Origin of the sequence: Beggiatoa leptomitoformis, assembly GCF_001305575.3 — a bacterium.
In the GTDB taxonomy this organism is placed as follows: domain Bacteria; phylum Pseudomonadota; class Gammaproteobacteria; order Beggiatoales; family Beggiatoaceae; genus Beggiatoa; species Beggiatoa leptomitoformis.
In genome coordinates this window covers 2,998,920-3,056,590 of record NZ_CP012373.2, presented here as the reverse complement: position 1 = coordinate 3,056,590, position 57,671 = coordinate 2,998,920, and the positions used below count along the sequence as shown (strand labels likewise).

Here is a 57,671-nt window from a genome sequence, read left to right as displayed (position 1 = left end):
ATTGTATTTGTTTAACAGGGGATTATATTTCTACGCACTTAACCGATGCAAAACGTTATAGCGATATCTTGCATCGGTTAAGCAATCACGCGCCGACTGTCGCTTGCTTAGGAAATCATGATGGTGGGGAATGGGCAATTGAACATCATGGTTATGCAAATACGGACGAGGTGCGCGCGTTATTGCAAACAGCGGGAATAAGATTATTGCATAATCAAGCGATGCAATTAACTGTTTCACAACAGGTTATTAATCTTGTTGGTTTGGGGGATGTTTGGGCGGGAGAATGTGACCCACAAAAGGCTTTTAAGGCGTTTGCTGAGTTGTCGCCACAGCGCAGATTAACCATTTTATTATCTCATAACCCTGATACAAAAGATTTTTTAATGGATTATCCGTGGGATTTGCTGTTATGTGGACATACACATGGCGGACAATTTGTTATTCCCCTAACGAACAGCGCACCGTTTGCACCGGTGTTAGATAAAGCGTATGTCTATGGTGTTTATCCGTTGGGTAAACGGCATTTACATATTACCAGTGGCGTGGGGAATTTATACGGCTTGCGTTTTAATTGTCGTCCTGAAATCAGTGTGTTGCATTTAGTTTCTGCACTGAATGAATCCGCAGGGGTTTCTTCGCTTTAACCCGTTGGAATAGCTGATTTTATGGGTAGTGCTGAAGAATGCAGGATGTGAAAAATCCCCCTTTTTCAATAGGGGCGATGTTTTTCAGCACTACCGATTTTATTGCTTACAATCCACGACTCACTAGGGTAACTGTGCGGTCTTCTTCGTCTAAATGACAAGCAAACCCTAATTTGTGCATGAGTTTTAACATATTATGGTTGTTACTTAATACTTCCCCTTGAATTATTTTTAAGCCTTTACTTCGGGCAGCATTCATGAGGGAAGTCATTAATTTATGTGCAAAACCATGTCCTTGCCACTGGTCGGAGACGACTAGAGCAAATTCGCATGTTTCCCCGTCGGGATTGGTTGAATAACGTGCAACACCGACTTGTACATCAACATTTTCGTGTTGTGCAACGGCAATCAGGGCTAATTCGCGGTCATAATCAATTTGTGTAAAGCGCACGACCATAATGGGGGTTAATTCATGCAGATTTTGCATAAAACGGAAGTATTTGGATTCTTCCGATAGATTTTTGACAAACCCTTTTTCCATATCCGCATCTTCAGGGCGAATCGGGCGGATTGTTACATCAGTCCCATCGGGCAATTCCCATTTTTCTACCAAATGCGTGGGATACGGGTAAATTGCCATGTGTGCATAACGGTCAGCACCCGGTGTGTAATAATTCACCACCACGCGCGCATCTACTGCCACCGCGCCATTTTCGTCAACAATCAGTGGATTAATATCCATTTCTTGTAACCAAGGCAATTCACAAACCATTTCAGAGACATGTAATAAAACCGCTTCTACCGCTTCTATATTGGCAGCAGGCATTTTGCGAAAGGGTTCTAATAACTTTGCCGCACGGGTTTTATTAATCATTGTTCTTGCTAAATAACGATTTAAGGGAGGTAAACTCACGGCTTTATCCGCAATGACTTCAACCATGGTGCCACCCATACCCAAGCTAATAACAGGTCCAAATACAGGGTCACGGAACACGCCAACATAAAGTTCACGTCCATGCACTTTATCGCTCATTTTGCCAACAGTGACACCATAAACACGGGCATCCGCAGCGGATTCTTTCACCCCTTGCATAATTTCGCGGAAGGCTTCGCGCACTTCTGAGGCGTTTTGTAAATTGAGTTTTACCCCGCCAACATCGCTTTTATGGGTAATATCAGGAGAGTTAATTTTTAACGCGACAGGAAAACCCATTGAAGCGGCTAAGACAATGGCTTCATTCACAGTATGTGCTGTTGCAGTGTTGACAATCGGAATGCGGAATGCACCAAGCAGGGCTTTTGATTCCATTTCTGTCAGAATTTTACGCCGTTCTGCTAATACGCTTTCAATAATCATCCGCGCCCCTTCAATGTCAGGTGCTTCTACATAGCCCATTGAAGACGGTGTTTGTAATAGTAATTGTTGATTACTGTGATATGCGGATAAGTAGTAAAACGCCTCGACCGCTGCTTCAGGCGTGCGAAACTCGGGAATACGGGATTGAACGAATAAACGACGACATTCAACAATTTGCGTTCCACCCATCCAACAAGCCAGAATTGGTTTACTGGACTGTTCAGCAATTTCTACCATTGCTTGTGCCGCTTCTAGGGGATGGCTCATTGCTTGTGGGGTGAGAATGACTAAAACCGCGTCAACATTGGGGTCTTTTAAACAAATGGAAACGGCTTGATGATAGCGTTCTTGTCCTGCATCGCTGATGATATCAATGGGATTCGCATGAGACCATGTTACGGGCAAGGTTTTATTTAATTCGTCTATAGTTGTTTGGGCAAGTTGCGCCAGTGGAACTTGTAAATCTGCTGCGCGGTCGGTTGCCATGACACCGGGGCCACCGCCGTTTGTAACAATGGCGAGGCGATTCCCTTTGGCTTTATAACGCGATGCGAGAGTTTTGGCGGCAGAGAATAATTGTCCGAAGTTACTTACACGCACAACACCTGCTCGTTGTAATGCCGCATCAAAGGCTTCATCCTCGCCAATTAACGCGCCACTGTGAGACATTGCGGCCCTTGCAGTTGCTTGATGTCGTCCACTTTTAATCACTAGTACGGGTTTGATACGCGCGGCTGCCCGTAAGGAACTCATAAAACTGCGGGCGTGGTGTATGCCTTCAACATAGAGCAGAATACCTTGCGTTTTTGGGTCAGAGACTAAAAAGTCTAAGACTTCACCAAAGTCTAAATCCGCAGATGTTCCCATAGAAACCACTGTAGAAAACCCTACGTCATTTGGTACAGCCCAGTCTAATACCGCCGCGCATAACGCGCCAGATTGTGAAACTAAGGCTAAATTACCTGATTTGGCTTTACTCTTGAAGAAAGTTGCATTTAAGTTGATTTCCGTCCGCATAAATCCTAAACAGTTAGGACCAATAAAGTGGATACCATACTTTTTCGCTAAATCGACAACTTTTTTTTCTAATTTAGCCCCTTGCAAGCCTGTTTCACTAAAACCAGCGGAAATAATAACCGCCATTTTAACATCATGTTCGCCACAATCTTCGATAATGGAGGCTACTGCTTTGGCTGGTGCGGTAATAATCGCTAAATCGACGGGTTGTCCTAAGCTTTTAAGATTTTTATAACAAGGCTGTTCTAATACCTTGTCAAACTGAGGATTAATCGGATAGAGCTTGCCCTTATAACCACCCTCAAGAAGATTCTTAAAAACCACTTGTCCAACAGAATCTTCTGTATTGTTTGCGCCAAAGACAGCGATAGATGTTGGAGAGAATAGGGTTTTAAGGTAGTGTTTGCTCATAGGTGTAATGGTCCGTTTTTATGCCTAATCTGTTTTGTCGTCTAGTATAACAGAAAAATAAAGTTTATTTGTGCGTTGCAACAATTACGACAATGGCACAATATTATGAAAACTATTTATTAATGTTTATGGTAAAAAATACAGTCATATACTGCAATAAGAGTCTTGCAGTATGCCATAAAAAATGTGCCAATCTCCAAAATGTAAGGCATTATTTATGCAGTCATAGAAAAAGTACGATTTCACAAAATTAGTTATATAATTTGACACTATGCAAATAGGGAAATTGATACAACAGATTTTTTGGTTTTTACTCAGTTTATTGCCGTTGCTGATTTGGCTAAATTTGTGGTTGTCACAATCGCAAACACACTCGCTAGATAGCATTGATAAATTGAACAAACCCACAACACAAGCGTTCATTAATGAACCGCTTCAACCATTGCCTGAGCAAATCACACTGAATGCGGATAAAGTGCGCTTAGGACAGCAATTGTTTTATGACCCGCGCTTGTCAAAAACAAATAAAATGGCGTGTGTTTCTTGTCATCCGCTGACCAGTACAGATAAACCACGTAAATCTAGTGAATTGAATAATATTAATATTCCCAGTTTATATAATGTTAGCTTTAATGTGTTTTTAAATTGGGACGGACGCACTGAGCAATTAAGTGATGATTTAGATAATACCTTGCACGCACCCGATAAATTGGCAAGTGACTGGCAAACGCTAATTGCAAAACTACAGCAATTAACTGATTATACAGCCCTGTTTCAACAGCTTTACCCAACTGTAGGCATAACAGAACAAAGCATAAAAGACGCACTTATCACATTTGAACGCTCTCTTTACACACCAAATGCGCGGTTTGATAAATTTTTACGGGGTGATGCTACTGCCCTCACAGAACAAGAAAAAGCGGGTTATCAACTATTTAAACAAGTCGGTTGTGTAGGATGTCATCAAGGGGTCAATATTGGCGGTAATTTGTTGCAAAAGATGGGATTAACAGCGGATTATTTTGCCGAGCGCGAAGATGCCATTGCGGATAATGGACGATTTAATCTAACAGGGCAGGAAGCCGATAGACATGTTTTTCGTGTGCCTAGTTTGCGCAATGTCGCCAAAACCGCCCCGTATTTACATGATGGCAGTGTCGACAACTTAGCAGAGACTGTTGCAATCATGGCACGTTATCAACTAGGGCGACCGCTCACTAATGAACAAATTGAATCTATTGTCCATTTTCTTCATACCCTAACGGGTGAATATCAAGGTAAGCCATTATGATACTGGCATTAGTCCGTAACACCGTTTTTACCGTTGGAATATTATTCCTATTAGCCTTTTTCTGGTTTAATATTCAAGCGATTAACCTTACAGAACATGAACGTTTTATCAATGATGCACGCTTGCTTAAAGCAGGTTATGCAAGCTTAAATCAGGACGTGTTAAAAGTGCGTTATGGCTTGGTTAATCATTATGATGAATTGAATAAATCTTTAAATATACTGCTAACGCTGTTAGAAAATTTAAAACAATTCCCGCATTTTCTAACGGCAACAGAAACGATGCAATTAGCACATCATTTAGAAGAGCAACAAACCAGCGTTAAACAAAAAAAACAATTATTAGAAAGCTTTAAATCCCTAGATTCCAGCTATAAAAGTTCATTTACCTACTTTCCCGCATTGATTAACGAATTAACGCTAAAACTCAGCCAACGCAAAAACTCCCTGTTAGTCACGGCAAGCTTAGAGCAATTGCTCCGCGATGTGTTGCGCTACGATAATTCGCCAAATGAAGCCCTAAAACATACCGTAGAAAGTACGATGGGCGAATTAGAAGGTTTATTGCTAGATTCACATACTAACGATACGACACAAGGTACAGCGGATGATGTCAATCGCCTACACCAACAGGTACAACTGATACTAGAGAATAAACCCGCATTAGATGCTCAACTACAAGAATTAGTCACATTACCCGCTGATTATTATACAGAACCCTTGTTTATGGCATATAGTGACTATTATCAACAAGCTCGAGAACGGGTAACAACTTATCAATATTATTTTACAGGGCTATTACTGACTAGTTTGTTAATAGTCATCAGTTTTACCAGTTTTAAATTCCGCACGTATCAACGCGGAGCGCAACAAGCGCATCATCAATTCCAACAATTGTTTGAACACAGTCAAGAAGGTTTTTTTCAACGCACGGGGGATGGACGTTATTTACTGGTTAATCCAGCTCTTGCACGTATTTTTGGTTTTGACTCACCAACAGCGTTAATTCACGCCTTTAGTAAAGGTTATCAACGCTATGTCGCGCCCGAACAACTTAGTGATATTATTCATCTGCTGAAAAAACAAAACAGTGCAGAAAAAATAGAATCACAGATTTACCGCAAAGACGGGTCAACCGCATGGATTAGAGAAAATATTCACGCGGTGCGTGATACCAATGGCGACCTACTTTATTATCAAGGAACAGTAGAAAATATCAGTGAATGTAAACAATTAGAAGACACACTACACCAAGAAAAACAACTCACTGACCGCCTACTAACCACCGTTTTACCCATCCCCATTGCTAATCAAGTGAAAGCAGGCAAACAAGCGGTTGCCCAATACGTGGAAGAAAGCACCATTCTATTTGCGGATTTGGTTGGATTTACTAATTTAACCAATCGCCTGCCGCCGCAAGAATTTGTCGATTTGCTCAATCAAATTTTTAACACTTTCGATAAACTAGCCGAAGCCTATCGCTTAGAAAAAATTAAAACGATTGGTGATGCCTACATGGTTGCAGGGGGCGTGTTGACTACTCGTCGTGACCATGCACAAGCCATTGCAGATATAGCGTTAGACATGCGGGATGCTGTGCGCCAATTTCGTGCCGTGATTGGGGAAAATTTTGATGTCCGCATTGGAATCCATACAGGTGCGGTTGTGTCGGGCGTGATAGGCACAAAACGGTTTAATTATGATATTTGGGGCGAAACGGTAAACATCGCCAGCCAAATGGAATCCACAGGATTAGCAGGTTGTATCCAAGTGAGTGAAACCACTTATCAATTACTGCGTCAAGAATACCTATTTACCAGTCGCGGAATACTCGATTTAAAGGGCAAAACCAAAACACAAGGCTATTTATTAAAAAATAAAAAATGGCAAGTCGTACAAAATCGACAATCTGCATAAAACTCAATAGGTCATACATTATTTTTTGACTGAATCAGAATTTATGGCATTTTTAAAATTAACCGAATTACAAAAACGCGAAAAGAATACTTTCCGTATTGGTCAATTTTAAAAATGCTGATTCGGACCATCTTTAATCAAAAAACCGTCTAAACTCTCGTTACTCATCGATAATCGAATCGCGCGCCCGCTAATTAACCATGCTAAGCACACACCTATACACCTTATTTACCCGTCGTTCTTTTCGTTTTTTTATTTTCTTCTGCTTACTCATCGTTATCAGCATAACATGGCTAACTATCAACGAAATACAGCCATTTCCATCTTCTTTATCGCTGGCTAATGCAGATGTGCGTAAAGTGCAATTACTCGATAAAAATGGCGTTCCGCTGGTGATTACCTATCAAAACGACTGGAATTTAAACGATATTGTTCCACTACACAAAATCCCACAAATACTACAACAAATTTTTATCCTCTCAGAAGACAAACGTTTTTATGAACATCATGGTGCGGATTGGCAAGCACGGTGGCATGCAACCGCCCAAAATTTAAAACTAGGACGGGTAGTGCGTGGCGCAAGCACAATGACCGAACAAGTTGTGCGAATGTTACACCCACGACCACGAACATTCTGGTCACGCTGGGTAGAAGGCTTTGAAGCGGCAAATTTAGAAAAACAATTTAGCAAAACAGATATTTTAGAATTTTACTTAAATCAAATTCCTTATGCCAGCCAACGGCGTGGAGTGGTACAAGCGGCACGACATTATTTTGACCGCGATTTAGATACGCTCAATTTAAAGGAAATGATGGCCTTATCGGTACTGGTTCGCTCACCAAGTCGTTTAGACTTGCGCAGAGGAACGCGCGAGATTGAAAAACCCTTAACAGTACTTGCACAACGCCTACTAGAACAAGGAATTATCAGCAAAATAGAATATCAAACAGCACTAGCAACCCCTTTAGAATTACACCAACCGCCCCTCCCCATACAAGCCCCCCATTTTGTACAACATATTTATACAAGCCAACCCGTTGATAAACTGCAAAATCGTGGGCGATTATATACAACGATTGATGCAAGTATTCAAACATCCATTCAAACACTGTTAGACCAACGATTAAGTGACCTAAAAAAACAAAGGGTTAGCAATGGTGCAGTGCTGGTGGTCGATAATCAAACCGCAAACGTATTAGCATGGGTAAATAGCGGGATTTCTTCCCCTAACGTCCCTATCAGCTTCATCGATACGGTTATTACCCCACGTCAACCGGGTTCGACACTCAAACCACTACTGTATGCAATGGCACTCGCAAAGGGATGGACAGCCGCGACATTAATCGACGATTCCCCTTTAGCAGAATCTGTTGGTGCGGGCTTGCATAATTACCGCAACTACAGCCGTAGCCATTATGGTTTATTACGCCTGCGTGACGCGCTTGGAAACTCGCTGAATATTCCCGCCATTCGAACCGTTCAATTTGTTGGTGCAAATAATTTTCTAAAGCAACTGCATGAATTAGGAATGCAAAGTTTAACCGCTAACACAGATTTTTATGGTGATGGCTTAGCATTGGGTAATGGTGCAGTCACTTTATTTGAACTAGTACAAGCCTATACCACATTAGCAAACAACGGTATTTATAGACCTTTACAAGTATTACGGAATAATGATTCCGTTTCTCAACGAACAGTTTTTACCCCAGAAGTAACGCATCTAATCGGTAATATTTTGTCAGATTCTGATGCAAGACGGCTAGAATTTGGGCGTGGAGCATTATTACGTTTTCCCGTACAAACAGCAGTAAAGACAGGCACTTCAACAGATTACCGAGATGCGTGGGCAATTGGCTTTAACCATCGCTACACCGTTGGCGTTTGGTTTGGTAATTTGACAGAAGAACCCATGAGCGAAGTGTCAGGCTCAACAGGACCCGCGCTGGCATTACGCGCAATTTTTGCAGAATTAAATCGTTATACCGATACACAAGCCCTGCCATTAAGCCCGCGCTTGGTAAAAATGGATATTTGCCGAGAAACAGGCTTACAAGCAGATGGACATTGTCCAAGTCGGACAGAATGGTTTGTTGCAGGCACTGAACCCGCAACCGAACCGCCACAATGGGTCAACGCGCCAATCAACAACATTCGTTTGCAACAACCGAATGATGGTTTGCAATTAGCCCTAGACCCCCGTATTCCTGATGATAAAGAAGCCTTTGCTTTTACTTTAGCAAGCCCATTGCCCGAAGGAACACAAATAGATTGGTTAGTTAATGGTGAAGTCGTTGGCACAAGTGCTGTAACAACTCCCCGTTATCTTTGGCAAGTACAACGTGGAACATTTGTCGCACAAGCGCGTTTATGGACGAATGAGGGCGATAATCCATTAGAAACACCTGCTGTGACGTTTTATGTAAAATAAATTAAAGGCAATAAAAACAATGGATACTGCCGTTTTAAGCGAAGGTATCCGCTGTTTTAGCATTTAGCCCGTTTTTATAAAGTAACCAGTAGATTCAGACATAGAATAGTTTTAACCATTTTAAAAGTACGGGCTTAGAATCACTGCACTCTTCCCAACGTCTTTTCAATCAAGTTCTTTCCCGCCGTACTCAGATTATTAAGATTACCTACCATCCAATTTTAAAGAATGACTAATGTCAAAAACACTTAAATTCCGAAAAAGTACAATTTATATTGTTTCCTTTATGGAAAAATACTATATTTCCTAAAATATACAATTTTAGAGATTAACATGGTCAAAAAAATCAAAGTAACCCCTTTTCCAATGCCTTATGAAAAAGTAACTGCGCAAACAATCGGCGAAATCGTGCGAGCGCAGCGGACAAGATTAGGTCTTAAACAAGTTGAATTAGCTGCGATAGCCAATCTTAATATAAAAACAATCAATAGCTTAGAAAATAATAACGGCTCAACCTTAGAAAACACATTACATGTTTTAAATGGATTGGGCATAAAACTTACGTTTGAAGGTCTTTTAGATGATTGAACTTATTATTTGTTATCAACAAAATAGAATAGGTCTATTACAGTACGAGCCTAGTACCGATAATTTCACCGTGCGTTATACGGATGAGTGGAATAAACAAGGGTTTCCACTATCACCAACTATTCCTTTAAAAAAAACGAGTTCTGGTAATCCCGTAAAAACATTTATAGAAAACCTATTGCCAGAAGGCAACGCACGGGTTGAACTCTCTCGATTTTCAGGCGTGTCTCAACAGAGCTTCTTTACGTTACTTAAAACGATTGGTAAAGAATCCACGGGTGCGTTTAAGTTTGTTACCGATGATTGTCAAACTGAGGAAACTCGTTTTATAGAAATACCGCCCGATATACTTCAAAACAGAATCAAAGCGCGAGAATCTCAAAGTTTAATGATATGGGATGGCAAGCCACGCCTTAGCATCTCGGGCATACAACAAAAATTACCCGTTGTAAAACTAAACGACAAATTTGGTTTTGGCGAGGGTTCACTTGCTTCAACACACATTTTAAAGTTTGCGAAACCACACACCAACCTTATTTTAAATGAATATATTAGTATGAAGTTAGCTGCATCTTGTGGCTTAAAGGTCGCAACAGTAGATATTTTAGATTTTGGGGGGGAAGCCGTCCTTTCTGTTCAACGATTTGATAGAGTTATTAAAGATAAGGCGGTGGCACGACTCCATATTATTGATGCTTGCCAAGCCTTAGGAGTTTTTTCTTCACATAAATATGAATGGCCTCTAGGACATGAAAGAGATGTTGCTGATATTAGAGATGGTGTATCTTTCAAAAAATTATTTGCAATATCTGAAAGTTGTAAAATCCCCTTTCGCGCAAAACAGCATATTATCCAATGGCTTATTTTTAATCTCCTCATTAAAAATGCAGATGCACATGGAAAGAACATTTCTTTTTTTATCAATCAATCAGGCATAGAAATAACGCCGTTTTATGACTTAATTAATATAGGGTTACATAAAGAATATGACCAGAATTTAGCAATGGCAATAGGCGATACTTATATCCATGAAAAATTAAACATCCTAGATTTTAAAGATTTATGCGATGACTGTGATATTCATTTATCAATCATGAAAAATATTCTTTATCAATTAACCGAAGGAATAGCGCAAAAATTAGATGATATTGCTAAACCTATTAATCCATTGTTTTACCACAAAGATTTTATTGAACAATATAAACAATCCGTTTTAGAAAATATTGCTTTTTTAAAAGCGAGATTTTAAAAAGCTATTCTATACAAAGAGTTTTATACGTAATTAGCGTTAATAACCTCAAACCAAATTCAGCTAAAAATAGGATCGTTTTAGGGCTGCTTGCCCTTTTTTTAACCTGCTCAATCCTGAATATCTTGATTCTAATAAAAAAGACCCGCTAGGTTTTTAACGCCTAGCAGGTCTCTATTAGATTGATGACACGTCGCCTAACTCAGATTAATTATCCTCGTTATCATCATCTTCGTCCTCATCCTCACAATCATCATAATCCATGTTTTTCAAGGTTGCCTTCGCTGTTCTCGCAACTAAAGGGTCCTTGTCCTCCGTTAATTGCGTAATCTGTGCACCCGTTAGATACTCCGTTCCAGCAAGTTCTTTACGCACTTCAGGATCGCTATGTGTTAATAACTTCTCATACCATTCTATATTGTCAATCTCTTCAGAAGATTGCAATGTATGCAGTGTGTTAATCAGCGCAATTAGCAATGACGTTTCATCACGCTGAATAATCTGCCGAATATGTTCAGCCGTTAAGAACTGCTCACACAACTCACTACGTAATAACTCTTGGATAACAGATGAGTTTTTATCGCTTATCAACTGGTTAAACATTTCCTGCGATAAAGACGGAAAGCTTGTAATCGCTTGACGAACTTGATAGTTCGGATGTTGAGCTAATAAACTCATGATGGGTAGCCACTCTGCGCCAACATTATAAGCCACCATGCCAAGAATACGCTCTAACATCTCGTAATCTAAGCTAACTTTCTCATTATTGACTAATAACGCAATTTCAAATGTAGTTTGCTTGGCTTTTTTCTGTTTTGTAGTCGTCATGTTTTAACCTTTAGCAGTGTTATTAAAGCGTTTTTTATCTACAAGCTCACCAAACTTTAAGAGTACAAGCGAATATGTTTACCATCGTCTGATGATGTAATATATAATTACATGATACTAATATTATGTAATTATGTATATATTAACATAATAATTTGTAATATAAAACGTTTTTATAATATACGATAACTATATAAAATCTATAGAAAAATAATTATTTTTGATAATTAAATAGCTTAAATATTGGGAATATTTTAATTGTAAAATAAGAAATTATGTCTAATTTCTGTAAACACTAAATTGATGAAATAAAAAATTGTCCCAAAAAGACAAACGGGAATAATGAAACATCGCCAAACGCCTGCCACAAAATGATCTGCATGATTCCAATTATTTGATTCCAGTTAGACCTAATAAAAAAGGAAGTAACTATTATTTATCAGGTTATTTAAACTCAAATCATGGTAAAACCATATTGCAAAATACATGTAAACGTATTGTTGGAATGGCAAATATTAATGCATAATAATTACAATAGATTGATATTTTTATAAAAATTAGCTTACAAAATAAATGAGACAAACTCATACACCATCATTATTCAACTTCAAAAAACAATTTCTAACATCCAACACAGTGACATGAAAAAAATAAGGGTGTACAGCGTGTTGACAAACATAAAAATAGATACGATGATTGGATTAGACTTAGTCTAAATCTAAGTCTAAAGCATATTCAGCTTAGTCTGAACATGCTATTCAAACCAAAAGAGGAGGGGTTTTCATGTTTAAAAAAACACTCGTGTTTACCGCTTGTGCGATAGCACTCAATATCTTTACTCCCACTACTTCCTTCGCAGCCGCCACAATGGCACACGATAATCAATTCTGGTGGCCGCAAAAGCTAGACTTAGCACCGTTACGCGCTCACGATGCACGTTCTAATCCGTATGGTCATGATTTTAATTATGCTGAGGCATTCAGCCATGTCGACCTTAAAGCCTTAAAAGCAGATATTGAAAAAGTTTTAAAGACCTCACAAGATTGGTGGCCAGCAGATTGGGGACACTATGGCGGTTTGATGATTCGCATGGCGTGGCACAGTGCAGGCACTTATCGCATTCATGACGGTCGCGGTGGAGCTGATGGCGGTCAACAACGCTTCGAACCACTCAATAGCTGGCCTGATAATGTCAGTTTAGACAAAGCACGTCGCCTACTATGGCCTGTTAAACAAAAATATGGGCGCAGTGTCTCTTGGGCAGACCTGATTATTTTAGCGGGCAATGTTTCGCTGGAATCTATGGGCTTTAAAACCCTAGGTTTTGCAGGCGGTCGTGTTGATGACTGGGAAGCTGACCATGTTTATTGGGGGGCTGAAACCAAGATGCTGGACAACAAAGAACGTTACAAAGATGGACAATTAGAAAAACCCTTAGCAGCCGTACAAATGGGCTTAATTTATGTCAATCCTGAAGGGCCTAATGGCAGTGGTGATCCACTTGCCGCCGCAAAAGATATGCGCGAATCCTTTGGACGTATGGCAATGAATGATGAAGAAATTGTTGCCTTAGTCGCGGGTGGGCATACATTAGGTAAAGCACATGGAGCTAAACCTGTTGATTGTCTAGGTGCAGAACCCACCGCCGCCGCCGTTGAAGAACAAGGATTGGGCTGGAAAAACAAATGTGGCAAAGGCAATGCAGAAGATACATTGACCAGTGGACTAGAAGGAGCTTGGAGTACAACACCAACCGCTTGGTCGATTCTCTTTTTAGACAATTTATTCCGTTTTGACTGGGAAAAAGTAAAGAGTCCTGCGGGGGCTACACAGTGGAAACCCATTGATAAAGCAGCACAAGCCTTAGTTCCTGATGCACATATTAAAGACAAACGTCTTCCGCCAATGATGTTCACCACCGATATAGCTTTGAAAGAAGACCCTGAATTTCGCAAAATTGCCGAACATTTTTGGAAAAATCCAAAAGAGTTCGACAAAGCCTTTGCTAAAGCGTGGTTTAAATTAACACATCGTGATTTAGGGCCGCGCACCCGCTACTTAGGCAATGAAATTCCTCAAGAAGTATTTATCTGGCAAGACCCTGTTCCAGCCGTCGACTATCAACTAATTGAAGCCACAGATATTGCTAACCTAAAAACAGCAATTCTCAAGACAGGTTTAACCATTCCTGAATTAGTTAGAACTGCTTGGGCATCAGCTTCTACTTTTCGCGGTTCTGATATGCGTGGCGGTGCAAACGGTGCGCGAGTACGTTTAGCACCACAAAAAGATTGGACGGCTAACAATCCCACAGAACTGACAAAGGTATTAACCACGCTTGAAAAAGTGCAAACGGATTTTAATAGCACCCTCACAAATGGTAAAACAGTTTCTTTAGCCGATATTATTGTCTTAGGTGGTGCGGTTGCCATTGAAGAAGCGGCTAAACAAGCGGGTTATACGGTTAATGTTCCTTTTACACAGGGGCGTACTGACGCGACGGCAGAAATGACCGATGTTCATTCCTTTGCTGTGCTTGAACCAACTGCCGATGCTTTCCGCAATTACTACAGCGATAAAAGCTATGCCTCTCCTACCGAAATGTTAGTGGAAAAGGCAGATTTTTTAACCCTGACTATTCCAGAAATGACTGTATTAATAGGCGGTATGCGCGCACTTAACGCCAACGTTGGACAAAGTCAATATGGCGTACTAACGACAAAACCGGGTACTTTAAATAATGACTTCTTTGTCAATCTGCTCGATATGTCCACAAAATGGCAAAAATCTGCTGAAATATCTGGTGGTTATGAAGGTTTAGACCGTGCTTCTGGCAAGCAAAAATGGACAGCGACTTCAGTCGATCTCATTTTCGGTTCTAATTCTGAACTACGTGCAGTTGCAGAAGCTTATGCGGCTGATGATAGCAAAGAGAAGTTTGTGAATGACTTTGTTGCTGCTTGGACTAAAGTGATGAATCTAGATCACTTCTAATTTTTACTCAATGTATAAAGTAAGATATTTTCTATCCGAATCAGGGTTTATGAGATTAATAAAATTATTCAGGTTGGAATATTTTAATCTGGTTAATCTTGTAAATCCTGATTCTCACTTGTTCTAATCCCTTCCTTATTTCCCAAATAGTAGAAATTAAATTTACTGTTTATCTTTGCCTTAAAGTTAAGCCATTAACTTAAGCACAATAATATTTTAGTTGTAAAACAACTTATTAAGAACAAACCCTATAAAGACTACTGTTTGAGGTTAATTTCATCTGGTGGCAGTAACAAACCATTTTCAATCGCGGTGCGGTTGGTGACGGTGGCGAGGGAAAGGCACTTAATCAGTAATAAATGGGCTTGTAGGTATTTTTCTAGCTTTTCTGCTTGTTTAGTATTTAACTGCCATTGATGCCCGATATTGCGGGTTTCTTGCATGAGGGCTAATAACTTTTTGTGCGGTTTTTTCCAGTTTTCTGCTAGGGCTTCTTGTTTAGGAATATCTTTTTTAGCAATTTCAGTTAATTTTTCAGCTAAATCCTCTAAGTTAGCTTGTTTTACTTTTTTTATGAGCATATCAAATAATTTAAAAAAATCAGTGTAATGCTCTTGATGGAGATTTATCTTTGGTAACAGACTGAAGATTTTCACTAATAAAATAATATAAAAAAAAGCAAAGTCGATAGCGAGGTCGATGTCGAGGGTGAGGGTGAGGGTGTGGACTCGGTCACAGGCGAGGCCGCGAGTAAGAGCGAGGTCGATGTCGAGGTCACGGGCTAGGGCTAGATCGATTGGGAGAGCGAGAACGCAGGCTAGGACTAGGGCAGCAGGGGGAGGGGGGAAAACAAGGACGATGTCACGGGCAATGGCATGGTCTCGAACACGAGTGATGTCGCGGGCGAGAAAATAATAAAAACCTCTAACTGCTGCGAGTTTATCGCTTGTTTGAACGGAATCTGATTTTTTAACCACCCAACGCGCTAACTTTACCAACTCAGGTTCATCAGCAATCAACGTATTTATTTGCACTGGCATTGCTTTAAAAAAACTATCGGCATTGTCCAATAAACTCGCTGTTAATAAAAAAACCTCGTGCCAGCGGTCTTCTTCAATGTGTAAGACTAAATTTTCAATCGTGCCATAGGCTTGATTTTCAAAAACATACCGTGCTGTAAAGTACTCTTGAAATGATAAATGAGCAAATGAGTAAATATCTTTTGCCCGTTCTACAAAAATCCCATGTTGTGCAGCAATTGCCTCTAAAACGGCTTCGCCATCATCACTCTCTTGATTCTGACAATTGGGTAATTGTTTTAGGAACTCGTTTATTTTTTTAACTAAATTTTGTTTCTCAAAAAAATATTGATTATTTTGAAAAGATTCTGTTGCAATCCGAGAAAATAATTGAAATTTATGCCGTTTAGAAAGTCCTTGATAAATCACATCCCGTTTAATATTGCGATGCTTGCTATCCCATGTTTCTATCAAGGCATCAATGGCTTCTTCATAAATATCCGCCCGACGGTTAGGAAATTCCATTTTTCGGGCATAAACTAAACATAATAAAGTCAGTAAAATAGGGACTTGAGCAAGTTCTCGTAAGCCACGATGTTCATCGCGGGCAAATTCTTCTAAAAATTGTTCTCCACGTGCAACATCCTGTTTAAACCATTTTTTAACAAAAATGGTAATTTGTTCCTCTGTAAAATCCGCGACTTCTAAATAAGTGAATTGTTCAGATAAGGAATAATCGGCAGCGGCAACACGGCAAGTTAATAAAACCGTGCAGTTGCGATGCGCTCGGCTAAAATCGCTCAGGGCTTGCAACATGTGAGCGCGTTCTTCATCCGCTTGGTTTACTTCGTCTAGCCCGTCAAACAGTAACAGGGCGTTGCCCGTTTCTAGTAAATGTTCGATAAAGGCTTGCGCATCAGGAAAGTCGCATAATTCAAATTGTTGAACCAAATAGGGCATTAAATTGAATTTTTTATCTGCACTGTTGCGGACAACACTTGCCCAGCGGTGTAAAGAGATAAATATCGGAATTTTATCTAATTGTCCTTTTACCGCTTGCAAAGTGATGTATTTTAAAAAAGTGGTTTTACCCGCACCGGGTTTACCTAAAATAAACCAGCGTTTAATCTCATCTTTTTTAATCAATTCAAAACCATTTTGCCGTTCTTTTTCCCGATAGCTTAACTTTTCAGGTTCTTTCTCTAACTCAGTAATATCAAAACGTTGAAAAGCTGAAACTTTATCCAGAATATAGGTATCAGTAAAAATTCCTTCTAACTCAACTGCTTCATTTGTGCCTAATAAACGTACTTTACCGTAATCTTCTGCTAGGGCTTTTCGATACTTTTTAGCGGCACTGTTCCAGTTAAATTGTTTCCATTTTTCTGTAGATTTCTCGCCAATTTTTTCGGCAATGCTTTTAAGTGCATCTTCGCCGTATTTATCCCAAAGCCATACACCTGCAAGAGCCATTAATTCAATTGACATGTTGAATCCTTTTTTTAATTGTTGAATAAGTATTAAAAATAATAAACTAGCAGATGTTATTTTACACCCATTAATGCCACTTTAACCCATTGTTCTATTGCAGTACGATTCGCTTTTTGTAGAGTTTATTCGCGGATGAGCCAGTTATAAGCAAGATATTCTTGTGGGTTTAAATGTATCAGATAAATTTTGGCTAAACAAAGGCTAAAGACATGTATGGGTATTGCGGGGCTTATTGCCTACGTTTAGCAAGTCAATAAGCCTTTTCTTAAAGGTGAGGGGCAAATCTGAACGGGTTACAAAAAACCAACTGTTACCGTTATCCTAATGATTCTCTTAATAAGGTTGCTAAATGGATTGGTTTTTGTCCGCCACCATTTTCTAAAATTTGCTGACGACAGGAGAACCCATTGGCTAAAATCGGTGCGTCTGGATTAGCCCGCAATGCGGGTAGTAGGGCTTGTTCTGCCATTTGTAAGGCAACATCGGCATGTTCTGCTTCTAAGCCAAAACTTCCTGCCATGCCACAACATGCGGGGTCTAATAGTTGAAATTGAAAGTCGGGAATGAGTTTTAAAATTTTCCGCATGGATTTCATTGCACCCACAGCATGTTGATGACAATGCCCTTGAATTAACATGGGTTTTATTTGATTTACCAGCGGTTTTAAGGGTAATTTCAGCCGTTTTGCAGTTAATTCACGGGCTAAAAATTCTTCAAATAAAATGGAGTGTTGCGCGACTTTTTCCGCCATTTTTCCTAAACCGAGCGATTTATAGTCATCGCGCAGTGCTAATAAACAGGGGGGTTCTAAACCGATGATGGTTCTTCCTGCTTCTGCATGGGGTAGTAATACGTTTAATACCCGTTCAGCTTCTGCCTTCGCTTCTTCTACCATGCCATGCGCAATAAAGGTGCGACCACAACATAAAGGGCGGTCGGGTTCAATTGTGTTGTGGTTTGGTTCGGCAATAATCACATGGTATTTTGCTGTTTGTAATACTTGCACTGCGTCTTGTATCACGCTGGGGTCAAAATAGCGGGTAAATGTATCAACGAATAACACCACACTGCCAACTTTCTGCTCGATGGTTTCAGCCGTGAGTGGTTGTGAAAAGGGCGTGGTGACGGGTTCAGGTAGCCGACGTTTTGCACTGATGCCTAAGAATTTTTCGCCCAGTTGTGCCAGCCATGACCAGCGGTTACGCCATGCGGGTAAGGGTTTTAACCATTTATAGCGGTGTAACCATAATGGTGTGCTGGCAAAAAAACGAGTACGCCATGAAAGCCCTGTGAGTGCGTTACGTTGGGCAAGATATTCTATTTTAATCATTGCCATATCTACCGCATTTTCACATTCTCGTTTGCAGCCTTTGCAGGCAACGCATAAATCCATTGCTTCTGCTAATACAGGGTCTGTAAAAGGGGTGTTGCCTAACTCGCCATTTAGCGCGGCTTTGAGCAATCGCACACGCCCACCTGTTGAGTTGTGAACAATATCACTGACGCGAAAACTAGGACACATCACGCCTTTGCCTTGTTCTTTATTTTCACATTGTCGACTATTGATGCAAACGGCAACCGCTTTGGCAAAATCACCGCCTGTTTTGGGAATATCGGCATAGGCATCGCCCATGCCTGCATTTTCATACGCTGACCAGTCAAGAAAAGTTTTCATAATATACAGCTCTCTGTTTATATTTAATATTTTTAAAGGTGTTTGGGTTTATTTGAGCAAATTTAGGGGTTGTTAAGATTGGTAAATAAGGTGCGTTACACGCCCTTATACGGATTTTATATCACTTGTCTTGGGTTTTATGGTGGCTAGTGCGCGATTATGACAAACATTGAGTAAAAACCAGTGGTAAAAATCATTACCAAGCAGAATAAATGGGTTATTTTTGCGATATTATATGTCGTTATGTCGTTATGTCGTTATGTCGTTGGGAGTGGATGTGATGTGCTATCCCTATTATTTCCTATTTTCCTTGGGGTATAACTTCTTCATGAATTTCTTTTCTTCTGCTGAGATTTCTGAGCTATCTTTAATCCTACCGCTTGTTTTATTGAATAATCTCGTCGAACTGGGGTTAAGAAAATATCCTTCACTCTTTGGGTAATTAAAAATGAGTAATATATTAAAAACAATAGATTTATTTGCGGGAATAGGCGGGATTCGTCTTGGTTTTCAACAATATGGTTGTATTAATGTATTTTCTTCCGAATATGACCCTGATGCTCAAAAAATGTACTTAGAAAACTTTGGAGAACAACCACATGGCGATATAACCCAAATCGACCCTCACAACATTCCTGAGCATGACATTCTCTTAGCAGGTTTTCCCTGTCAACCTTTTAGTATTATTGGCAACAAACAAGGATTTGCTGATACTCGCGGTAATTTATTTTTTAATATCGAAGCAATCTTACGTAATAAAAAACCTTATGCTTTCTTACTCGAAAATGTAAAACAACTAAAAACCCATGATAATGGGAATACATTCCGCATCATTCAAGAAAAGTTACGTGCATTGGGTTACTTCATTCATCATAGTATATTGAATGCCTTAGACTTTGGTTTGCCTCAAAAAAGAGAACGTATCTTTATCGTTGGTTTTAAAGAAAATATACAGTTCGATTTCCCCATCCCACTGCATAAAAGAAAATCGTTAGCTGAAATACTAGAAAATGATGACTGTGTCGATAGTAAGCTCTTTGCTTCAGAACATATTGCACAAAAACGCCAAGATAAACTCAAAATGCCCGCATTTTATCCTTCTATCTGGCATGAGAATAAAGGCGGAAATATCTCAGTATTACCCTACTCATGTGCTTTAAGAGCGGGGGGTTCTTACAATTATTTATTGGTCAATGGTTATCGTCGCCCATCTTCCAGAGAAATGTTGCGTTTACAAGGATTTCCCGATGATTTTAAAATTGTAGTCAGTTATACGGCACTTAGACGTTTAACAGGTAATAGTGTTGCTGTTCCTGTCATCAGTGCCATTGCACACCAAATGTTAAATGCGATTCAACATAAAAAACTCCCTTCTTGCCATCAACAACTCTTATTTGGAAATATGTGATGAAAAATGATGTTGTAAAAGCTAAAGAAGCCTTAGATAAGCTTATTAAAAAAGCCCGAGTACATCTTTATAAGCCCATTCAAATTGCAGAAATTTTATATCGAGATCGTGTTTATCAAGACATTGTTATTGAGCAGCTAGAAACCTACCGAAATCCTTCTAAAAAATGGCGAGATGTTATTTGTCGTCAGTTTTTAGGTAGAACCAGCACTTCTTCAGCACGTTATCAAGATGACCTTTTTAATGAAAATGCGATACCACTTGATATATTAAGCTTGTTGGCACAAGAAAATCGTCGAACCCAAGGCGCAATAGAAGCCTATATTTATCAATGTGTAAATAATAAATTTTCACAACTTTCGAGTGCGTTAACTTACTGCGATATTCACAATCACACAGATTTTCAATTGACAGAATTCTTAGATTTATTTTGGAATGACGCGGGTTTAAGAAGAAGTATTGATAAAGTGTACGAAATTATTGTATATGCACTATTCGCTGCCTTAGTTGAGAGTTTAGAACTCATGGTAGAAGTCAGTATTAATCCTGAACAACATCATATTCTTGTAGAGTTTGCAGATTTTACAGAACGTGTCATTAAATTAACGCCTGAAACCACTTCTTTCAAAACACGAGCAAAAATTTACCGAGTCGGTGTCACGAATGCGGCGGATCGGGGACTTGATATGTGGGCTAATTTCGGCTTAGCTATTCAAATTAAGCATTTATCCTTAGATGAAGGACTGGCTGAAAATATTGTGCACTCTATTACGGCAGATCGCATTGTTATTGTATGCAAGGAAGCTGAACAAAAAATAATCATTTCTCTGCTGACACAAATTGGCTGGAAATCACGTATTCAAAGTATTATTACTGAAAAAGATTTAACAATTTGGTATGAAAAAGCGTTGCGCGGACAATATCATACGCTGACGGCTGAAAAAGTATTAAATACGATCAAGAGCGAGATTCAGATAGAATTTCCTATAACAGAAAATTTGGGACTGCAACAATTTTTTACGGAAAGAGCTTATCATGGGTTAGATATCTCATGTTATATACAACAATGAGCTACTATTCTGTTTCAGAAAGTGTTAATAATGCAGTGTACTCATGTAGTAATGTAAGGTCTCCCAGATTTAGATATACCAATATTTTTGTAGCTGAGTTTTATAGGTGGAAAAAGTGACAAAAGAAGAAGCTATTCAAATACTGAAAAAACAACTCGCGTCATTGGACGATGCACAACGGCGATGTTATTGGAGTAGAGTCGCTCATGCATTAACGATTGATGCACGTGGTAGTTACCGTGTAGGAACAGATGATTTAGATCATCCGAAAATGCTACGCTGTTACAATGAATTGCAACATCGACTACTTTCATATCTCTATGATTTGTGCAGAGAAGATAAAACCACCTCTTGGACGGATGAGGTCATGGTGGATTATTTATTAGCCGCTTTGGAATTACTACCGTTTACGTTACGGACATTGTTAAAAAGTTTAAAATAAACAGAAGACTGTATACCGCAAACCCCCTCAAAAATTTCAAGAAACCTCAATTTTCTCAAAAATCCCTCACACATTTAACCACTGACGCAACGTTGACGGGGGAATTATCTGGTATCAATACGGAATTTCTCTATTGCGGAACGCTGGTGCGTAATGCGTTACGCGCGACAGGTATTAATAGTCGTGTTGAATTATCTTGTCAGGATTAAAACGTTCCCCCGTAAATGGGGGAGGTCTTATCTTACTGAGAGGTTATGTATCCGTTTTTGTTTGAATCGGTGTTTAGATAAATTAACGGCGTAATTGTGCTAAAACGGCTTCTAATGGTTCGGGTAATGGGGCTTTTACTGTTAAGGGTTTTTGTTCAGGTAATTGAATGGTTAATTCTGCCGCGTGTAAAAATAAACGGTTTAGCCCTTGCTGACGTAATGCACGATTAAAATTGTCATCGCCATACTTTTCATCGCCTGCGATGGGGTGTCCTGTATGGGTTGCATGAACCCTGATTTGATGTGTCCGCCCTGTAACAGGATGTACACGCATGAGTGTCGCTTGTTTAAACAGTTCTACAATGCGAAATTCACTTAATGATGGTTTGCCATCGTCATTAACCCGTACAACACGTTCACCTGATTGTAAAATATTTTTCCGTAATGGTGCGTTTACTTGCTTTACGCGCGCTGACCATTTTCCTTGTACTAATGCTAAATATTGCTTATTCATGTCCGCATCGCGTAAATACGCATGTAATTGACGTAATACGCTGGATTTTTTGGCTATCATTAAACAGCCCGATGTTTCTCTGTCTAAACGATGCACGAGTTCTAAAAAGTTTGCCTGCGGATATAGCGCGCGTAGTCCTTCAATTACGCCATATTGCACCCCGCTCCCGCCATGTACAGCAAGCCCTGATGGTTTGTTAATGACTAGTAGTTTAGCGTCTTCATATAAAATAGAGGCTTGTAAGGCTTTTAAAACGGATTGATGTGGCGTTACTTCGGTTCGTGTTGCGGTTTGTACGGGGGGTAAACGCAATAAATCGCCTGCTTGTAGCCGATAATCGGGTTTTATCCGCCCTTTATTGACGCGCACTTCACCACTGCGCAAGATGCGGTAAATATGACTTTTTGGCACGCCTTTTAAATGGGTGAGCAGAAAATTATCAATCCGTTGTCCTGCATGGTCTTCAGAAATTTCTACATGCGAGACTTGTGCTGTTTTTTCAGTATTCAATTGTTATTCCTAAATAATATTATAATTGCCACAAGCTACGAATGGCGGCAATACCAACCGCACCCGCTTGCTGTGCTGTGGTTAAATCGGTTTTCTGTAAACCCCCTAGGGCATACACAGGGCAGTGGGTTTGTTGTATTAATTGTGTAAATGTCGCCCAGCCCATCGGCAATGTATCAGGATGTGATGCAGTAACTAAGACTGGACCTAATACGACAAAATCCGTTTGAATGCGCGCTGCTTGTTGTAAATCCGCTATGGTATGACAAGCGGCAGAAACCTGAGTAAATCCTTGTAAAGGCTTTTGTTGTTCATGCAATCGTGAACTATTTAAATGAATGCCCTGACTGCCTAATTGTCGTGCAACGGTTGGCGCGCAATTTAATAAGCAGATTACGCCCGCCTCTTGACATAAGTCTAATACTTGTCTTGCATAATCTTGATAAATTTCATCACTGAGTGATTTTGCACGAAATTGTATCAAGCGAATACCTGACGCTAAAACATGAGATAAAGACTGAAAAAAGCGTGTCGGGTCTGTGGGTTCAGGCGTGATGAGATAGTAGGGAGGAAAGGTTTTCACAATGTTATGATAAATTAATGCACATCATTTTAGCATTTAGTAATTTCAGTAAGATACAATGTAATTGCGTTTGTTAGTTCTTCATTATGAAGTAATTTAAAATTAAATCTGATAAACAGCAAAACAGTTACTTTTTACACACATGAGGATAATACACGATGGCAAGCGGATTGTTTGCGATTTTAGATGATATTGCCATGCTGTTAGACGATACAGCAGCGATGACCAAAGTGGCGGCTAAAAAAACGGCGGGTGTTTTAGGCGACGATTTAGCCGTAAATGCAGAAAAAGCATCAGGTTTTCACGCCAGCCGAGAGTTGCCTGTTTTATGGGCAATCACTAAAGGGTCTGTGCTGAATAAAATTATCATCTTACCTTTTGCTTTTTTACTCAGTGCGTTTTTGCCTTGGCTGATTGTACCTATTTTACTGATAGGTGGCATCTATTTAAGTTATGAAGGAACAGAAAAAATTTTAGAATGGATTCATCCACATTCTCGTGAAGAAGAAAAAGTAGAAGTCTTGCAATCCAGTGCTGCGACTATTGTCGATGTAGAAAAGAAAAAAATTCAAAGTGCCATTCTCACCGATTTTATTTTATCGATAGAAATTATCATTATTGCATTAGGGTCAGTAATGGATAAAAGTCTGACGTTGCAACTCATCGTTGTTTCTTTAATAGCACTCATTGCAACGGTTGGCGTGTATGGTTTTGTCGCGTTAATTGTCCGCATGGATGATGTCGGTTTTTGGCTTATCAAACAGTCAACGACGAATAATAATCATACACTGGCTGTATTGGGGCAGGGCTTGGTAAACCTAATGCCACGTATTATTAAAGCCTTATCAATTATCGGTACGATAGCGATGTTATTAGTCGGTGGCGGTATGTTTGTACATAACATTGCGGTTATCCATCATTTATTTGAATTTTTACCTACGATTATTGCTGAGTTTTTTGTTGGGCTTATCGTGGGGGGCGTTGCTGTAGGGGTGATGTTGGGGATACATCGGTTACGAAAATAGAATTTAATTGCTTAATTTATGGATAGGTGCGAATAAATTCGCACTTATAGTGCCTCTCATCTCGCAAAGAGTTCTGACCATGCAACAAGTTGCCTCCCTACGTTATGGCGTTATCTTTAAAAAAGCCTTTTGTGATGTTGAAGTCTTCACCGCATTTGTGCGTGATTTTCTCGGTTTTACCTTAGAAATAGACAAAGTAGAAACTGAAAAATCTTTTGACCCCCCGATTGGCGGGGTTGATTCACGCTTTGATTTATATGCAGAAGACAAGAAAAACCGCGTTATCGTCGATATTCAACACCGTCGTTACAAAGACTATTACGATAGATTTCTACATTATCATTGTGCTGCACTACTAGAACAAATCAGCAATGCAAAAAGTTATAGCCCTGCATTAACCGTATTTACAATTGTGGTTTTAACCTCAGGTACAAAAGAAGATTGTGCAATCGCTGAAATTAACTTTGACCCTGTGGATATAGAAACCAATCAACGGCTCAATAGAATTCATCACCGTATTCTGTACCTTTCTCCAAAACAAATTACGGATAAAACCCGCGAACCATGTCGTGAATGGTTATTGATGATACAAGACAGTTTAGACGAACAAATAGACGAATCGGCTTATCATAAAAGTGAGATTCTAAAGGTTCTTAACCTCATTAAAACCGATGGATTAACACCACAAGACCGTGCACGAATGAAAGATGAGTATTCATTAGAAGAGTTGATGCTGAAAGAAAAAACTGAGGAGTTTCATGTTGGTGTCAAAGTTGGAATTGAAAAGGGAATACAACTGGGTGTGGAACGCCAAAACTTAGCAATTGCTAAACATTTAAAAGCACAAGGCATGAGCTTAGAAATGATTGCACAAATCACTGGTTTAACGCATGAACAACTGAATAATTCGGAGTAGCTGACCATGCAACAAGTTGCCTCCCTACGTTACGGCGTTATCTTTAAAAAAGCCTTTTGTGATGTTGAAGTCTTCACCGCATTTGTGCGTGATTTTCTCGGTTTTACCTTAGAAATAGACAAAGTAGAAACTGAAAAATCTTTTGACCCCCCAATTGGCGGGGTTGATTCACGCTTTGATTTATATGCAGAAGATAAGAAAAACCGCGTTATCGTCGATATTCAACACCGTCGTTACAAAGACTATTACGATAGATTTCTACATTATCATTGTGCTGCATTACTAGAACAAATCAGCAACGCAAAAAGTTATAGCCCTGCATTAACTGTATTTACAATTGTGGTTTTAACCTCAGGTACAAAAGAAGATTGTGCAATAGCTGAAATTAACTTTGACCCTGTGGATATAGAAACCAATCAACGGCTCAATAGAATTCATCACCGTATTCTGTACCTTTCTCCGAAACAAATTACGGATAAAACTCGCGAACCATGTCGTGAATGGTTATTGATGATACAAGACAGTTTAGATGAGCAGATAGACGAATCGGCTTATCATAAAAGTGAGATTCTAAAGGTTCTTAACCTTATTAAAACTGATGGATTAACGCCACAAGACCGCGCCAGAATGAAAGATGAGTATTCGCTAGAAGAGTTGATGCTGAAAGAAAAAACTGAGGAGTTTCATGTTGGTGTCAAAGTTGGAATTGAAAAGGGAATACAACTGGGTGTGGAACAGGGTGTAGAACGCCGAAACTTAGAAATTGCTAAACATTTAAAAGCGCAAGGTATGAGCTTAGAGATGATTGCACAAATCACAGGTTTAACGCATGAACAACTGAATAATTTGGAGTAGCTCAATATGCAACACTATTATTACAAGGGCTATTACTGTCGTTTTTGCTATTTTTGTACGTGCTTATCTTTGCAATCCCGTTTGACAAACTGCACAAGCAGGGTCTTTATGTAATTGTAAACTGCGCCATTGACTGTTTAAGGCGTTAAAAATATGTAATTTTCCATGTTGTGGGGCATTGGGTTGTTGTAGTAATTTTAAAACCATCAAGGCTTGTAAACTGCCGATAATCCCGACAACGGGCGCGAGAATACCCGTTGTGCTACAGGTTTGTGTTTCTTCTTCGCTGATGCTTTCTTCGTATAAACAGTGATAACACGGGCTGTTAGCATAGCGGGCATCAAAAACGGCGACTTGTCCACTCCATTGGATAGCAGAGCCACTTACCAGTGGCTTACTGAGTTGAAAACACGCGGTATTTAAAGCAAAACGGGTCGGAAAGTTATCGCTACAGTCAACGACAATATCCGCTTGTTGAATTAAGGGGGTTAAACTGGTTGGTGTTGTTAATTGTTGGGCATGGCAGGTGATTTGCGTTTGTGGCGCAAGTTGTTGTAAATAGTCACGTGCTGAAGTAACCTTCATTTGTGCAATATGCGCCGTATCATGAATAATTTGTCTTTGTAAATTAGAGCGTTCTACCGTATCCGCATCGACTAAATGTAAATGTCCTACGCCACTACAGGCGAGATAGAGCGCGACAGGCGAACCCAAACCACCCACGCCAATAATTAAAACACGTGCTTGTTCCAACGTCATTTAAATCACTTTAGAAAACCGTTGTTCTGTTGCTAGGCGCAAATATTTGTCAAATGTCATACAGATATTGCGAACTAATAAACGTCCTGCGGGCAGGATGGTGATTTTTTCCGCGTTATATTCAATTAAGCCGTCAGCTTGCAAACTGGCTAGGGCTTGCCATTCTGTCGCGAAATAATCTTGAAAATCAATTTGAAATGCGTTTTCTATGAGGGCTATGCTCAGCGAAAAATGACACATGAGTTGTGTAATAATTTCTCGGCGTAACTTGTCATCTGTTTCTAACGCGACACCACGAAATACGGCTAATTGTCCCGCATCAATCAAGGCGTAGTATTCTTCTAAGGTTTTCACATTTTGGCTATAACTATCACCTACTTTACCAATAGAAGTAATGCCTAAGCCGATGAGGTCGCAATCTGCTTGTGTTGCATAGCCTTGAAAATTACGGTAGAGCGTGCCGTTACGTTGCGCAATGGCTAATTCATCATCAGGACGGGCAAAATGGTCCATACCAATGTAAACATAGCCTGCGTCTGTTAAGCGATTAATCGTTGTTTGTAAAATCGCCAATTTGTCGGCTGGACTGGGTAATTCTTCAGTATTAATCCGCCGTTGTGGTTTGAATAGGGTGGGTAAGTGTGCGTAGTTAAAAACGGATAAACGGTCGGGTTGTACGGCAATAATTTTGTCTAATGTACGGGCAAAGGTGTCAACGGTTTGGTGTGGTAAACCATAAATTAAATCAATGCTAATGGATTTAAAGCCTTCGCGCCGTGCTGCGTCTAATACAGTAAATGTTTCTGCTTCAGTTTGTAAGCGATTAACGGCTTGTTGTACAGTGGGTTCAAAGTCTTGTACGCCTAAACTCATGCGGTTAAAACCCAATTCACGCAATAAGCTGATGGTGTCGTTTTGTACTTCACGCGGGTCAATTTCTATGGAGTATTCGCCGCTGTCATCATCACATAAGTTGAAAAATTCGCGGGTTTTTGCCATGAGTGTTCGCATTTCTTCATGACTTAAAAACGTTGGTGTACCGCCACCCCAGTGTAATTGGGAGACTTGTCTATCACGGGAAAATAATTGGCTTTGTAACATCATTTCTTGATAAACCCGTGCTAAATAAGGCGCGGCACGGCTACGGTCTTTGGTAACGACTTTATTACAGGCGCAATAAAAACAGACGGTATCGCAAAAAGGAATGTGAAAATATAAAGATAAGGGGGTATCGGCGTTATGACTTCGCAAGGCTTCCGTACGATAAGCCGTTGCATCAAATCCTGTATGAAATTGCACGGCGGTAGGGTAGGAGGTGTAACGCGGCCCCGCTTTGTCGTAGCGTTTGATTAAATCCGCATCAAAAATAAGTTGTTGTTGCATTGTGGAAAATCTCTGTTTATAAAACGATTGCTATTTTACAAGGTTTCGCGCGGGTTTTCTTAATTAGACGCTTTAGTAAAGAAGATTTAAGCAATGGTTAGGTGTGTTAGTGTGGTATGACGCACCGAAATAAAGCAGGATGCAAATCTTTTAATCTCTGAGAAAAGCGTAGAAAGCGATTAAATTCAGTCTCAATAGGTGTGCTACGGTGTAAAAATATAGGTCTAACCAATTTCTTTTTAACGGTTACAGGGGGTCTATTTTACGGGATTATCTTAATTGAGTTATCTTCTTCTTTATTTAAAAAACAGGGTACGTGTAAATGTAGTCGCTTAATTATGAATAGATTCGTGTGAAGGTTCTTAGCAATAACGAATCGTTATCAATGAATACCAATCCATTCTTTTTCATTATTACTTTTTCTCGTTACAGTAAGCGTCAATTCGGTTTTTCTACATAACTTATAGGGAATTTACTGATGTTATTGAAACAGATTGCTTCTTCTTTATTACTTAGCGTTGGGCTGGTGTTTTCTAGCCTAGCGGCAGAGATTACCTTATTAAATGTATCTTATGACCCAACCCGTGAGTTATATCAAGCCTTTAATCCACAATTTGCCAAGTATTGGGAGGCGAAAACGGGCGATAAGGTGACAATTAACCAATCTCATGGCGGGTCAGGTAAACAAGCACGCGGGGTTATTGATGGGTTAGAGGCGGATGTAGTTACGCTCGCACTGGCTTATGATATTGATGTAATTGCAGAAAAAGGTTTATTAGCCACTGATTGGCAGAAAAAACTTGCTAATAATAGCAGTCCTTATACGTCCACAATTGTTTTTTTAGTCCGTAAAGGTAATCCCAAAGGGATTAAAGATTGGGATGATTTAATTAAAGAAGGTGTTGCGGTTATTACGCCTAATCCAAAAACATCAGGCGGCGCACGTTGGAATTATCTTGCTGCATGGGGTTATGCACTGAAAAAATTTGGAAATGATGAAACAAAGGCGAAAGAATTCGTTGCTAAATTATTTAGCCATGTTCCCGTATTAGACACGGGCGCACGTGGGGCAACCAATACTTTTGCACAACGCGGCATTGGTGATGTGTTGTTAGCGTGGGAAAACGAAGCTTACTTAGTCCTGAAAGAATCCAAAGACTTTGAAATTATTACACCTTCCATCAGTATTTTAGCAGAACCACCCGTTGCAGTGGTTGATAAAGTAACGAAACGACGGGGAACGGAAAAAGTCGCCCAAGCCTATTTAGAATTTTTATACAGCGAGCAAGGACAACAAATTGCGGCACAAAATTTTTATCGTCCAAGTCTTGCAAGCGTTGCCGCGCAATATAAGGATAAATTTGCAGCCGTTGAATTGTTTACCATTGACGGCGTATTTGGTGGCTGGCAAAAAGCCCAAACGGCCCATTTTAAAGACGGTGGTATTTTTGACCAAATTTATCAAGTGAAATAGCGTTTACATCATCAAATCGAGCCTGTCAGGTTTTTAAAACCTGACGGGTTTCATAATGTTTATCCATACTGTAGAGGTTTTTTTGTGTCCACTGTCAACCCTTTAGCCCTTGCTCCGCGTGATGCTGACAGGGTTGCCGCACCGTCGGCACGTTCTTGGTTTTATAAAAAACATAGTGTATTGCCGGGGTTTTCCCTAACCTTGGGATATACCGTGTTTTATCTTAGCTTAATTGTGTTGTTTCCCTTATCACTGGTTTTTTTTAAAACCCTTAGCTTGAGTTGGGCAGAATTTTGGGCGGTGATAACGTCTGAACGTGTAATGGCTTCTTACCGCTTGTCCTTCGGTTCGGCACTATTTGCCGCATTGGTGAATACGCTTTTTGGGTTTATTGTTGCTTGGATATTAGTACGTTATGATTTTTTAGGCAGACGGGTGATTGATGCACTGGTCGACTTGCCTTTTGCCATGCCAACGGCAGTAGCAGGCATTGCATTAACCGCGATTTACGCGCCGAATGGAATACTCGGGCAATATCTTGAACCATTAGGGATTAAAATTGCGTTTACGCCCAATGGAGTTATTATGGCAATGATTTTTATTGGTTTACCGTTTGTTGTGCGGACAGTACAACCCATTCTAGCCGATTTGGAAAAGGACGTGGAAGAAGCGGCCGCGAGCTTGGGGGCAAATCGTTGGCAGACCTTTTGGATGGTCATTTTACCTAGCATAACCCCTGCATTATTAACAGGATTTGCACTATCTTTCGCTCGGGCATTGGGTGAATACGGTTCAGTTATTTTTATCGCGGGGAATATGCCGATGGTGTCAGAAATCACGCCCTTACTGATTATTATTAAATTAGAACAATATGATTATGCGGGGGCAACTGCCATCGCGTTGGTTATGTTGTTAATTTCATTTGTCTTGCTGTTTGTTATCAACATGTTGCAAGGCTGGACTCAACAACATAATAGTTAGGATGCATTCATAATGGCTTATTCTGCAACAAAACAGACGGTAAGCGAACCGCGTTGGGTTCGTTATACTTTAATAACGGTCGGATTAGTTTTTCTCGCTATTTTTATTCTACTCCCTTTATTTGTGGTATTTCATGAGGCCTTGGCTAAAGGATGGTACACCTATATCAGTGCATTAAGTGAAGCTGATGCACAAGCCGCAATTTATTTAACGTTAATCACGACCGCTATTGCAGTGCCTTTAAATTTGGTTTTTGGTGTCATGGCATCATGGGCAATTGCTAAATTTGAGTTTACAGGAAAAAACTTTCTTACTACGTTGATAGATTTGCCTTTTTCTATCTCGCCTGTTATTTCTGGCTTGATTTATGTCTTACTTTTTGGGCTACAAGGTTTATTTGGTGAGTGGTTAATTGACCATAACATCAAAATTATTTTTGCAATTCCGGGTATTGTGCTGGCAACTGTTTTCGTTACTTTTCCATTTGTTGCACGGGAGTTAATCCCACTGATGCAGGCACAGGGCGATGAGGAGGAAGAAGCGGCCGTATCACTGGGTGCTAATGGTTGGCAGACTTTTTGGTATATCACGTTACCAAATATTAAATGGGGTTTGCTCTATGGGGTTTTGCTCTGTAATGCGCGCGCAATGGGCGAATTTGGCGCGGTGTCTGTGGTATCAGGACACATTCGCGGTTTAACGAACACGATGCCACTCCATATTGAGATTTTATATAACGAATATAACGCACCTGCTGCGTTTGCCGTTGCGTCATTGTTGGCATTATTAGCCATTGTCACTTTAGTGTTTAAAACCTTATTGGAATGGCAAGTACAGAAAGAATTTGCCCAAGCCCAAGCCTAGCTGCCTTCAACTGAAAAGCGAATGAATTATGAGCATTACCATTCAAAATATCGAAAAAACCTTTCATCAATACCATGCCTTAAAAAATATCAATTTAGAAGTGCCAACGGGTGAATTAGTTGCCTTATTAGGGCCTTCTGGTTGTGGTAAAACTACATTATTGCGAATTATCGCAGGCTTAGAAACACCTGACACAGGCAGTATTTATTTTCATGGTGAAGATACAACCAGCCAACCCGTACAAGAACGGCAAGTCGGTTTTGTGTTTCAACACTATGCTTTATTTCGCCATTTAACCGTATTTGAAAATATTGCCTTTGGTTTGCGTGTGCGTCCGCGTCATTCTCGCCCGTCTAAAGTAGAAATTCGTAAGCGTGTAGAGAGCTTGTTAAAGCTAGTTCAGTTACAAGGTCTTGCTGACCGTTATCCTCGCCAATTGTCGGGTGGACAACGCCAACGGGTTGCACTGGCACGAGCGTTAGCTGTTGAACCTAAAGTATTATTGCTTGATGAGCCTTTTGGCGCATTGGATGCCAACGTGAGGAAGGAATTACGCCGTTGGTTACGTCAATTACATGATGAAATCCATTTAACCAGTGTTTTTGTGACGCATGACCAAGAAGAGGCGATGGAAGTATCTGATAGCATTGTAGTAATGAATCAGGGGAAGATAGAACAAATCGGTACGCCTGATGAAATTTATAACCATCCTGCCAATCCATTTGTTTATCAATTTTTGGGTAACGTTAATTTATTTCATGGTCGTTTGCAAAATGGAACCGTTCATGTGGGCGATGCGAGTATCCCATTAGATGAACATCATGATATAGAACAAGCGGCTGCTATTGCTTATGTGCGACCGCATGAATTGGAGATTACCCGCTCTCCCAGTAATAGCGCGCTAACAGCGATTATTACGGCTATTAGTAAGGTTGGTTCATCTATTCATTTAGAACTGCGCCAACCCAGCGATGAAAACCTGTTACAAGCGGAGTTGAGCAAGGGCGAATTTGAACAACTCTGTTTACAAAAAGGGGAAACCGTTTTTGTGCGTCCCAAACAAGTCCGCGTATTTTTGTAAAGATAAGTTACTTTCCTAATGGGAGAGCGTCTGAATCGGAATTTTCAGGATTGACAGAATTATCAACGCTATCATTTTTATACCTGCTAGCATTGAAAATTCTAGTTTAGACAAGGATGATATTTATCCTTAGTCTGTTTAGCACGCCTTTTAAAGACTGTCTGAATACGGATAACACCGCTTCAAGTGATGTTATCCGTATTGCTTTTACAACCCTATTAATGCTTTGAAACCAATAAGTAATGAATTCTTGGACTGTGATAGGTGTGTAAACTACAGCTAATAATGTCTGGAAAACTACTTTCTGCCTTACCTATCGTTTCTACTGTGTAATCTCGTTGTAATTGCTTGAGATTTTTCGCGGTGAAATCGTCTAAAAAATCTTCTACCCTTAGCAGAATAATAGGTTTAGTTGCCATAACTTGTGCAATGGTTTGTAGGCTGTTGCTGTCGATGAGAAGCAAAGATAATTTATCGAGTGTTGCATACTGAGTTAATAAGTATTGTTCTAATGGTGCAATGGCTTGTTTTCTAGCACCCGACATTTCAATAAATAACAAGCGATAAGTGATTGTTGCGGGAATAAAGAGGAGTAAAACCAGCAAGCTGATTGTGCCTGTCAGTATCAGTATTTTATTTTGCGTGTAATCTTGTAATAGGTTGATAACAAAGTCTGTGCCTATTGCGCTGAGTAATAGCACAAATGGGACAAGGTGGCTGAAACTACGTTCAAAAAAAACAAGTTGCAAAGAAAAGAGGGTAAAAAATAGTAAAACAGGGGTGATTAATACGGTTAATAAATAGCTATTTTTCGTGGTAAATAGTTTGTAAATACCCATAACGGCCGTTAGCCAAATCGCCAGACCAAATGTTGTATAAAAATAAGTTAGAATTACAAAAGCTGTTGATTTTCCTTCAATCACGCCATACGGCGGAATGGGCGTTGCGTATTGATTTTGTAAGTATTGCACACCATTCAAATAGGCTTCTATGTGAAAAAACGCATAGGGCATACCGATAAAAATCCCCATTAGACAAGCAAAAACGATGATTATTAAGTGACTAAGGGAAAAAGATTTTAGCGTTTTTTCGTGTCGTAATATTTGCAAAATAGGCAAGACAAGCATGAGTAGCATAATAAATTTACAGGCTGTCAGTATGCCTATGATGAAACCGCTTGCTAATGTATAACGAATGTTTTTCTCTTGTAATGAAAAAGATAGAACCAATAATGATAGAAACGTCATAAAACTTTCGGCGCGTGCATAATGGCTATCTTGAATTAGCAATGGCGCAACGAGATAAAGCAGTAATACAATGAACGTTACCCGAAAACTTCCCAATTGTTTCCACGCAATCCACGCAAGCACAACGCCCGCCCATAATCCCAATAATGCTGAAAATAAACGATGTATTTCAATGTTAGACAGTGTAAATGAGAAAGTCGTTGCTAGAAATTTAATGGCTGTGAAAAAGAGATAGCTGGCGTAGTGATACGCAGAAAAATTGTATTGATCGTATTGAAAGGCAGGACTCAGCGGGGCGTGTTTCCAGTTTGTATCAAATTCATTATTTTCAATCATATTATTAACAATCCCTAACACAATTTCTTCATCAGGATGATTTGTGTAAGGTGTATTGCTATACAGTATCCTCACTGTAAAAATGCTGATTAAAACGAATATAATGATAAGTATTTTTCCATTTTTACTGATAAAAGACGTATATTGCATTATTTTTTCTTTCCGATTGATGCGCTTAAGTTGGGATATGTGCATTGTAACTTATTTATTCACCTGTGTTTTATTGTTAAAAGCAAAGTTTTTTACTAGGAAATTGGCATGACTCATCCTGCGTTTACGTTAGTTCGCCGTACTCCGATTGTAAGTTTACATCTCACGTTTGAAGAATATCGCCACAATAAAACGGGAGCGCGACATATCCATTTAGCGGCCGAAGATAGCAATAATGTGTTTATGGTCACGTTTTTAACCGTCCCTGAAGATTCAACAGGTGTGGCACATATTTTAGAGCATACAACGTTGTGTGGTAGTGAACGTTATCCAGTGCGTGACCCGTTTTTTATGATGACACGCCGTTCTTTAAACACTTTTATGAATGCGTTCACAGGCAGCGATTGGACAGCCTATCCTTTTGCAAGCCAAAGTAATAAAGACTTTGATAATCTTCTACAAGTTTATTTAGACGCGGTGTTTTTTCCCTTATTAGAACCGTTAGATTTTGCGCAAGAAGGGCATCGGTTAGAGTTTGAAAAAGTGGATGATGTCAACTCACCGTTAGTTTATAAAGGGGTGGTTTATAACGAAATGAAAGGGGCAATGAGTTCCCCTGTACAACGCTTAGTGATTGCTTTAAATAAATATTTATACCCAACCACTACTTATCATTATAATTCAGGTGGTGAACCGTCAGATATTCCTAATTTAACCCATGCGCAGTTAAAAGCCTTTCATGCGAGTCATTATCATCCAAGCAACGCCGCCTTTTTTACGTATGGGGATTTGTCCGCAGAACGTCATCAAGGCTTTTTTGAAACCTGTGCGTTGTCGCGTTTTGAATCGTTAGATACCCATTTATCAGTTGCAAATGAACAGCGATTTACTGCGCCACAAGCCATAACACTGAATTATCCTATTGGCGAACAAGAAGAAACTGAGGATAAAACCCATATTTTATTAGCGTGGTTGCTGAACAATAGTACGGATGTGCGGGAAAATCTAAATGCGGATTTATTAGCGGGCGTGTTATTGGATAACAGTGCTTCACCCTTGCGCCATGCCTTAGAAACAACGGATTTGGGTTTATCACCATCGGCATTATGCGGTTTTGATGAAAATGCAAAAGAAAGTTGCTTTGTTTGTGGCTTAGAAGGTTCTAATCCTGAAGAAGCGGAAGCGGTAGAAGCCTTGATTTTTGACGTTTTAAATGAAGTTGCCGAACACGGTGTCGATGCTTCTCTCGTTGAATCCGTACTGCATCAAATTGAGTTAGCACAGCGGGAAGTGTCGGGCGATGGGATGCCTTATGGCTTGCAATTACTTTTACAATGCGTCTCACCATTGTTACATGGGGGTGATCCGATTGCCTTTTTGGAAATTGATGAAGCATTGAATGCCTTACGTGAGGATTGTAAAAATCCCGAGTTTATTCCGCAATTAACGCGCCGTTTGCTTTTAGATAACCCCCACCGTATCCGTTTGGTAATGCAGCCCGATTCAACCTTGGCAACACAAGAATTATCAGCGGAAATTGCTCGTTTAGCGACGATAAAAGCACAACTAACAGAAACAGCTAAACAACAACTCATTGAACAAGCAAAGATATTAAAAACTAAACAGGAAAATAGTTCCGATCCTGATATTTTGCCAAAAGTAACGCTAGCAGATGTCCCTGCCGATTTATTTATTCCTGAAGGTACACAACGCGCCATCGCTAACATCCCAACAACATGGTACACGCGCAGCACCAACGGCATGGTGTATATGAGTGTCGCCATTGATTTACCTGCTTTATCATCAGAATTATTGGAATATGTCCCCTTGTTTTGTGATTGTTTGAGCGAGGTTGGCTGTGGTGAACGGGGTTATCGTGAAAATGTGGCGTGGCAAGCCTTAATTTGTGGCGGGTTAGGAACACGCTTAAAAATATGCAGTAGTGTGGACGACCCGCAAATAGTGCGGAGTACGTTTGTCCTATCAACTAAATCATTGATACGTAATCAACAAGCGACAGCACAATTATTATGCGATACCTTAAGTAAAGTACGATTTGATGAGTTGGGTAGATTACGTGAGTTGATTGAACAAATTCGCTCTGACCAAGATAACGGCATTACCGAACGTGGGCATGAGTATGTGTCGGCAGTGGCTAATAGTGGCATCAGCCCAACGGCAGCAATTGCTAATCGTTGGTATGGGTTAGAAGGCTTGTTAGCAATACGGGCGTTAGACGACAGTTTGACCGATTCGACCGCACTAAAAGCATTAGGTCAGAAATTGACACAAATTCGTGATGCATTCTTAACGGCTCCTCGTCAATTATTGGTTGTGTGTGAACCTGAACAACAAGTGCATTTGGCAGAAATATTAGAAACTTGTTGGCAAACGGTTCCAGCGGTAAAGCTGAATAATCCCCTATTTCAGCCCGCACCTGTAAAACGGTTAATACGTCAAGCATGGGCAATTTCAACAACCGTGAATTTTTGCGCGAAAGCGTATCCTGTTACTGCGGCAAATCATCGGGATACACCCGCATTAATCGTATTAGGTGACTTTTTACGTAATGGCTATATTCACCGTGCTATTCGGGAACAAGGTGGCGCGTATGGCGGAACAGCGGTTTATGATGGAGAAAAAGGGGTGTTTCGTTTCTTGTCTTATCGTGATCCGCGTTTAAGCGAAAGCCTACACGATTTTGACCGTGCATTAGATTGGTTACAACAATCGAAACATGATGCGCGCGTGTTGGAAGAAGCAATTTTAGGTGTGATTGGACGTATAGACCGCCCCGGTTCGCCCGCAGGAGAAGCCGTTAATGCCTTTATGGCAGGACTACATGGGCGCATACCTGAGCAACGTCGAGCGTTACGCCAGCGTATTTTGGAAGTAACAATTGATGATTTACAACGGGTTGCCATGACATATTTACAAGCAGAACGGGCAAGTGTTGCTGTGTTGGGAGAGTCTAAAATATTAGATACGTTGGAAGGAACTTGGGAACGACGCACGGTTTAATGCGTGATTAGCCCTATTTGGGGTGTGTTAAATAAGTAAGAATAAAAAGTATGCCACCCTTCAAAAAAAGGGAATTATTTTTATCCTACATTTTTTAATAACTACGCAATTTTTTAATTTATTTATGGTTTTTTTATTTCATGCACACTTATTTAGCCTTACTTCAAGATATTCTCGATCATGGTGTAACGAAAACGGATAGAACAGGAACGGGAACACGCTCGGTATTTGGGCGACAGTTACGCTTTGATTTAACGCAGGGATTCCCCCTAGTCACGACAAAAAAACTACACTTGCGTAGTATTGTCTATGAATTATTATGGTTTTTGCGGGGTGATACCAACGTCCGTTATCTACAGGAAAATGAAGTACATATTTGGGATGCGTGGGCAAAACCTGATGGTGACTTAGGGCTTATTTATGGTAAACAGTGGGTTAATTTTGGTGGCATTAACCAAATTGAGCAGTTAGTTGCAGGGATTCGGCAGAACCCCGATTCAAGGCGGCATATTGTGAGTGCATGGAATCCGCCAGAGTTAGCCTTAATGGCGTTGCCTCCTTGTCATTTGTTATTTCAGTGTTATGTTGCTGAAGGGAAATTATCTTTATTGTTGTACATGCGTAGCAGTGATACGTTTATTGGATTACCGTTTAATATTGCATCGTATGCGCTGTTAGCGGAAATGATTGCGCAACAGTGTGATTTGGTCGCGGCGGAATTGGTGGTTACATTGGGGGATGCGCATATTTATTTAAACCATCTTGCGCAAGTACAAATGCAGTTAGAACGCAAGCCATACGCATTGCCAACGCTACAAATAGCGCAAAAACCCGCCAGCATTTTCGAGTATGCGTTTGAAGATTTTGAAATCTTAAATTATCAAGCTCACCCACATATTAAAGCCCCTGTTGCGGTGTGATACGGGCTTCCTTCCTTAATAAATGACGGGCTAAATAGTGTCCGTCATTTGTGCAGTTTCCATTAATATTTTAGCGTTATGGCTGAATTATTATCGTTTTCTTAATAACACGGGTTTATCCGATGTTTTCTTTAATTCATCTATCGGTAAAGGTCTTAAAAATAGATAGATGCTAAAGGCAAGAAAAGCAAGATTGAGGATTAACAGCGTGTAATCGTGCATATTGATATACAAGCCAAATGTACCGATAACAATCATGATTGCACTTGCAAACATTTTAAAAAAACTAACCAGCACTGATACAAACGGCTTCATGCAGTTATACTCCATTAGAATAACTAATTGTTATTGTTTGGCTATTTATTAAGACGGCTTTTGTTCTTAGCTTTTGTCGCAAGAAAAATAGTTGATGAGGCAAAATGGCGATTAGCACATCATTCTAAGAGTATCTAGGGCTGTCAGCAAATAACCTGAGCTTAGAAAGTGCGCAGGGATAATATTACGCCAGTGTTGTATTGACAATTTTTAGGTTGTGTTAGTGCGTCAGCGTGAGAATTATTTTTTATACGACAATAGGTTAATTGTGATTCTTATTACATTAACACTATCAACTTTTATTCATGGATAGTATCAAGATGTTAATGGATTATTCTTATCAGCAGAATTATTGGTATGCTAATATCAAACGGTTGATTCATTTCTATATTTTAGCCTTATTTATTATGTTGGGCTTGCTGATTTTAAAGCAGTTGTTAATACAAGTTTTTTTGGTTGCGCAGGTCAATAATGCCGCGATTATTAATATTGCAGGCAAACAGCGGATGTATAGCCAACATATTGCAAAATCAGTTTTATTGTTGCAAAACAATGTGGATTTACCGCGTTGGCAACGTGCGCTCGTTGCATTACGTCGTGATTTGTTGGAGTGGCGCAGGGCGCATTATGCTTTAAAAACAGGTCATGCTGTATCAGGTAATTATCAAAAAAATAGCGTTGAAATAAATAAATTATTTAGTGAGATAGATGGTACTTATATTATTTTAGAGGCAATGGTTATAAAAATATTGGCATACATTGATAGTAAACCTGTTGATGCGCCTATTTCTGTAGATTTTAAGTTGTGGGTTGATGTGATACTGGATTATGAACCTCTTTTTTTAGCCAAAATGGATGAAATCGTAGCACAATATGAAACAGAAGCGATTGAACAAGTTTACTTTTTTCGTAATATTAGTTTTGCGATAGAGTTAGTCGTTATTTTTATTATTATGTTGATGAGTGTCTTGTTGTTTCGTCCATTTAGTAGGCAATTATTGCGTAATATTGATTCTTTTAGGTTGGCTGAAGATTTATTGCGACAGAGTCAAGCGCAGTTACGTGAGTCGCAAAAGGCAGCAAAGATTGGGAGTTGGGAGTTTGATTTAAACACAAAAAAAATTGTATGGTCGGAACAGGTGTTTGCATTATTTGAGCGTGATATTGCATTGGGTGAGCCTGATTATGAAAGCAACATGCGTTATTACTTGCCTGAAAGTTTTCAGCAGTTAGAAAAGGCGTTGGCTCATGTTATCCAAACAGGTGAGCCTATTCAGTTGACTTTAAATGTAAAACTACCCAGTGGCAAGATGGTTTATCATGATTCTTTTGTAAAACCCTTTAAGGATGAAAAAACGGGGCAGGTATTTAAGTTATTTGGAACTGTACAGGATGTTACTGTGCGCAAGTTAGAGGCGTTGGCCTTGTGTCAGGCGAAAGAGCAAGCAGATATAGCGTATCGGGCAAAAAATGCGTTTTTGGCAAATATGAGTCATGAGTTACGAACACCATTAAATGCAATTCTTGGTTTTTCTCAATTGTTATTAAGTAATAATGAATTATCGCCTGAGCAAAGTAACAATTTGAAAATTATCCTGCATAGTGGTGAACATTTGTTGCAGTTAATTAATGATATTTTGGACATAGCTAAAATTGAGTCAGGCAAAACGCAGTTAGAGGAAAAGGCGTTTGATTTATATTTGTTAGTTCATGAGCTAGAAGATATATTTCGTTTGCAAGCAGAGGCTCAAGGGTTACAACTAGGCGTTGTATTGCAGCAAGTACCACATTATGTGTGTTTGGATGAGCAGAAGTTGCGACGAGTTTTGGTAAATTTGTTAAGTAATGCGATTAAATTTACACAACGGGGCGGTGTGGTTTTAGAAATTAATGGTACAGTGGAGTCCATGTTACAGTTTCGTGTGATTGATTCGGGAATTGGTATTGCTAACACGGAATTGTATAATTTATTTGATGCTTTTATGCAGACTGGAAGGGGAGAAAAATCACAGCAGGGAATGGGGTTAGGATTAGCCATTACTCGGCAGTTTGTGCAACTATTGGGTGGGCAGTTGGTTGTAGAAAGTACGGCGGGTAAAGGGTCTGTTTTTAGTTTTACCTTACCCATAAAGCAAATACCACAAAATCAGTTATCAAGTGTAACATTGACAACAGATATTCCTTCGTCAGTCTTTCCATCCGTAGCGGGTTTAGAAACAGAGGTTGCGGAGTCAATGGCGCAGTCGGCTATTCCAGTAACAGACTTAGCGCAGTGTCCTATTGATTGGTTACAGGCGATGCAGCGTGCAGTGGTTGCTGCTGACTTAAGCGAAGTCTTGGCGTTAATTGCGGATATTGAGTTATCGCAACCTGTGTTAGCTGTAGAACTCAGGTTGTATGCACAAACATTTGATTATGATTCTATCGAATGTTTGTTGCAGAAAATTTCTCCTAAACCTACAACATAATAGTAGCCAACTCATAAATATATATAATTATTTTAATGACTTTTATTAACTATGCACCCATCCCCTCAAAGTAATATTCTTGTCGTTGATGATACCTTAGCCAATTTGCACGTGTTGACGCAGATGCTGAGTGCGCGAGGGTATAAGGTGCGTCCTGTCTCGGATGGACGGAAAGCACTGATTGCCATTCAAGCGGCTTTACCAGATTTGATTTTGTTAGATATTAATATGCCGGGTATTAATGGTTATGAGGTTTGTAGAAAGTTAAAAGCAAATCCAGAAACACAGAATATTCCTGTTATTTTTATCAGCGCGTTAGGAGAGATTCAGGATAAAATAGAGGCTTTTCAAGTAGGTGGTGTGGATTATGTGACTAAGCCTTTTCAAGTTGAAGAGGTTTTGATGCGGGTACAAAATCATTTATCGTTACAGTCGTTACAAAAACAGTTGTTGGATAAAATTAGTGAGTTAGAAATAGCAAATAGTGGGTTAAAGCAGGCTAAAGAAATTGCCGAGCAAAATGCAAAAGCAAAAGCTGATTTTTTAGCGACCATGAGTCATGAAATCAGAACTCCAATGAATGGCGTGATTGGCATGACTAGTTTGTTGCTCGATACGTTGTTGACTAAGGAGCAGTTTGCTTTTGTAAATACGATTCGCGTTAGTGGTGAAACGTTATTGGCCATCATTAATGATATTTTGGATTTTTCAAAAATTGAATCGGGTAATATGGTGTTGGAGTCGCATCCTCTTTCTCTTTATAGTTGTTTGGAGGATACGTTTGAGTTGTTTGCGGAGCAAGTTACCAGTAAGCAAATTGAATTAATTTCTTGTATCGATATTTCTGTGCCTGTTTGGGTTGCAAGTGATGTTACACGGATTCGCCAGATTCTAACGAATTTGATAGGAAATGCGGTAAAGTTTACGGCAAAGGGTAGTATTGTTGTTATGGTCAGTGCCAGTATACAGGTTGATCAAGATATACAGTTGCAATTTGCAGTGAGTGATACAGGAATTGGTATTCCAGCGGATAAAATTGATAGGTTATTTAAATCTTTTTCTCAAGTGGATTCATCCACAACCCGTCATTATGGGGGAACGGGTTTAGGACTTGCGATTACAAAACGGTTGTGTGAGTTATTAGATGGGCAAATTTGGGTAGAAAGTACAGATAAAGAAGGTTCAACATTTCATTTTACTATTCAGGTAAAGTCAACAAATACAACACTGCCTGCTATTTGTCCGAATAATGCATTAAAAAATAAGCATATATTAATTATAAATGATAGTTTTATTTATTCACAAATACTGAGTTTACAGTTATATCAATGGGGTTGTACTACGGAGACAAGTCCTTGTGGGCAGTCGGCACTTGCTAACATTAAGACAGGCAAGCGGTATGACTTGATTATATTAGATGTTTTTGCCCCTCTGGTGGAAGATACTCATGCGTTGCAGTCTATTCATGCCATTTGTGATAAGCAGAAAATACCGCTAGTTATGATAACTGCATTGAATCATACCGAAGTAGATTCAAGCATCCATGCTTTATTTGTCGCTTGGTTAGTAAAACCGCTTAAACCGCTTACTTTATTGAATACACTTAATTATATTTTTGCAGGTGTTACACCACCTATAGAAGTAGCAGGTAAAAATCGCATTGTAGGAGATAAACATTTAGCAAAACGCTATCCTTTACGTATTCTACTTGCAGAAGATAATCCTATTAATCAGCAGCTAGCGTTGTTAATGTTAAGTAATATGGGTTATCAAGCAGATGTTGCAGGGAATGGTTTAGAAGTGTTGAATACATTGCAACGCAATCCTTATGACCTTATTTTAATGGATGTGCAGATGCCAGAAATGGATGGTTTTATGGCGACTCAGATGATTCGCCAAACCCGTCGTTATGCCATTAATCCCCCGCGTATCGTTGCAATGACTGCTAATGCACTACAAGGAGATAGGGAAAAGTGTTTAGCCGTAGGGATGGATGACTATTTAAGTAAGCCTGTTAAATTGGAAGATTTGTATGTTGTTTTGGAAAAGTGGGGGGGGAAAATGCTTCAAACACGTCCTGCAATAGAACCTGCAACTCCTGTTGCATCAACACTAACACAAGAATTGTCCGCTGTTGTTAAGTTGCCTGATGTAAAAATAGTAGATATGGCAACATTGCGCATGGTTAAAACGTCTTTAGGTAAGGGATGGGAACAATTGCGAGGCATTTTTTTACAGCAGACAGAAGACCTAAGTAAAGAGATGTTAACCGAGTACTCACAGAATAATAACGAAGCAATCAGCCAAATAGCGCATAAACTCCGTGGGTCAGCCAGTACTGTGGGCGCAAAATCATTAGCACATCTTTGTGAATTAATTGAGTTTAATGAAAAGCGTGGTAATCCTGAAAACTTAGCTGAATTGCTGAATCAGTTGCAACAGTGTGCAAAACAAACGGTTGAACAAATAGCACAATTTCAAGAATAAATTTTAACAAGAATGAGGATGGAGAATGATGTTGACAACTCAAAGTAATACGACAACTTGTCCTTTTTGTGCTTTATTATGTGATGACTTGCAGATTCAAGTGCAAGATAACCATATAAATACAATTACAAATGGTTGTTATAAGGCAGCGTCTGGTTTCACGCAAACTGTGGATATTCAACCACGCGTAAAAGGGCAAATTGTTAGCCAAATAGAGGCAATAGAAATCGCTGTAGATTTACTGAGTAAAGCACGTTTACCTTTATATGCTGGTTTAGGAACAGATGTCGCGGGCATTCGAGCAGTATTACAACTAGCAAAACAAACAGGTGGCGTAGTTGACCATAAAGATGGTAATAAACAATCCGCCCGTACTCTTGCTATTCAAAATAGCGGCTATCTCACAACAACCCTAACAGAAGTGCGCAACCGTGCAGACTTTATGCTCTGGATTGGTGATGATATTCCTGCTATTTTTCCACGTTTATGGCAACGTTGTGTCGAACGCGAAGCCACGCTATTTGCAAACCCCGCTAAACAACCAACTATTGTTCATTTTGGTAGCCAATCCCCTACAGAAGCAAATCAATCGTTCAATCTCAATCTGGTACAACTACCTGAAGTGATAAATGGATTACGTGCATTGTTAGCAGGACAAGTTTTGCAAACAACACAGATTGCAGGAATTCCATTAGAAGAATATCAAAGCCTAATAGCCAAAATGAAGGCTGCACAATATGGTGTTATTGTATGGCAAACAGCAAGCTTAAGCATGGAACAAACGGACTTAACCATTCATGCACTCTATCAATTAGCAAAAGACTTAAATCAAACAACACGTTTTTCTGCTCTGCCATTGGGCGGTAATGAGGGTGGCGTATCTGCACTTCAGGTAACAACATGGCAAACAGGCTTCCCTTTACGAATAGGGTTTAAACAAGACCGTGTTCACTATGACTCATGGCAATTCGATACACAAAGACTACTTAAACAACAAGAAGTTGATACACTCTTATGGCTATCTAGTTTTGATACACCGCAACTACCCAAAGATGCAAAGGGATTGCCTACCATTCTTTTAGCCAACACCTATCCAGAAAATTTAACGTATGAACCCGATGTCTTTATTCCCATAGGAACACCCGGAATACACCATACAGGACAACTTTTTCGTGTGGATGGTGTTGTTGCCTTACCTTTACAACACCTGATAAATCAAAGCACAACAACCGCCGAATCGATATTAGTGACGCTTACTGAAAAAATTCTAATGAAGTGTAGTTGACAATGAGATAATGAGGAGTAGAATGCACGGCTTGATGAAGAGAAGAGCATGAGCGGAAAGAGCGAAACTTGAAGGACTTCAGAAAAGGATAAGAAATAGAGGTTGACAACGAAGGGAAAGCGAGTATGATACGCACCTTCGTTAAGTTCTGAAAAGAACCGAACCTAGCAGTAGAAATAAAAGATTGACAAAGAGAAAAGAGAGTATATAATGTGCGCTCTTTACTGGTTAAGCGAAAAGAAACTAAATAGTAGCTTGACAGACTGAATTAAGATGTAGTAGAATGTTTGACTCACTTCTGACGAAAGTTTGAAGTTGAATAAAAAAAGTTAAACGAAAGCTTGACAGAACGAAGAAGACGGTTTAGAATGTTGTCTTTCTTGAAACGTGTAAAGATTAGTAGCAAATTAGTTGCTAAGATTGTAGCGAATCAATATGACAGAATTATTAAGACTCGATAGTTTTAATGATAAAGCTCTTTAACAGTAGAATCAAGTAATTTGTGTGGGTACTTGCATAATTCTCGTTGAGAAATGAAGAATTGAAGCAAGACTCTGTCAAAAGAGAAAGCTTGCGTTTTAGAACATGAGTTTAAACTGAAGAGTTTGATCATGGCTCAGATTGAACGCTGGCGGCATGCTTAACACATGCAAGTCGAACGGTAACAGGTCAAGCTGACGAGTGGCGGACGGGTGAGTAAAGCATGGGAATCTGCCTGATAGTGGGGGACAACCTAGGGAAACTTAGGCTAATACCGCATAAGCCCTACGGGGGAAAGCAGGGGACCTTCGGGCCTTGCGCTAACAGATGAGCCCATGTCGGATTAGCTAGTTGGTGGGGTAAAGGCCTACCAAGGCGACGATCCGTAGCTGGTCTGAGAGGACGACCAGCCACACTGGGACTGAGACACGGCCCAGACTCCTGCGGGAGGCAGCAGTGGGGAATATTGGACAATGGGGGCAACCCTGATCCAGCAATGCCGCGTGTGTGAAGAAGGCCTGCGGGTTGTAAAGCACTTTAGGTTGGGAAGAAAAAGCGTATGTTAATACCATGCGCAATTGACGTTACCAACGGAATAAGCACCGGCTAACTCTGTGCCAGCAGCCGCGGTAATACAGAGGGTGCAAGCGTTAATCGGAATTACTGGGCGTAAAGCGTGCGTAGGTGGTTAATTAAGTCAGATGTGAAATCCCTGAGCTTAACTTAGGAACTGCATATGATACTGGTTGACTAGAGTGTAGTAGAGGGTAGTGGAATTCCACGTGTAGCGGTGAAATGCGTAGATATGTGGAGGAACATCAGTGGCGAAGGCGACTACCTGGATTAACACTGACACTGAGGCACGAAAGCGTGGGGAGCAAACAGGATTAGATACCCTGGTAGTCCACGCCCTAAACGATGAGAACTAGATGTTGGGAGAGACTGTCTCTTAGTATCGCAGCTAACGCACTAAGTTCTCCGCCTGGGGAGTACGATCGCAAGATTAAAACTCAAATGAATTGACGGGGGCCCGCACAAGCGGTGGAGCATGTGGTTTAATTCGATGCAACGCGAAGAACCTTACCTGGTCTTGACATCCTAAGAATCCTGTAGAAATATGGGAGTGCCTTCGGGAACTTAGAGACAGGTGCTGCATGGCTGTCGTCAGCTCGTGTCGTGAGATGTTGGGTTAAGTCCCGCAACGAGCGCAACCCCTATCCTTAGTTGCCAGCGTAAAGTCGGGAACTCTAAGGAGACTGCCGATGACAAATCGGAGGAAGGTGGGGATGACGTCAAGTCATCATGGCCCTTATGACCAGGGCTACACACGTGCTACAATGGTAGGTACAAAGGGCTGCCAAATCGCGAGATGGAGCCAATCCCAGAAAACCTATCGTAGTCCGGATTGAAGTCTGCAACTCGACTCCATGAAGTCGGAATCGCTAGTAATCGTAGATCAGCACTGCTACGGTGAATACGTTCCCGGGCCTTGTACACACCGCCCGTCACACCATGGGAGTGGGCTGTACCAGAAGTAGGTAGTCTAACCGTAAGGAGGACGCTTACCACGGTATGGTTCATGACTGGGGTGAAGTCGTAACAAGGTAGCCGTAGGGGAACCTGCGGCTGGATCACCTCCTTTAAAGATGAAGACGAGAAGGCAAGTATCCACACAAATTACTTGATTTGAAAGACACTGGGTCTGTAGCTCAGGTGGTTAGAGCGCACCCCTGATAAGGGTGAGGTCGGTGGTTCGAGTCCACCCAGACCCACCAATGAAGGGGCTATAGCTCAGCTGGGAGAGCGCCTGCTTTGCACGCAGGAGGTCAGCGGTTCGATCCCGCTTAGCTCCACCAGTACTTAATGCTAAATGGAAAGATTTAGCATTAAGTATTACAGTTCTTTAACAAAACGGAAATGATGTAAAGTGTATATTGCAAGTCAGCAATAATCCTAGAATGTTTGGGGTTATATGGTCAAGTAATTAAGTGCACACGGTGAATGCCTTGGCGATAACAGGCGATGAAGGACGTGGTAGCCTGCGAAAAGCTACGGAGAGTCGGCAAACAGACATTGACCCGTAGATGTCCGAATGGGGGAACCCACTGCTTAGGCAGTATCTTTACCTGAATACATAGGGTAAAGAAGCGAACGTAGGGAACTGAAACATCTAAGTACCTACAGGAAAAGAAATCAACCGAGATTCCGTCAGTAGTGGCGAGCGAAAGCGGAACAGCCCTTAAGTTTGCAAATAACTAGCAGAATGATACTGGAAAGTTCAGCGACACAGGGTGATAGCCCCGTATGCGAAAGCGATTTGTGAATGAAGACGAGTAGGACGGGACACGAGAAATCCTGTCTGAATATGGGGGGACCATCCTCCAAGGCTAAATACTCGTTATCGACCGATAGTGAACTAGTACCGTGAGGGAAAGGTGAAAAGAACCCCTGATAGGGGAGTGAAATAGAATCTGAAACCGTGTGCATACAAGCAGTGGGAGCATGATTTAGTCATGTGACTGCGTACCTTTTGTATAATGGGTCAGCGAGTTATTTTCAGTGGCAAGCTTAACCGCATAGGGAAGGCATAGGGAAACCGAGTCTTAATAGGGCGCTAAGTCGCTGGGAATAGACCCGAAACTGAGTGATCTAGCCATGACCAGGGTGAAGGTGGGGTAATTCCTACTGGAGGCCCGAACTCACGTCTGTTGAAAAAGACGGAGATGAGTTGTGGCTAGGAGTGAAAGGCTAATCAAACTCAGAGATAGCTGGTTCTCCTCGAAAGCTATTTAGGTAGCGCCTCATGTATCACTCTTGGGGGTAGAGCACTGTTACGGCTAGGGGGTCGTCTAGACTTACCAACCCGTTGCAAACTTCGAATACCGAGAAGTGCAAGCATGGGAGACACACGGCGGGTGCTAACGTCCGTCGTGAAGAGGGAAACAACCCAGACCGCCAGCTAAGGTCCCAAAATATAGCTCAGTGGAAAACGATGTGGGAAGGCAAAAACAGCCAGGATGTTGGCTTAGAAGCAGCCATCATTTAAAGAAAGCGTAATAGCTCACTGGTCGAGTCGTCCTGCGCGGAAGATGTAACGGGGCTCAAGCTATATACCGAAGCTGCGGATTTGTCGCAAGACAAGTGGTAGAGGAGCGTTCTGTAAGCCTGCGAAGGCATCTTGAGAAGGATGCTGGAGGTATCAGAAGTGCGAATGCTGACATGAGTAACGATAATGGGAGTGAAAAACTCCCACGCCGAAAGTCTAAGGTTTCCTCGCGCAACGTTAATCGGCGCAGGGTGAGTCGGCCCCTAAGGCGAGGCAGAAATGCGTAGTCGATGGGAAACAGGTTAATATTCCTGTACTTCGCTTTATTGCGATGGGGGGACGAAGAAGGCTAAACCAGCAAGTGATTGGTAGTACTTGTTTAAGGTCGTAGGTAGAACGAATAGGCAAATCCGTTTGTTTAATACCGAGAACTGATGACGAGTCTTCTATGAAGACGAAGTGGTTGATGCCAAGCTTCCAAGAAAATCCTCTAAGCTTCAGATAAAGTGAACCCGTACCGCAAACCGACACAGGTAGACGAGATGAGAATTCTAAGGCGCTTGAGAGAACTCGGGTGAAGGAACTAGGCAAAATAGCACCGTAACTTCGGGAGAAGGTGTACCTTTATTATGTGAAGTGCCTGCGCATGGAGCAGAAAAAGGTCGCAGTGGTCAGGTGGTTGCGACTGTTTATTAAAAACACAGCACTCTGCAAACACGAAAGTGGACGTATAGGGTGTGACGCCTGCCCGGTGCCGGAAGGTTAATTGATGGGGTTAGCGAAAGCGAAGCTCTTGATCGAAGCCCCGGTAAACGGCGGCCGTAACTATAACGGTCCTAAGGTAGCGAAATTCCTTGTCGGGTAAGTTCCGACCTGCACGAATGGCGTAACGACAGCCACACTGTCTCCACCCGAGACTCAGTGAAATTGAAATTGCTGTTAAGATGCAGTATACCCGCGGCTAGACGGAAAGACCCCGTGAACCTTTACTATAGCTTTGCACTGAATTTTGAACCTGTTTGTGTAGGATAGGTGGGAGGCATTGAAGCTAGAACGCCAGTTTTAGTGGAGCCAACCTTGAAATACCACCCTGATATGTTCGGGATTCTAACCTAAGTCCATAATCTGGATTGGGGACAATGTATGGTGGGTAGTTTGACTGGGGCGGTCTCCTCCGAAAGAGTAACGGAGGAGCACGAAGGTACCCTCAGCGCGGTCGGAAATCGCGCATAGAGTGCAATGGCATAAGGGTGCTTAACTGTGAGACAAACACGTCGAACAGGTACGAAAGTAGGTCATAGTGATCCGGTGGTTCTGTATGGAAGGGCCATCGCTCAACGGATAAAAGGTACTCCGGGGATAACAGGCTGATTCCGCCCAAGAGTTCACATCGACGGCGGAGTTTGGCACCTCGATGTCGGCTCATCACATCCTGGGGCTGTAGTCGGTCCCAAGGGTATGGCTGTTCGCCATTTAAAGTGGTACGCGAGCTGGGTTTAGAACGTCGTGAGACAGTTCGGTCCCTATCTACCGTGGGCGTTGGAAATTTGAGAATGAGTTGCTCCTAGTACGAGAGGACCGGAGTGAACGTACCGCTGGTGTTCCAGTTGTCATGCCAATGGCACTGCTGGGTAGCTATGTACGGACGGGATAACCGCTGAAGGCATCTAAGCGGGAAGCCTCCTTCAAGATAAGATTTCCCGAGAGTTTAACTCTCCTCAAGGTCCGTTGAAGACTACGACGTTGATAGGCTGGGTGTGGAAGTGCAGTAATGTACGTAGCTAACCAGTACTAATTGACCGTGAGGCTTGACCATATAACACCCAAGTATTTTGGGTAGGTAATATACACTACATCCATTTCCGAATTCTGGGGCATAGCCCTAACCGTTTTTCTTGGCGACCATAGCAAGTAGGTACCACCCGACCCCATCCCGAACTCGGAAGTGAAACTATTGTGCGCCGATGATAGTGTGGAGTTTCTCCATGTGAAAGTAGGTCATCGCCAAGAGCCTTACACCCTAACCCTCTCGCATTATTGCTTGAGGGTTTTTTATTGCCTGAAATTTGTCCTTTCTTCTTCCTCGTGAAACCCTGCTATAGCCTCTCGGTGGCTATTTCGTTTCTAAATCCCTCTTCCTTATCATTCCTTTCAACTTCTTAAGTGTTTTTTTCTTTTCCTATTTGATTATTAAACACTGTTCAATTATAGTAATAATTACTATTAAACACTGCTTAATTAGGAAAGAACATGAATACAATTCGTTTATTAATAATAAGTATCATGTTGGGTGCATGTGCTACACCTAATGGAGAAGCACCCAGCGTTCAACATGGTTTTTCAAGTGCATTAACAGGGATTGGTATTCTTATTTTATCGCCATTTCAGATTGCAACAGGCTTATTAGAAGGGATTGCATCTGTACCCTACTATTTAGCAACAGGCACACGGCAAATTAACGAAGGGCTTGTACAAGCACAAGCGAAAATTACGCTAGATGATACTTATGAATCAGCCTATGGAAAACAACTCACTGATGTACCTGATAATGGTGATACAGGAATGGTCTTTCGGCGGATGAAACATGCAACTACTTTTTTTCAAAAAATTTTACGTCAATATGGTGTAGAACACAGTGAAAATTACTACTTAACCAGTATCGATACAGCTAATGATGCAGGCTATACGCTGCTCGCTGTTATTTATCGTCCCTATCAAAAAATCCAAGTTATTGATAAATACAAAACAGATTCTATTCGCTCATTTACGGCAGAAGATAGATTATTCTATGAGCCTTTTCAAGTAGATGCGAATAAAAATCCTTTAGACACCGTTATTGACTGGGCAGCCCTACCCAACGACAGTTTGCAAACGCAAAAGGCACAAGCCGTTTTGCTAACACTAGCAGCAAATGCAGTCGTGATTAATAAACGCAGTGCAGAATATTGGCAAATTGAAAAACGTTGGTTAAATGGTGAATATCAGGTGATTACAACACAACGTGCTCAACATGTACAAGGGCGTATGGGGCTTTAAAACGACTGAACTTTACAGACAAAACTGGTTGTTATAGTCACTAACAATCAACATACCCCATTGAAACCAAAGATACCAACCTAAACTCGTCAACAGTACAAAACAGGTTAGTGTAAAAAGTACTAATATCCATTTCTTTTTAAAAATTGATATGTTCATAAAATAACTATTAGAGAGGGTAAGCTTACCCTCTTTGATAAACAAGCAATTGGCATATTCAATAACATCACTAAGTATAAAACTCATTCATTCTCTCATCATTTTCATTCAAAAAATAATTGATTTTACGTGGAAATAATAAATTTTTATTTTGAAATTTAAGTAAATTGACAAATGATAGTAAGAATGATTATTATTCAAATTAAATTTAACTACTATTTGTAGTATTATTTATTACTACTCATTATTTTTATATGGTCTATATCTAAGGTGAAAAATAAGTGAATATAAGTTACAAATATGCTGCGGTGCCTTTATTGTTTTTAATAACAAATATTGCCATCGCGGCAACAGACTGCACAGTACAAACTGATTTACCTATTGCAGAATGTCAAGAATTGGTCCGTTTTTGGGAAAGTACAGAAGGGGATATGTGGACAGATGCAGATACAAACAATTGGAATGTATCTAACGCACCATGCCAGTGGACAGGTGTTACATGTACAAATGGGCATGTCACTCGCATTACACGCGCCACAGAAGTTAGTGGACGACACATTGGTTTTGATTTAGTTGGAACAGTTCCAGAAGATTTGGACTTGCCTGAATTAACTACTCTCTCTGTAGGATATAATGCCCTCGAAGGCACAATTCCTAACTTCACTCACTTGCCCAAATTAGAATCGTTAAGTCTTACAACCAACGCATTTACAGGAACAATTCCCGATTTTGACAATCTGCCTGCGCTAAAAACGTTAAATTTAAGCGATAACCAATTAACAGGGCAAATACCCGATTTTCATTTCCTACCTAATTTAACCTCCCTTTCATTACAACAAAATCAACTCACTGGTTCACTGGTTGATTTTAGCAATTTACCCAAATTAAGCCGTTTATCTGTTGCTAATAATCAACTAACAGGCACAATTCCTGATTTTCAACACTTACCAGAATTAACCCGTTTAATTATCTCTTTTAATAATTTTACAGGCACATTGCCCAATTTTAATAACTTGCCAAAACTCACTCAATTATATGTTCCTTATACACAATTATCTGGTGAGTTACCCACATTAGACAAACTACCAAAACTAACAACTTTTTACGCATACAATAACCAATTTTCAGGTAATTTACCCTCTTTTGACAAAAATGCTGAATTAACCCGTTTAAATGTCAGTAATAATCAATTAACAGGCACATTACCAGACTTTACAACAACGCCCAAGCTAAGCCATATTGTCCTAAATAATAATAAACTCACGGGTGAATTAGGTGACTTAAGCTATTTAACGGAACTAACCACGCTATTTATTGCAGGCAACAGCATCACGACACAAGCCATTAAATTACCTGCTAGCTTTACAGGACATTACAACGATTTTGGTTATTTCATCACGCAAACACCTGATAGCAGTACCGCCGCCACACCTAGAGGAACTGATCCTAGTATTTCTGTTTTACTAAGCGCATTAAATACGTTGTTAGACGATGAAAATAACTTATTAGATATTAGTTTACATAGTGAATTAAGTCAGGAAACCACCGTTGATATTTATCTAGCTACATTATTACCTAATGGTAGTGAATTACTTTTCATCAGCCCAACAGAAGGCTTGACCACCCAACCATCGGCATTAGTCACAGGCGCAATAATGGGAGAAGAGACTGATTATCACTTACTTTCCATTCCCATTTTAGGACTCCCTAGTGGACTTTATCCTATTTACCAAATAATAACCGAACAAGGAAAAGCACCATTAGATACGACTAACTGGTTATCTGGGCAATTCAATTTATTATTTTTTGCCATCAATACGTCAGAATCCAGTGTGACAGCCTTTAAACATTACTTACATGGTAAAAAACTCTATCAAGACAACTGCTCAGGATGTCACCATGATGAAACACGCAATCCACAGTTTTTATTTGAAGCAGCGAAATCCCCCCGTTTAATTCGCAAAACATTTGATGACAATGTCGACAACAAATCCTATTTAAATTTCTTAAGTGATGCTGATTTACAAGCCATTGCTGATTACGTAACAACACCCTACAACCCACTAGCTACTAATACCCAATAACAGTACAAACAAAAGCAACAGAGTAACCATTAAGTTGTTCTGTTGCTTTCTATTTTTAGGGATATTTAAGATGTTACGTCACCTTATTTACTTCAGTCTGCTAATCAGTTTGCCCGTGTTTGCAGAAAACCAACTGATAACACCTGATACTATTCTTTATCAAACAGATACACCACTTTCAGCTTATATAAATCTACCCACTGTTTATCAAGGTGATTTATACCTAGCAACCCTATTATCAGACCAACAACTCTATTTCTTAACAGCACAATCAGGGTTACAAATAACGCCTACACCATTTTATACAAACCAATCTTTTCAAGGCTTAACTGAAATACTCAGCTTAAATATTGCCGATATTCCCGCAGGTATCTACCCCTTGTATCAAGTGATTACTGCTACAAATCAATCGCCACTAGATGCCACTAACTGGCTAACACCACTGAATATTATTGCTTTTAGTATAGGCTTACCGCCACACATTACAGGCGACTATAACCGTGATGGTTTAGCCGATACCGATTGCAACGCCAATGGACTTGCAGATGATACATTAGGATGTGAACAAACCTACCTAAGCCAAACCGCCAACACCAACTATAAAAAAGAAGGACGCACGTTGTACCAAACCTATTGTAATAACTGTCATGGACAACGGTTTTTACCCGCACAATTTGCAGAACTTATCCGCCAATCAATCAGTATCGTTCCAGAAAAACAACCTATTATTGGACAATTAAGCAATCGTGATTTTGACAAAATCGCCGCCTATATTAACAGTGCTACCAGTACACAATGTCGTAGCGTAGGAATGGAATAACTATGGAAAGTTACTATCACATCATGCGCCGACAAGGAATTACACGGCGAAGTTTCCTCAAATTCTGTAGCTTAATGGCAACCTCTTTAGGATTATCCCCCGATTATTTAGGGCAAATTGTCTATGCAATGGAAAACAAACCCCGTTTACCCGTGCTATGGCTACACGGCCTAGAATGTACCTGTTGTTCAGAATCGTTTATTCGAGCAGCACAACCGTTGGCTAAAGACGTTATTTTATCCATGATTTCATTGGACTATGACCCGACATTAATGGCAGCGGCGGGCAAGCAAGCAGAAGATTGTTTAGAACAAACGATTGAAAAATATCGAGGTAACTACGTTTTAGCAGTAGAAGGCAACGCACCTGCGGCACAAGATGGAATGTCTTGCATTGTTGGAGGGAAACCCTTTTCTCAACAATTACATCATGCTGCCACCGATGCAAAACTGATTATTGCATGGGGAAGTTGTGCAACCAATGGTTGCGTACAAGCAGCTTATCCCAATCCAACCCAAGCCGCACCCGTGCATAAAATGATTACAGATAAACCCATTATTAAAGTGCCGGGTTGTCCCCCAATTGCCGAAGTTATGGTTGGTGTTTTAACCTATTTATTAACCTTTGACGAACTACCCGAACTAGACGCACAACGTCGCCCAACCATGTTTTACAGCAAACGAATTCATGATAAATGCTATCGTCGCCCACATTTTGATGCAGGACGCTTTGTCGAAACGTGGGACGATGAAAACGCTAGACAAGGTTATTGTCTATACAAAATGGGCTGCAAAGGGCCTACCACTTATAACGCTTGTGCAACAACAGGTTGGAATGGTGGAATTTCTTTCCCCATTGGTTCAGGACATGGTTGCATTGGTTGTTCTGAAGAGGGTTTTTGGGATAAAGGCTCATTTTATCAACGTATTAACTTTGTTAAACCCCCTATTTGTGTTTGATAAACAAGACCTGATAGACTTTTAATAGCTGTCAGGTTTTTTTCATAACACGCTATTTCTTAAAAATAGGGTCAAATTTTCCTGAAAATTCTGCTTCAGACCAGATAATTTATTCTTTGCTGAATTAGCACGACCTGATTTTTTCATCCTCTAACGCCAACAATACTGAAAATATTGATTTAGGCAAGCAAGTAATTACAACGCCGCCTATTTATAAAAAATCGCCCATAAAACAAAAAATACATAGAAAAAAATGCGTAAAGATAGTACGTTTATCACCAAACTTTGCAAAATACGCAGATAACGTTACATCAAGCACTCCTTAAAAACACATTAAATTATAAAAATTTTCTGTGTTATTAAATTCTTAATAAAGGCGACTTAAATCATGACAGACAATGCAGAACGTTTACGTCGTTGGCGATTATTATTAGGCGGTGGCGGCGCAGACGGCACAGGTTGCCAATTGAACAAAAACGACATGCGCATCGATAACGCCCTATCACAACTGTATGACAACGACCAATCACGAAAAGGCGGATTAGGCAGTTCTGCTCCCAATGTTGCACGATGGTTAGGCGATATTCGTGAATATTTTCCACAAAGCGTTGTGCGTGTTATGCAGAAAGATGCGATAGACCGCTTAAATTTAAGTGCAATGCTTTTACAACCAGAGATTTTAGAAACCCTAGAAGCGGATGTGCATTTAGTGGCTAATATCATGTCACTCAATCACAGTATGCCCGAAAAAACAAAAGAAACAGCTCGAATTGTCGTTAATAAGGTTGTTAATCAACTCCTAGAAAAACTAGAATTAACCATGCAACAAGCCGTGCGCGGTAGTCTGAATCGAGCCATGCGCAATAATCGCCCACGCCATTCTGAAATCGATTGGTTGCGAACCATTCGAGCCAATTTAAAAAATTACCAACCTGACTATCAAAGTATTATTCCTGAGCGTTTAATTGGTTATGCCCGTAAACAACGGCGGACATTACAAGATATTATTTTATGCGTCGACCAATCAGGTTCTATGGCAAGCAGTGTTGTGTATGCCAGCATTTTCGCCGCAGTAATGGCATCCATTCCCGCAGTTAAAACACAAATGATTGTTTTTGATACAGTCGTTATGGATTTAACCGACATGCTGGTTGACCCCGTAGAAGTGCTATTTGGAACACAATTAGGCGGGGGAACGGATATTAATAATGCGCTAGCCTACTGTGAAAAACTGGTTAGTAAACCAGAAGATACAACACTGGTACTCATTACTGATTTATATGAAGGCGGTGATGAAAAAGCATTAGTCAGACGGGCGGCAAATCTTGTACAAGCGGGTGTACAAGTAATTACACTACTCGCACTAAATGATGACGGCTCACCCATTTATAGCGCGCATCTTGCCCAAGCCTTTGCTGGATTAGGTATTCCTACCTTTGCCTGCACACCAGACCAATTTCCCGACCTCATGGCAATGGCACTCCGTCGCCAAGACATCAGCCAATGGGCAGCGGCAAATAATATTGTCCTAGCCAGCAGTATTAATTAAAAAAATAATTAATGGTGAATAGATAAAGACAATAAAGAATGCTATCCCTTTTCCAAAGGGGGAAATCTCCCTCACCACTTTATTACTAACCTGAGTTCGGGATAAGAAATAGGGAAAAATTAATAAATTTAATTGGTTTATCTCGTTCCCACGCTCCAGCGTGGGAATGCAGATTGCGTCGCTCTAGCGGCGCGTTTGCTTAGGCTGGTTAAACATTGAGGCGGATTTAACTCAATGGTTTTTATCTTAAATAAGTGATTAAAGTCCTCGCCGCTGGAACGACGCGGTAGGCATTCCCACACCAGAGCGTGGGAACGAGAATT

Annotated in this window: 37 protein-coding genes, 2 tRNA genes and 3 rRNA genes (1 of these 42 only partly in view); 32 read left to right on the top strand and 10 right to left on the bottom strand. The window is 40.4% G+C overall.

Annotated features, from left to right (window positions below):
- Positions 1–647 carry the 3' portion of a phosphodiesterase YaeI gene (gene yaeI, locus AL038_RS12815; protein ID WP_062153403.1) on the top strand. 238 nt of this gene lie to the left of the window's left edge, so 647 of the gene's 885 nt are visible here — the last part of the coding sequence; its start codon lies beyond the left edge, outside the window; it ends in the stop codon at positions 645–647.
- A gap of 106 nt (positions 648–753) precedes the next feature.
- Here the strand turns inward: yaeI and AL038_RS12810 are convergent, their stop codons facing one another.
- Positions 754–3,432: a bifunctional acetate--CoA ligase family protein/GNAT family N-acetyltransferase gene (locus AL038_RS12810; RefSeq protein WP_062153401.1), complete on the bottom strand. Its 2,679-nt coding sequence runs from the start codon at positions 3,430–3,432 to the stop codon at positions 754–756.
- Between the two features lie 286 nt (positions 3,433–3,718).
- Here AL038_RS12810 and AL038_RS12805 point away from each other — a divergent pair, with 286 nt between their 5' ends.
- The 5 genes from AL038_RS12805 to AL038_RS12785 all read left to right on the top strand — a co-directional run bounded on the left by AL038_RS12805 (position 3,719) and on the right by AL038_RS12785 (position 10,905).
- A complete protein-coding gene (locus AL038_RS12805; protein WP_161575466.1) occupies positions 3,719–4,723 on the top strand; it encodes a cytochrome-c peroxidase in 1,005 nt (334 codons plus the stop codon).
- Positions 4,720–6,639: an adenylate/guanylate cyclase domain-containing protein gene (locus tag AL038_RS12800; protein ID WP_062153397.1), complete on the top strand. Its 1,920-nt coding sequence runs from the start codon at positions 4,720–4,722 to the stop codon at positions 6,637–6,639. Before AL038_RS12805 ends, AL038_RS12800 begins: the two co-directional genes overlap by 4 nt.
- Before the next feature lie 200 nt (positions 6,640–6,839).
- Positions 6,840–9,068 carry a transglycosylase domain-containing protein gene (locus tag AL038_RS12795; RefSeq protein ID WP_062153396.1) on the top strand — a complete coding sequence of 743 codons (2,229 nt, stop codon included), beginning with the start codon at positions 6,840–6,842 and terminating at the stop codon, positions 9,066–9,068.
- Between the two features lie 333 nt (positions 9,069–9,401).
- Positions 9,402–9,656, top strand: coding sequence for a helix-turn-helix domain-containing protein (locus AL038_RS12790; RefSeq protein WP_062153394.1), 255 nt, complete (start codon positions 9,402–9,404; stop codon positions 9,654–9,656).
- The gene (locus tag AL038_RS12785) at positions 9,649–10,905 is read left to right on the top strand and encodes a HipA domain-containing protein (protein WP_062153392.1); all 1,257 of its coding nucleotides are present in this window, start codon (positions 9,649–9,651) and stop codon (positions 10,903–10,905) included. The genes AL038_RS12790 and AL038_RS12785 overlap by 8 nt, the downstream gene beginning before the upstream one ends.
- Before the next feature lie 207 nt (positions 10,906–11,112).
- On the opposite strand, the gene AL038_RS12780 is transcribed toward AL038_RS12785, so the two are convergent.
- Positions 11,113–11,733 carry a hypothetical protein gene (locus tag AL038_RS12780; RefSeq protein ID WP_062153390.1) on the bottom strand — a complete coding sequence of 207 codons (621 nt, stop codon included), beginning with the start codon at positions 11,731–11,733 and terminating at the stop codon, positions 11,113–11,115.
- Between the two features lie 783 nt (positions 11,734–12,516).
- On the opposite strand from AL038_RS12780, the gene katG reads away from it, so the two are divergent.
- Positions 12,517–14,727, top strand: a complete 2,211-nt coding sequence (gene katG, locus AL038_RS12775) for a catalase/peroxidase HPI (protein WP_062153388.1) — start codon at positions 12,517–12,519, stop codon at positions 14,725–14,727.
- Between the two features lie 257 nt (positions 14,728–14,984).
- Here katG and AL038_RS12770 read toward each other — a convergent pair whose 3' ends face one another.
- A complete protein-coding gene (locus AL038_RS12770; protein WP_062153386.1) occupies positions 14,985–17,234 on the bottom strand; it encodes an NACHT domain-containing protein in 2,250 nt (749 codons plus the stop codon).
- 319 nt (positions 17,235–17,553) lie between these two features.
- Complete coding sequence (locus AL038_RS12765) at positions 17,554–18,912, bottom strand: (Fe-S)-binding protein (RefSeq protein ID WP_062153385.1); 1,359 nt, start codon at positions 18,910–18,912, stop codon at positions 17,554–17,556.
- A 448-nt stretch (positions 18,913–19,360) separates the two neighbouring features.
- On the opposite strand from AL038_RS12765, the gene dcm reads away from it, so the two are divergent.
- The 3 genes from dcm (at position 19,361) to AL038_RS12750 (ending at position 21,832) form a co-directional block, all read left to right on the top strand.
- Entirely contained in the window at positions 19,361–20,320 is a 960-nt protein-coding gene (gene dcm, locus AL038_RS12760; protein ID WP_062153383.1) for a DNA (cytosine-5-)-methyltransferase, read from the top strand.
- A complete protein-coding gene (locus tag AL038_RS12755) occupies positions 20,320–21,390 on the top strand; it encodes a HaeII family restriction endonuclease (protein WP_062153381.1) in 1,071 nt (356 codons plus the stop codon). The genes dcm and AL038_RS12755 overlap by 1 nt, the downstream gene beginning before the upstream one ends.
- Positions 21,391–21,505: 115 nt before the next feature.
- Positions 21,506–21,832 (top strand): hypothetical protein, encoded by a 327-nt coding sequence (locus AL038_RS12750; RefSeq protein WP_062153379.1) that lies wholly within the window; start codon positions 21,506–21,508, stop codon positions 21,830–21,832.
- A 291-nt stretch (positions 21,833–22,123) separates the two neighbouring features.
- Here the strand turns inward: AL038_RS12750 and rluC are convergent, their stop codons facing one another.
- Together rluC and AL038_RS12740 are read right to left on the bottom strand one after the other, a co-directional pair.
- Positions 22,124–23,065 carry a 23S rRNA pseudouridine(955/2504/2580) synthase RluC gene (gene rluC, locus AL038_RS12745; protein WP_062153377.1) on the bottom strand — a complete coding sequence of 314 codons (942 nt, stop codon included), beginning with the start codon at positions 23,063–23,065 and terminating at the stop codon, positions 22,124–22,126.
- Positions 23,066–23,084: 19 nt separating this feature from the next.
- The gene (locus AL038_RS12740) at positions 23,085–23,648 is read right to left on the bottom strand and encodes a thiamine phosphate synthase (protein WP_062153375.1); all 564 of its coding nucleotides are present in this window, start codon (positions 23,646–23,648) and stop codon (positions 23,085–23,087) included.
- A 158-nt stretch (positions 23,649–23,806) separates the two neighbouring features.
- Between AL038_RS12740 and AL038_RS12735 the strand changes: the two genes are divergently transcribed.
- The 3 genes from AL038_RS12735 to AL038_RS12725 all read left to right on the top strand — a co-directional run bounded on the left by AL038_RS12735 (position 23,807) and on the right by AL038_RS12725 (position 26,444).
- Positions 23,807–24,673, top strand: coding sequence for a DUF808 domain-containing protein (locus tag AL038_RS12735; RefSeq protein ID WP_062153373.1), 867 nt, complete (start codon positions 23,807–23,809; stop codon positions 24,671–24,673).
- Positions 24,674–24,752: 79 nt separating this feature from the next.
- Positions 24,753–25,589 (top strand): Rpn family recombination-promoting nuclease/putative transposase, encoded by an 837-nt coding sequence (locus AL038_RS12730; RefSeq protein WP_062153371.1) that lies wholly within the window; start codon positions 24,753–24,755, stop codon positions 25,587–25,589.
- 6 nt (positions 25,590–25,595) lie between these two features.
- The gene (locus AL038_RS12725; RefSeq protein WP_062153369.1) at positions 25,596–26,444 is read left to right on the top strand and encodes an Rpn family recombination-promoting nuclease/putative transposase; all 849 of its coding nucleotides are present in this window, start codon (positions 25,596–25,598) and stop codon (positions 26,442–26,444) included.
- Positions 26,445–26,507: 63 nt separating this feature from the next.
- Here AL038_RS12725 and AL038_RS12720 read toward each other — a convergent pair whose 3' ends face one another.
- A complete protein-coding gene (locus AL038_RS12720; RefSeq protein ID WP_062153367.1) occupies positions 26,508–27,203 on the bottom strand; it encodes a HesA/MoeB/ThiF family protein in 696 nt (231 codons plus the stop codon).
- The gene (gene hemN / locus AL038_RS12715; RefSeq protein ID WP_062153365.1) at positions 27,204–28,586 is read right to left on the bottom strand and encodes an oxygen-independent coproporphyrinogen III oxidase; all 1,383 of its coding nucleotides are present in this window, start codon (positions 28,584–28,586) and stop codon (positions 27,204–27,206) included.
- A gap of 478 nt (positions 28,587–29,064) precedes the next feature.
- Between hemN and AL038_RS12710 the strand changes: the two genes are divergently transcribed.
- The 4 genes from AL038_RS12710 to AL038_RS12695 all read left to right on the top strand — a co-directional run bounded on the left by AL038_RS12710 (position 29,065) and on the right by AL038_RS12695 (position 32,986).
- Positions 29,065–30,060 carry a sulfate ABC transporter substrate-binding protein gene (locus AL038_RS12710; RefSeq protein ID WP_062153363.1) on the top strand — a complete coding sequence of 332 codons (996 nt, stop codon included), beginning with the start codon at positions 29,065–29,067 and terminating at the stop codon, positions 30,058–30,060.
- Between the two features lie 84 nt (positions 30,061–30,144).
- On the top strand, positions 30,145–31,041 hold the full coding sequence (gene cysT / locus AL038_RS12705) for a sulfate ABC transporter permease subunit CysT (protein WP_062153361.1): 897 nt from the start codon (positions 30,145–30,147) through the stop codon (positions 31,039–31,041).
- Between the two features lie 12 nt (positions 31,042–31,053).
- The gene (gene cysW, locus AL038_RS12700; RefSeq protein WP_062153359.1) at positions 31,054–31,905 is read left to right on the top strand and encodes a sulfate ABC transporter permease subunit CysW; all 852 of its coding nucleotides are present in this window, start codon (positions 31,054–31,056) and stop codon (positions 31,903–31,905) included.
- A 28-nt stretch (positions 31,906–31,933) separates the two neighbouring features.
- Entirely contained in the window at positions 31,934–32,986 is a 1,053-nt protein-coding gene (locus tag AL038_RS12695; RefSeq protein WP_062153358.1) for a sulfate/molybdate ABC transporter ATP-binding protein, read from the top strand.
- Positions 32,987–33,204: 218 nt separating this feature from the next.
- Here the strand turns inward: AL038_RS12695 and AL038_RS12690 are convergent, their stop codons facing one another.
- Positions 33,205–34,719: a hypothetical protein gene (locus AL038_RS12690; RefSeq protein WP_062153356.1), complete on the bottom strand. Its 1,515-nt coding sequence runs from the start codon at positions 34,717–34,719 to the stop codon at positions 33,205–33,207.
- A gap of 108 nt (positions 34,720–34,827) precedes the next feature.
- On the opposite strand from AL038_RS12690, the gene AL038_RS12685 reads away from it, so the two are divergent.
- Together AL038_RS12685 and AL038_RS12680 are read left to right on the top strand one after the other, a co-directional pair.
- Positions 34,828–37,740, top strand: a complete 2,913-nt coding sequence (locus AL038_RS12685; RefSeq protein WP_062153354.1) for an insulinase family protein — start codon at positions 34,828–34,830, stop codon at positions 37,738–37,740.
- A gap of 140 nt (positions 37,741–37,880) precedes the next feature.
- On the top strand, positions 37,881–38,660 hold the full coding sequence (locus tag AL038_RS12680) for a thymidylate synthase (RefSeq protein WP_062153352.1): 780 nt from the start codon (positions 37,881–37,883) through the stop codon (positions 38,658–38,660).
- Between the two features lie 90 nt (positions 38,661–38,750).
- Here AL038_RS12680 and AL038_RS12675 read toward each other — a convergent pair whose 3' ends face one another.
- Entirely contained in the window at positions 38,751–38,975 is a 225-nt protein-coding gene (locus AL038_RS12675) for a hypothetical protein (RefSeq protein WP_062153349.1), read from the bottom strand.
- A 320-nt stretch (positions 38,976–39,295) separates the two neighbouring features.
- On the opposite strand from AL038_RS12675, the gene AL038_RS12670 reads away from it, so the two are divergent.
- From AL038_RS12670 to AL038_RS12610, 13 genes are all read left to right on the top strand, one after another.
- Complete coding sequence (locus AL038_RS12670) at positions 39,296–41,443, top strand: ATP-binding protein (RefSeq protein WP_062153347.1); 2,148 nt, start codon at positions 39,296–39,298, stop codon at positions 41,441–41,443.
- Between the two features lie 51 nt (positions 41,444–41,494).
- Complete coding sequence (locus tag AL038_RS12665) at positions 41,495–43,930, top strand: response regulator (protein ID WP_062153346.1); 2,436 nt, start codon at positions 41,495–41,497, stop codon at positions 43,928–43,930.
- Positions 43,931–43,955: 25 nt separating this feature from the next.
- Positions 43,956–45,215, top strand: a complete 1,260-nt coding sequence (locus AL038_RS12660) for a hypothetical protein (protein WP_066246138.1) — start codon at positions 43,956–43,958, stop codon at positions 45,213–45,215.
- A gap of 593 nt (positions 45,216–45,808) precedes the next feature.
- A 16S ribosomal RNA gene (locus tag AL038_RS12655) occupies positions 45,809–47,337 on the top strand.
- A gap of 56 nt (positions 47,338–47,393) precedes the next feature.
- A tRNA-Ile gene (locus AL038_RS12650) sits at positions 47,394–47,470 on the top strand.
- A gap of 5 nt (positions 47,471–47,475) precedes the next feature.
- Positions 47,476–47,551 (top strand) — tRNA-Ala (locus AL038_RS12645).
- A 118-nt stretch (positions 47,552–47,669) separates the two neighbouring features.
- Positions 47,670–50,557 (top strand): 23S ribosomal RNA (locus tag AL038_RS12640).
- A gap of 78 nt (positions 50,558–50,635) precedes the next feature.
- Positions 50,636–50,751, top strand: a 5S ribosomal RNA gene (rrf, locus tag AL038_RS12635).
- The 16S, 23S and 5S rRNA genes sit together here with 2 tRNA genes alongside, the layout of an rRNA operon.
- A 240-nt stretch (positions 50,752–50,991) precedes the next feature.
- Positions 50,992–51,777 (top strand): hypothetical protein, encoded by a 786-nt coding sequence (locus AL038_RS12630; RefSeq protein ID WP_062153342.1) that lies wholly within the window; start codon positions 50,992–50,994, stop codon positions 51,775–51,777.
- Positions 51,778–52,217: 440 nt separating this feature from the next.
- Positions 52,218–54,020 (top strand): leucine-rich repeat domain-containing protein, encoded by a 1,803-nt coding sequence (locus tag AL038_RS12625; RefSeq protein WP_062153337.1) that lies wholly within the window; start codon positions 52,218–52,220, stop codon positions 54,018–54,020.
- A gap of 70 nt (positions 54,021–54,090) precedes the next feature.
- Positions 54,091–54,840, top strand: coding sequence for a c-type cytochrome (locus AL038_RS12620; RefSeq protein WP_062153335.1), 750 nt, complete (start codon positions 54,091–54,093; stop codon positions 54,838–54,840).
- Positions 54,841–54,842: 2 nt separating this feature from the next.
- Positions 54,843–55,799, top strand: a complete 957-nt coding sequence (locus tag AL038_RS12615) for a hydrogenase small subunit (protein WP_083991520.1) — start codon at positions 54,843–54,845, stop codon at positions 55,797–55,799.
- Positions 55,800–56,187: 388 nt separating this feature from the next.
- Positions 56,188–57,348 carry a VWA domain-containing protein gene (locus AL038_RS12610; protein WP_062153334.1) on the top strand — a complete coding sequence of 387 codons (1,161 nt, stop codon included), beginning with the start codon at positions 56,188–56,190 and terminating at the stop codon, positions 57,346–57,348.
- The last annotated feature ends 323 nt before the right edge of the window (positions 57,349–57,671 follow it).

What these genes read in the sequence shown, in the direction of transcription:
- AL038_RS12765 (WP_062153385.1), bottom strand. Translation starts at nt 18,912, where the DNA reads ATGAAAACTTTTCTTGACTGGTCAGCGTATGAAAATGCAGGCATGGGC.
- AL038_RS12610 (WP_062153334.1), top strand. Translation starts at nt 56,188, where the DNA reads ATGACAGACAATGCAGAACGTTTACGTCGTTGGCGATTATTATTAGGC.
- AL038_RS12685 (WP_062153354.1), top strand. Translation starts at nt 34,828, where the DNA reads ATGACTCATCCTGCGTTTACGTTAGTTCGCCGTACTCCGATTGTAAGT.
- AL038_RS12710 (WP_062153363.1), top strand. Translation starts at nt 29,065, where the DNA reads ATGTTATTGAAACAGATTGCTTCTTCTTTATTACTTAGCGTTGGGCTG.
- AL038_RS12630 (WP_062153342.1), top strand. Translation starts at nt 50,992, where the DNA reads ATGAATACAATTCGTTTATTAATAATAAGTATCATGTTGGGTGCATGT.
- AL038_RS12730 (WP_062153371.1), top strand. Translation starts at nt 24,753, where the DNA reads ATGCAACAAGTTGCCTCCCTACGTTATGGCGTTATCTTTAAAAAAGCC.
- AL038_RS12725 (WP_062153369.1), top strand. Translation starts at nt 25,596, where the DNA reads ATGCAACAAGTTGCCTCCCTACGTTACGGCGTTATCTTTAAAAAAGCC.
- AL038_RS12810 (WP_062153401.1), bottom strand. Translation starts at nt 3,432, where the DNA reads ATGAGCAAACACTACCTTAAAACCCTATTCTCTCCAACATCTATCGCT.
- AL038_RS12620 (WP_062153335.1), top strand. Translation starts at nt 54,091, where the DNA reads ATGTTACGTCACCTTATTTACTTCAGTCTGCTAATCAGTTTGCCCGTG.
- AL038_RS12755 (WP_062153381.1), top strand. Translation starts at nt 20,320, where the DNA reads ATGAAAAATGATGTTGTAAAAGCTAAAGAAGCCTTAGATAAGCTTATT.
- AL038_RS12780 (WP_062153390.1), bottom strand. Translation starts at nt 11,733, where the DNA reads ATGACGACTACAAAACAGAAAAAAGCCAAGCAAACTACATTTGAAATT.
- AL038_RS12695 (WP_062153358.1), top strand. Translation starts at nt 31,934, where the DNA reads ATGAGCATTACCATTCAAAATATCGAAAAAACCTTTCATCAATACCAT.
- cysW (WP_062153359.1), top strand. Translation starts at nt 31,054, where the DNA reads ATGGCTTATTCTGCAACAAAACAGACGGTAAGCGAACCGCGTTGGGTT.
- AL038_RS12665 (WP_062153346.1), top strand. Translation starts at nt 41,495, where the DNA reads ATGCACCCATCCCCTCAAAGTAATATTCTTGTCGTTGATGATACCTTA.
- AL038_RS12785 (WP_062153392.1), top strand. Translation starts at nt 9,649, where the DNA reads ATGATTGAACTTATTATTTGTTATCAACAAAATAGAATAGGTCTATTA.
- hemN (WP_062153365.1), bottom strand. Translation starts at nt 28,586, where the DNA reads ATGCAACAACAACTTATTTTTGATGCGGATTTAATCAAACGCTACGAC.
- AL038_RS12720 (WP_062153367.1), bottom strand. Translation starts at nt 27,203, where the DNA reads ATGACGTTGGAACAAGCACGTGTTTTAATTATTGGCGTGGGTGGTTTG.
- AL038_RS12675 (WP_062153349.1), bottom strand. Translation starts at nt 38,975, where the DNA reads ATGAAGCCGTTTGTATCAGTGCTGGTTAGTTTTTTTAAAATGTTTGCA.
- katG (WP_062153388.1), top strand. Translation starts at nt 12,517, where the DNA reads ATGTTTAAAAAAACACTCGTGTTTACCGCTTGTGCGATAGCACTCAAT.
- AL038_RS12800 (WP_062153397.1), top strand. Translation starts at nt 4,720, where the DNA reads ATGATACTGGCATTAGTCCGTAACACCGTTTTTACCGTTGGAATATTA.
- AL038_RS12615 (WP_083991520.1), top strand. Translation starts at nt 54,843, where the DNA reads ATGGAAAGTTACTATCACATCATGCGCCGACAAGGAATTACACGGCGA.
- AL038_RS12770 (WP_062153386.1), bottom strand. Translation starts at nt 17,234, where the DNA reads ATGTCAATTGAATTAATGGCTCTTGCAGGTGTATGGCTTTGGGATAAA.
- dcm (WP_062153383.1), top strand. Translation starts at nt 19,361, where the DNA reads ATGAGTAATATATTAAAAACAATAGATTTATTTGCGGGAATAGGCGGG.
- AL038_RS12670 (WP_062153347.1), top strand. Translation starts at nt 39,296, where the DNA reads ATGTTAATGGATTATTCTTATCAGCAGAATTATTGGTATGCTAATATC.
- AL038_RS12690 (WP_062153356.1), bottom strand. Translation starts at nt 34,719, where the DNA reads ATGCAATATACGTCTTTTATCAGTAAAAATGGAAAAATACTTATCATT.
- AL038_RS12795 (WP_062153396.1), top strand. Translation starts at nt 6,840, where the DNA reads ATGCTAAGCACACACCTATACACCTTATTTACCCGTCGTTCTTTTCGT.
- AL038_RS12680 (WP_062153352.1), top strand. Translation starts at nt 37,881, where the DNA reads ATGCACACTTATTTAGCCTTACTTCAAGATATTCTCGATCATGGTGTA.
- AL038_RS12790 (WP_062153394.1), top strand. Translation starts at nt 9,402, where the DNA reads ATGGTCAAAAAAATCAAAGTAACCCCTTTTCCAATGCCTTATGAAAAA.
- AL038_RS12735 (WP_062153373.1), top strand. Translation starts at nt 23,807, where the DNA reads ATGGCAAGCGGATTGTTTGCGATTTTAGATGATATTGCCATGCTGTTA.
- AL038_RS12660 (WP_066246138.1), top strand. Translation starts at nt 43,956, where the DNA reads ATGATGTTGACAACTCAAAGTAATACGACAACTTGTCCTTTTTGTGCT.